56 protein-coding genes (1 of these 56 running past the window's edge) are annotated in these 55622 nt (G+C 69.0%); 21 read left to right on the forward strand and 35 right to left on the reverse strand.

From position 1 onward, the window contains the following. The first annotated feature begins 143 nt into the window (after positions 1–143). Complete coding sequence (locus ACWEKR_RS31225) at positions 144–338, forward strand: helix-turn-helix transcriptional regulator (protein WP_452357517.1); 195 nt, start codon at positions 144–146, stop codon at positions 336–338. Further along, positions 338–1648, forward strand: a complete 1311-nt coding sequence (locus tag ACWEKR_RS31230; protein ID WP_452357518.1) for a tyrosine-type recombinase/integrase — start codon at positions 338–340, stop codon at positions 1646–1648. Before ACWEKR_RS31225 ends, ACWEKR_RS31230 begins: the two co-directional genes overlap by 1 nt. On the opposite strand, the gene mmsB is transcribed toward ACWEKR_RS31230, so the two are convergent. The 5 genes from mmsB to ACWEKR_RS31255 all read right to left on the reverse strand — a co-directional run bounded on the left by mmsB (position 1637) and on the right by ACWEKR_RS31255 (position 7900). Further along, positions 1637–2536, reverse strand: coding sequence for a 3-hydroxyisobutyrate dehydrogenase (gene mmsB / locus ACWEKR_RS31235; protein WP_452357519.1), 900 nt, complete (start codon positions 2534–2536; stop codon positions 1637–1639). The two genes, ACWEKR_RS31230 and mmsB, sit on opposite strands and share 12 nt — an antisense overlap. After that, the gene (locus ACWEKR_RS31240) at positions 2536–3594 is read right to left on the reverse strand and encodes an enoyl-CoA hydratase/isomerase family protein (protein WP_452357520.1); all 1059 of its coding nucleotides are present in this window, start codon (positions 3592–3594) and stop codon (positions 2536–2538) included. The genes mmsB and ACWEKR_RS31240 overlap by 1 nt, the downstream gene beginning before the upstream one ends. A gap of 295 nt (positions 3595–3889) precedes the next feature. Further along, the gene (locus ACWEKR_RS31245) at positions 3890–5029 is read right to left on the reverse strand and encodes an acyl-CoA dehydrogenase family protein (RefSeq protein ID WP_159839264.1); all 1140 of its coding nucleotides are present in this window, start codon (positions 5027–5029) and stop codon (positions 3890–3892) included. 5 nt (positions 5030–5034) lie between these two features. Then, positions 5035–6534, reverse strand: a complete 1500-nt coding sequence (locus ACWEKR_RS31250) for a CoA-acylating methylmalonate-semialdehyde dehydrogenase (protein WP_452357521.1) — start codon at positions 6532–6534, stop codon at positions 5035–5037. A 382-nt stretch (positions 6535–6916) separates the two neighbouring features. Beyond that, the gene (locus ACWEKR_RS31255) at positions 6917–7900 is read right to left on the reverse strand and encodes a DUF2157 domain-containing protein (RefSeq protein WP_452357522.1); all 984 of its coding nucleotides are present in this window, start codon (positions 7898–7900) and stop codon (positions 6917–6919) included. A gap of 286 nt (positions 7901–8186) precedes the next feature. Here ACWEKR_RS31255 and icmF point away from each other — a divergent pair, with 286 nt between their 5' ends. The 3 genes from icmF to ACWEKR_RS31270 all read left to right on the forward strand — a co-directional run bounded on the left by icmF (position 8187) and on the right by ACWEKR_RS31270 (position 13102). Beyond that, entirely contained in the window at positions 8187–11405 is a 3219-nt protein-coding gene (icmF, locus tag ACWEKR_RS31260; RefSeq protein ID WP_452357523.1) for a fused isobutyryl-CoA mutase/GTPase IcmF, read from the forward strand. Positions 11406–11591: 186 nt separating this feature from the next. After that, positions 11592–12662, forward strand: coding sequence for an amidohydrolase family protein (locus ACWEKR_RS31265; RefSeq protein WP_452357524.1), 1071 nt, complete (start codon positions 11592–11594; stop codon positions 12660–12662). Positions 12663–12697: 35 nt separating this feature from the next. Continuing rightward, complete coding sequence (locus ACWEKR_RS31270) at positions 12698–13102, forward strand: DUF3224 domain-containing protein (RefSeq protein WP_452357525.1); 405 nt, start codon at positions 12698–12700, stop codon at positions 13100–13102. Here ACWEKR_RS31270 and ACWEKR_RS31275 read toward each other — a convergent pair. The 3 genes from ACWEKR_RS31275 to ACWEKR_RS31285 all read right to left on the reverse strand — a co-directional run bounded on the left by ACWEKR_RS31275 (position 13090) and on the right by ACWEKR_RS31285 (position 17749). Next, positions 13090–13884, reverse strand: coding sequence for a helical backbone metal receptor (locus tag ACWEKR_RS31275; RefSeq protein WP_452357526.1), 795 nt, complete (start codon positions 13882–13884; stop codon positions 13090–13092). The two genes, ACWEKR_RS31270 and ACWEKR_RS31275, sit on opposite strands and share 13 nt — an antisense overlap. Positions 13885–14168: 284 nt before the next feature. Continuing rightward, positions 14169–14936, reverse strand: a complete 768-nt coding sequence (locus ACWEKR_RS31280) for an SWIM zinc finger family protein (protein ID WP_452357527.1) — start codon at positions 14934–14936, stop codon at positions 14169–14171. Beyond that, entirely contained in the window at positions 14933–17749 is a 2817-nt protein-coding gene (locus ACWEKR_RS31285; protein ID WP_452357528.1) for a DEAD/DEAH box helicase, read from the reverse strand. Before ACWEKR_RS31285 ends, ACWEKR_RS31280 begins: the two co-directional genes overlap by 4 nt. A gap of 148 nt (positions 17750–17897) precedes the next feature. Here ACWEKR_RS31285 and ACWEKR_RS31290 point away from each other — a divergent pair, with 148 nt between their 5' ends. After that, complete coding sequence (locus ACWEKR_RS31290; RefSeq protein WP_452357529.1) at positions 17898–18260, forward strand: hypothetical protein; 363 nt, start codon at positions 17898–17900, stop codon at positions 18258–18260. A gap of 14 nt (positions 18261–18274) precedes the next feature. Here ACWEKR_RS31290 and ACWEKR_RS31295 read toward each other — a convergent pair whose 3' ends face one another. Further along, complete coding sequence (locus ACWEKR_RS31295; protein ID WP_452357574.1) at positions 18275–19081, reverse strand: sulfurtransferase; 807 nt, start codon at positions 19079–19081, stop codon at positions 18275–18277. Between the two features lie 187 nt (positions 19082–19268). Here ACWEKR_RS31295 and ACWEKR_RS31300 point away from each other — a divergent pair, with 187 nt between their 5' ends. Then, positions 19269–20585 carry a benzoate/H(+) symporter BenE family transporter gene (locus ACWEKR_RS31300; RefSeq protein ID WP_452357530.1) on the forward strand — a complete coding sequence of 439 codons (1317 nt, stop codon included), beginning with the start codon at positions 19269–19271 and terminating at the stop codon, positions 20583–20585. Here the strand turns inward: ACWEKR_RS31300 and ACWEKR_RS31305 are convergent. Then, entirely contained in the window at positions 20531–21337 is an 807-nt protein-coding gene (locus tag ACWEKR_RS31305; RefSeq protein WP_452357531.1) for an SDR family oxidoreductase, read from the reverse strand. The two genes, ACWEKR_RS31300 and ACWEKR_RS31305, sit on opposite strands and share 55 nt — an antisense overlap. Before the next feature lie 101 nt (positions 21338–21438). Then, positions 21439–21930 (reverse strand): Lrp/AsnC family transcriptional regulator, encoded by a 492-nt coding sequence (locus tag ACWEKR_RS31310; protein ID WP_159839290.1) that lies wholly within the window; start codon positions 21928–21930, stop codon positions 21439–21441. Between the two features lie 147 nt (positions 21931–22077). Between ACWEKR_RS31310 and pdhA the strand changes: the two genes are divergently transcribed. From pdhA to ACWEKR_RS31325, 3 genes are all read left to right on the forward strand, one after another. Next, positions 22078–23190: a pyruvate dehydrogenase (acetyl-transferring) E1 component subunit alpha gene (gene pdhA / locus ACWEKR_RS31315; protein WP_452357532.1), complete on the forward strand. Its 1113-nt coding sequence runs from the start codon at positions 22078–22080 to the stop codon at positions 23188–23190. Continuing rightward, positions 23187–24170, forward strand: a complete 984-nt coding sequence (locus ACWEKR_RS31320; RefSeq protein ID WP_452357533.1) for an alpha-ketoacid dehydrogenase subunit beta — start codon at positions 23187–23189, stop codon at positions 24168–24170. Before pdhA ends, ACWEKR_RS31320 begins: the two co-directional genes overlap by 4 nt. Positions 24171–24236: 66 nt before the next feature. After that, the gene (locus tag ACWEKR_RS31325; protein WP_452357575.1) at positions 24237–25664 is read left to right on the forward strand and encodes a dihydrolipoamide acetyltransferase family protein; all 1428 of its coding nucleotides are present in this window, start codon (positions 24237–24239) and stop codon (positions 25662–25664) included. A gap of 18 nt (positions 25665–25682) precedes the next feature. Here ACWEKR_RS31325 and ACWEKR_RS31330 read toward each other — a convergent pair whose 3' ends face one another. Together ACWEKR_RS31330 and ACWEKR_RS31335 are read right to left on the reverse strand one after the other, a co-directional pair. Next, positions 25683–26105, reverse strand: a complete 423-nt coding sequence (locus ACWEKR_RS31330) for an acyl-CoA thioesterase (RefSeq protein WP_452357534.1) — start codon at positions 26103–26105, stop codon at positions 25683–25685. Then, entirely contained in the window at positions 26102–27055 is a 954-nt protein-coding gene (locus ACWEKR_RS31335; RefSeq protein WP_452357535.1) for an AraC family transcriptional regulator, read from the reverse strand. The genes ACWEKR_RS31330 and ACWEKR_RS31335 overlap by 4 nt, the downstream gene beginning before the upstream one ends. 259 nt (positions 27056–27314) lie before the next feature. Between ACWEKR_RS31335 and ACWEKR_RS31340 the strand changes: the two genes are divergently transcribed. After that, on the forward strand, positions 27315–28661 hold the full coding sequence (locus ACWEKR_RS31340) for an MFS transporter (RefSeq protein WP_452357536.1): 1347 nt from the start codon (positions 27315–27317) through the stop codon (positions 28659–28661). 5 nt (positions 28662–28666) lie between these two features. Here the strand turns inward: ACWEKR_RS31340 and ACWEKR_RS31345 are convergent, their stop codons facing one another. The 6 genes from ACWEKR_RS31345 to ACWEKR_RS31370 all read right to left on the reverse strand — a co-directional run bounded on the left by ACWEKR_RS31345 (position 28667) and on the right by ACWEKR_RS31370 (position 34284). Then, the gene (locus ACWEKR_RS31345; protein WP_452357537.1) at positions 28667–29116 is read right to left on the reverse strand and encodes a nitroreductase family deazaflavin-dependent oxidoreductase; all 450 of its coding nucleotides are present in this window, start codon (positions 29114–29116) and stop codon (positions 28667–28669) included. A gap of 18 nt (positions 29117–29134) precedes the next feature. Next, on the reverse strand, positions 29135–29872 hold the full coding sequence (locus ACWEKR_RS31350) for an LppU/SCO3897 family protein (protein WP_452357538.1): 738 nt from the start codon (positions 29870–29872) through the stop codon (positions 29135–29137). Between the two features lie 178 nt (positions 29873–30050). Further along, complete coding sequence (locus tag ACWEKR_RS31355; protein WP_452357539.1) at positions 30051–31199, reverse strand: DUF5925 domain-containing protein; 1149 nt, start codon at positions 31197–31199, stop codon at positions 30051–30053. Between the two features lie 100 nt (positions 31200–31299). Continuing rightward, positions 31300–32718, reverse strand: coding sequence for an NAD(P)(+) transhydrogenase (Re/Si-specific) subunit beta (locus tag ACWEKR_RS31360; RefSeq protein ID WP_452357540.1), 1419 nt, complete (start codon positions 32716–32718; stop codon positions 31300–31302). Positions 32719–32722: 4 nt separating this feature from the next. Further along, complete coding sequence (locus tag ACWEKR_RS31365; RefSeq protein WP_159839306.1) at positions 32723–33049, reverse strand: NAD(P) transhydrogenase subunit alpha; 327 nt, start codon at positions 33047–33049, stop codon at positions 32723–32725. Next, positions 33049–34284 (reverse strand): Re/Si-specific NAD(P)(+) transhydrogenase subunit alpha, encoded by a 1236-nt coding sequence (locus tag ACWEKR_RS31370; protein WP_452357541.1) that lies wholly within the window; start codon positions 34282–34284, stop codon positions 33049–33051. Before ACWEKR_RS31370 ends, ACWEKR_RS31365 begins: the two co-directional genes overlap by 1 nt. Positions 34285–34679: 395 nt before the next feature. On the opposite strand from ACWEKR_RS31370, the gene ACWEKR_RS31375 reads away from it, so the two are divergent. Genes ACWEKR_RS31375 through ACWEKR_RS31385 form a run of 3 tightly spaced genes read left to right on the forward strand, consistent with a single transcriptional unit; the run spans position 34680 to position 36631 of the window. Next, entirely contained in the window at positions 34680–35141 is a 462-nt protein-coding gene (locus tag ACWEKR_RS31375) for an HIT family protein (protein ID WP_452357542.1), read from the forward strand. After that, entirely contained in the window at positions 35138–35974 is an 837-nt protein-coding gene (locus ACWEKR_RS31380) for a maleylpyruvate isomerase family mycothiol-dependent enzyme (protein WP_452357543.1), read from the forward strand. The genes ACWEKR_RS31375 and ACWEKR_RS31380 overlap by 4 nt, the downstream gene beginning before the upstream one ends. A gap of 6 nt (positions 35975–35980) precedes the next feature. Next, entirely contained in the window at positions 35981–36631 is a 651-nt protein-coding gene (locus ACWEKR_RS31385; protein WP_452357544.1) for a Type 1 glutamine amidotransferase-like domain-containing protein, read from the forward strand. A gap of 46 nt (positions 36632–36677) precedes the next feature. Here the strand turns inward: ACWEKR_RS31385 and ACWEKR_RS31390 are convergent, their stop codons facing one another. Both ACWEKR_RS31390 and ACWEKR_RS31395 read right to left on the reverse strand, forming a co-directional pair. Continuing rightward, positions 36678–37205 (reverse strand): GtrA family protein, encoded by a 528-nt coding sequence (locus tag ACWEKR_RS31390; protein WP_452357545.1) that lies wholly within the window; start codon positions 37203–37205, stop codon positions 36678–36680. Positions 37206–37265: 60 nt separating this feature from the next. Then, positions 37266–37595 carry a hypothetical protein gene (locus tag ACWEKR_RS31395; protein ID WP_452357546.1) on the reverse strand — a complete coding sequence of 110 codons (330 nt, stop codon included), beginning with the start codon at positions 37593–37595 and terminating at the stop codon, positions 37266–37268. A 214-nt stretch (positions 37596–37809) separates the two neighbouring features. Between ACWEKR_RS31395 and ACWEKR_RS31400 the strand changes: the two genes are divergently transcribed. Next, the gene (locus ACWEKR_RS31400) at positions 37810–39168 is read left to right on the forward strand and encodes an FAD-binding oxidoreductase (protein ID WP_452357547.1); all 1359 of its coding nucleotides are present in this window, start codon (positions 37810–37812) and stop codon (positions 39166–39168) included. Positions 39169–39208: 40 nt separating this feature from the next. Beyond that, positions 39209–39493 carry a GNAT family N-acetyltransferase gene (locus tag ACWEKR_RS31405; RefSeq protein ID WP_195088225.1) on the forward strand — a complete coding sequence of 95 codons (285 nt, stop codon included), beginning with the start codon at positions 39209–39211 and terminating at the stop codon, positions 39491–39493. Between the two features lie 129 nt (positions 39494–39622). Here ACWEKR_RS31405 and ACWEKR_RS31410 read toward each other — a convergent pair whose 3' ends face one another. The 3 genes from ACWEKR_RS31410 to ACWEKR_RS31420 all read right to left on the reverse strand — a co-directional run bounded on the left by ACWEKR_RS31410 (position 39623) and on the right by ACWEKR_RS31420 (position 40992). Then, a complete protein-coding gene (locus tag ACWEKR_RS31410) occupies positions 39623–39829 on the reverse strand; it encodes a DUF397 domain-containing protein (RefSeq protein WP_452357548.1) in 207 nt (68 codons plus the stop codon). Positions 39830–39904: 75 nt separating this feature from the next. Then, entirely contained in the window at positions 39905–40111 is a 207-nt protein-coding gene (locus ACWEKR_RS31415) for a DUF397 domain-containing protein (protein WP_452357549.1), read from the reverse strand. Then, on the reverse strand, positions 40108–40992 hold the full coding sequence (locus ACWEKR_RS31420; RefSeq protein WP_452357550.1) for a helix-turn-helix domain-containing protein: 885 nt from the start codon (positions 40990–40992) through the stop codon (positions 40108–40110). Before ACWEKR_RS31420 ends, ACWEKR_RS31415 begins: the two co-directional genes overlap by 4 nt. Positions 40993–41206: 214 nt before the next feature. On the opposite strand from ACWEKR_RS31420, the gene ACWEKR_RS31425 reads away from it, so the two are divergent. Beyond that, positions 41207–41746, forward strand: coding sequence for a DNA-directed RNA polymerase subunit beta (locus ACWEKR_RS31425; RefSeq protein ID WP_452357551.1), 540 nt, complete (start codon positions 41207–41209; stop codon positions 41744–41746). Continuing rightward, positions 41739–41960 (forward strand): hypothetical protein, encoded by a 222-nt coding sequence (locus ACWEKR_RS31430; RefSeq protein ID WP_452357552.1) that lies wholly within the window; start codon positions 41739–41741, stop codon positions 41958–41960. Before ACWEKR_RS31425 ends, ACWEKR_RS31430 begins: the two co-directional genes overlap by 8 nt. A gap of 424 nt (positions 41961–42384) precedes the next feature. On the opposite strand, the gene ACWEKR_RS31435 is transcribed toward ACWEKR_RS31430, so the two are convergent. The 5 genes from ACWEKR_RS31435 to ACWEKR_RS31455 form a co-directional block, all read right to left on the reverse strand. Next, on the reverse strand, positions 42385–43542 hold the full coding sequence (locus ACWEKR_RS31435) for an acyl-CoA dehydrogenase (protein ID WP_195088219.1): 1158 nt from the start codon (positions 43540–43542) through the stop codon (positions 42385–42387). Between the two features lie 167 nt (positions 43543–43709). Next, the gene (locus ACWEKR_RS31440; protein ID WP_195088217.1) at positions 43710–44396 is read right to left on the reverse strand and encodes a TetR family transcriptional regulator; all 687 of its coding nucleotides are present in this window, start codon (positions 44394–44396) and stop codon (positions 43710–43712) included. Between the two features lie 556 nt (positions 44397–44952). Further along, positions 44953–45993, reverse strand: coding sequence for an ABC transporter permease (locus ACWEKR_RS31445; protein ID WP_452357553.1), 1041 nt, complete (start codon positions 45991–45993; stop codon positions 44953–44955). Between the two features lie 27 nt (positions 45994–46020). Beyond that, the gene (locus tag ACWEKR_RS31450) at positions 46021–46980 is read right to left on the reverse strand and encodes an RNA polymerase sigma-70 factor (protein ID WP_452357554.1); all 960 of its coding nucleotides are present in this window, start codon (positions 46978–46980) and stop codon (positions 46021–46023) included. 143 nt (positions 46981–47123) lie between these two features. Next, a complete protein-coding gene (locus ACWEKR_RS31455; protein WP_452357555.1) occupies positions 47124–48323 on the reverse strand; it encodes an NAD(P)/FAD-dependent oxidoreductase in 1200 nt (399 codons plus the stop codon). A 174-nt stretch (positions 48324–48497) separates the two neighbouring features. Here ACWEKR_RS31455 and ACWEKR_RS31460 point away from each other — a divergent pair, with 174 nt between their 5' ends. Continuing rightward, a complete protein-coding gene (locus ACWEKR_RS31460; protein ID WP_452357556.1) occupies positions 48498–48956 on the forward strand; it encodes an excisionase family DNA-binding protein in 459 nt (152 codons plus the stop codon). Between the two features lie 26 nt (positions 48957–48982). Here the strand turns inward: ACWEKR_RS31460 and ACWEKR_RS31465 are convergent, their stop codons facing one another. The 3 genes from ACWEKR_RS31465 to ACWEKR_RS31475 all read right to left on the reverse strand — a co-directional run bounded on the left by ACWEKR_RS31465 (position 48983) and on the right by ACWEKR_RS31475 (position 51456). Further along, a complete protein-coding gene (locus ACWEKR_RS31465) occupies positions 48983–49624 on the reverse strand; it encodes a phosphotransferase (RefSeq protein ID WP_452357557.1) in 642 nt (213 codons plus the stop codon). Positions 49625–49727: 103 nt separating this feature from the next. Further along, on the reverse strand, positions 49728–50243 hold the full coding sequence (purE, locus tag ACWEKR_RS31470; protein ID WP_452357558.1) for a 5-(carboxyamino)imidazole ribonucleotide mutase: 516 nt from the start codon (positions 50241–50243) through the stop codon (positions 49728–49730). Beyond that, complete coding sequence (locus ACWEKR_RS31475; protein ID WP_452357559.1) at positions 50236–51456, reverse strand: 5-(carboxyamino)imidazole ribonucleotide synthase; 1221 nt, start codon at positions 51454–51456, stop codon at positions 50236–50238. The genes purE and ACWEKR_RS31475 overlap by 8 nt, the downstream gene beginning before the upstream one ends. Before the next feature lie 39 nt (positions 51457–51495). Between ACWEKR_RS31475 and ACWEKR_RS31480 the strand changes: the two genes are divergently transcribed. Then, the gene (locus ACWEKR_RS31480) at positions 51496–52035 is read left to right on the forward strand and encodes a GtrA family protein (protein WP_350356349.1); all 540 of its coding nucleotides are present in this window, start codon (positions 51496–51498) and stop codon (positions 52033–52035) included. 1 nt (position 52036) lies between these two features. On the opposite strand, the gene ACWEKR_RS31485 is transcribed toward ACWEKR_RS31480, so the two are convergent. Genes ACWEKR_RS31485 through ACWEKR_RS31495 form a run of 3 tightly spaced genes read right to left on the reverse strand, consistent with a single transcriptional unit; the run spans position 52037 to position 54583 of the window. After that, on the reverse strand, positions 52037–53341 hold the full coding sequence (locus ACWEKR_RS31485) for a sensor histidine kinase (RefSeq protein WP_452357560.1): 1305 nt from the start codon (positions 53339–53341) through the stop codon (positions 52037–52039). Between the two features lies 1 nt (position 53342). After that, positions 53343–54020 carry a response regulator transcription factor gene (locus ACWEKR_RS31490; RefSeq protein ID WP_039796233.1) on the reverse strand — a complete coding sequence of 226 codons (678 nt, stop codon included), beginning with the start codon at positions 54018–54020 and terminating at the stop codon, positions 53343–53345. 17 nt (positions 54021–54037) lie between these two features. Next, positions 54038–54583 carry a PH domain-containing protein gene (locus tag ACWEKR_RS31495; protein ID WP_452357576.1) on the reverse strand — a complete coding sequence of 182 codons (546 nt, stop codon included), beginning with the start codon at positions 54581–54583 and terminating at the stop codon, positions 54038–54040. A gap of 158 nt (positions 54584–54741) precedes the next feature. On the opposite strand from ACWEKR_RS31495, the gene ACWEKR_RS31500 reads away from it, so the two are divergent. Beyond that, on the forward strand, positions 54742–55622 hold the 5' portion of the coding sequence (locus ACWEKR_RS31500; protein WP_452357577.1) for an acyl-ACP desaturase. 130 nt of this gene lie beyond the right edge of the window; 881 of the gene's 1011 nt are visible here — the first part of the coding sequence; its start codon is at positions 54742–54744; the stop codon falls past the right edge of the window.

A 55622-nucleotide genomic window follows, 5' to 3' on the forward strand; every position in this document is an offset into this window, starting at 1 on the left:
CCGCCCCGCGATCACCTGATCATGGCGGCGGTGTCCCAGCGCCTCACCTGGCGCGCCGAGTACGACAGAGCACGACTCGCAGCCAACCCACCGGGGACAGACCCAAATTCGACAACGCGGCAAGCAGCATAGAGGGAGGAATGATGAATAACGGTCCGACGTGGCTGACCCGTGATGAGGTGAGCCAGAGAACGCGCTTTTCGGTGAAGACGTTGGCGAACTGGGCTGCTCAGACACCTCCGAAGGGGCCACGCTTCATCAAGGTTGGCCGGCAATGCCGCTACGACTTGGCTGACGTGGTGGCTTGGCAAGAGGCGCAGGCGGCGAAGGCTGCGTAATGCCTCAAGTCGCTTTGGAACCGGGCGCGTATCCGCCGAAGCACAAACTCCAGCCGGTCAAAGGGGCGGATGGGCTTTGGCGGCTCCCCGAGGTTCGTCACCGTGCGTTCAGTGGCCTCTATGTGCGCACCAGCGGCATCGGGACCACCAAGAAGGACTGCTTGGCCGATTGGGAGCGGAAGTTCCAGAAGAACCGGTGTAAGGGCAGTGTGGTCGCCTACGCGCTGGATGATGACCGTGAATTCACGCTCATGGACAAGATGTCCGACGTTTTCGTGCGGTATGTGGATGAACAGCAGCAGAGGGTCACGGCGGGCAAGCTCAAGGCGCAGTCGTTGCGCGACTACAAGAACGCGATCTATCCGACTGACAGTGCTCGTGCCAGTGACAAGGCCATCAAGCTCGATCAGGAACTCGGCAATTTGGCGATTGGGGAAGTCGGTAAGCCGCGGTTCCTGAACAGGTATCTGCGAGCGGTAGCCAAGCATTCGCCGAGTATGGCGGCGCGGCACCATCTCATCCTGACGGCGGTGTTCGCTTCGTTGACGTTGGATGGCTTGTTCGATGATTCACCGATGCGGTTGGTGCCGAATCCGTATGCGGGCGGCGGCAAGCAGCGAGCATTGAACTCCGATGAGCGCGTGATGCTGCTCGATCTGGTCGTGTCGAGTCCGCGCCGGCCGAAGGACTCTGCCTACCTGCTTCCGTTCACTCTGGCGCTGTTGGGTACTGGTGTCCGGCCGAGTGAGGGCTTGGCGTTCCGTTGGTTGGACTGCCTCGACCTGGATGACGAAACGGTCGGTCGTGCGGTGCTGCACGTGTGTGGCACCGTTGTCCGGCTCGACGGTCAGAAGCCGTTCAGGCAGGATCATCGCAAGAAGGGTGATTCGTACTTCGTGACGTTGCCTACGTGGCTCACGAGTGAGCTGAGGGTGTGGAAACGGTTCTGTGCGCCGACTGATGAGGCTGACCTGATGTTCACGCATAAAGGCGGGGTGGTCGACCCGGACAACCCTGGGTACTGCCTCGATCGCATCCGCAAGAACACGGCTCTGAAGTGGCTCAGTTGGGGCAATCTGCGCGACACCGTGGCTACGGAGGTGACCGGGAAGACCGGCAACTCCAAGCGTGCCAGCGCGCAACTGGGGCACTCGGAAGGATCGAGCATGGCGACTCGGCACTACATCGACCGGAGTGGGTACGTCCGCAAAGCCGTGGACAATGCGGACGCCCTCGAAGGTCTCTACCCGGCTGAAAGTGACGGCAAAGTGACGATTCTGGACCGTGTACTCAACTCGTCAGCTCTCTGAGCTGGGGTTATCGCTCCGTTCCCGGATATCGGTGACGATAGCGGAGAAGTCCCGCCCCGCGTCCGTCTGGTTGAAGCGGTCGTAGATCGTGGCGGCGAGCAATCCGAGCTGCCCGTCGACATTGTTCTCCCGCAAGGCGTTCGCGGCCAGACCCAGGTCCTTCGACATCAGCGCCGTCGCGAAACCGGGCTGGTAGTCGTTGTTGGCCGGACTGGTCGGCACCGGGCCCGGGACCGGGCAGTAGCTGGTCAGCGCCCAGCTCTGGCCGGAAGCCGTGGAGACCACGTCGAAGAAGGACTGGTGGCTCAGGCCCAGCTTCTCGCCCAGCACCAGCGACTCCGACAGCGCGATCATCGACACGCCCAGCAGCATGTTGTTGCAGATCTTCGCCGCCTGGCCGACGCCGGAACCACCGCAGTGCACCACCTTGCCGCCCATCACCTCGAGCACCGGCAGTGCGGCGGCGAAGTCCTCTGCGGCGCCGCCGACCATGAAGGTCAGCGTGCCCGCCGCCGCACCGGCGACCCCGCCGGAGACCGGTGCGTCCAGTGCACGGTGCCCGGCGGCGGTGGCGCGTTCGGCCGCGACCTTGGCGTCGGCCACGTCGATGGTGGAGCAGTCGATGAACAGCGTGCCCGGCGCGGCGACCGGAAGCAGCTCGGCGTACACGTCGAGGACGAGTTTGCCGTTGGGCAGCATGGTGATCACGGTGTCGGCCGCGGCCGCCTCGGCGGCCGAACCGGCCACCGTCGCGCCGTCGCGCTCCGCCTGTTCCCGCGCCGCGGGCACCGGGTCGAAGGCGAGCACCTCGTAACCCGCTCGCACCAGGTTGGCCGCCATCGGCCCGCCCATGTGGCCGAGGCCGAAAAATCCGATTCGCTTGCTCATCACGCCACCTCCGGGGTCGCCAGACCCAGCTCTCGATCGCCCAGCTCGGCGAAGTATGCGTCGACCTGCGCGTCGGTCACCGCCTCGAGCGTCGCGGGCGACCATTGCGGGTTGCGATCCTTGTCGATCACCTGCGCGCGGATGCCCTCGACCAGATCGTGCGACGAAAGGGACGCGATGGAGACCCGGTACTCCTCGTTCAGCACCGCCTCCAGACTCGGCGCGGTGCGCGCCGCGCGCAACGAGCGCAGCGTGACCTTCAGCGCGACCGGCGATTTCGCCGAGATCTCGGTGGCCGCCGCCTGCGCCTCGGGCGACTCGTGCGCCCGCAGCCGCGCGACGATCTCTTCGACGGACTCGGCTCCGTAGCACTCGTCGATCCAGCTCTGCCCGGCCGCGAGCGCGGATTCCGGTGCGTCCGTGGCGAACTTGGCGATCGCGATGTCGGCGCTCTCCGTGCGCAGCGTCTCCAGCAGGGCGGGCAGGTCCGCCGACACGACGAAGTAGTCGGCGAAGCCCGCCGCGATGGCGTCGCCCGCGCCCATGCGCGCGGTGGTCAACGCGACGTGCGTGCCGATCTCGCCCGGCGTGCGGGCGAGCAGGTAGGTGCCGCCGACGTCGGGGACGAAACCGATGCCGACTTCGGGCATGCCGATTTTGGACCGCTCGGTGACGATGCGGTGGCTGCCGTGCCCGGAGAGCCCGACGCCGCCGCCCATCACGATGCCGTCCATGATCACCACGTACGGCTTGGGATAGCGGCCGATCAAGGCGTTGAGGACGTACTCGTCGCGCCAGAACCGCCCGGTGGCCGAATCCGCCGTATTCGCACCGCTTTTCGCGTCGGCGTGGATCGCGACGATGTCGCCGCCCGCGCACAGGCCGCGCTCCCCCGCGCCGGTGACCACGACGGTGCGCACCGCGTCGTCCTCGGCCCACTCGCGCAGCGCCTCGGTGATGGCCAGAGCCATCGAGTGATTCAGCGCGTTGATGGCCTTGGGCCGGTTCAGCGTGATCAGGCCGAGGCCGTCGCGCCGTTCGAGCAGAACTTCGTTCATGCTGTGTCCTTTCCGGCATGAGCGAGGGCCCTGCGTGGTCACGCTGCGCTGCCTCCTCCGGGCCTGACCGCTCATGCTGTGTCCTTTCCGGCATGAGCGAGGGCCCTGCGTGGTCACGCTGCGCTGCCTCCTCCGGGCCTGACCGCTCATGCTCTGTCCTTTCCGGCATGAGCGGGGCCCTGCGTGGTCACGCTGCGCTGCCTCCTCCGGGCCTGACCGCTCATGCCGTATCCGATTTCGGCACGAGCGGGGCCCTGCGTGGTCACGCTGCGCTGCCTCCTCCGGGCCTGACCGCTCATGCCGCTCCTACCAGTGCGCGGGCGACGACCACCCGCATGATCTCGTTGGTGCCTTCGAGGATCTGGTGCACGCGCAGATCCCGGACGATCTTCTCCAGGCCGTATTCGGCCAGGTAGCCGTAGCCGCCATGCAGTTGCAGGGCCTTGTTGGCCACCTCGAAGCCCGCGTCGGTGGCGAAGCGTTTCGCCATCGCGCACAGCTCCACCTTGTCCGGCGCGTCGGCGTCCAGTGCCGCGGCGGCCCGCCACAACAGCGTGCGGGCGGCCTCCAATTCGATGCGCATGTCGGCGAGGTCGAATTGCAGCGCCTGGTTGCGCAACAGCGGTTTGCCGAACGCGTGCCGCTCGGCGAGGTACGGCACCGTCTTGTCCAGTGCCGCCTGCGCGCCGCCGACCGAGCACGCGGCGATGTTGAGCCGGCCGCCGTTGAGCCCGTTCATCGCGATGCGGAACCCGTCACCCTCCGCGCCGAGCAGGTTCGCCGCCGGGACCCGGGCATCGGTGAAGATCACCTGACGGGTCGGCTGCGCGTTCCAGCCCATCTTCTTCTCGTTGGCGCCGACGGAGACGCCAGGGGTGTCGGCGGGCACGATGAACGCCGAGATCCCGCGCGCCCCCGCGTCACCGGTCCGCGCCATGACGACGTAGACGTCGGTGGCCCCCGCGCCGGAGATGAACTGCTTGGCGCCGTTGAAGACGTAGTCGTCCCCGTCGCGAACAGCCTTGGTGCTCAACGCCGCCGCGTCGGAGCCGACACTCGGCTCGGTGAGCGCGTAGCTGGCCAGCAATTCCATCGCGGTCAGCCGGGGCAACCAGCGGTGGCGCTGCTCGTCGTCGCCGTAACGGTCGATCATCCACGTCGCCATGTTGTGGATGGAGATGTAGGCGGCGATGGCGGGGCAGCCGGTGGCCAGCTGCTCGAAGATGCGCACGGCGTCGAGCCTGCGCAGCCCGGAGCCGCCCACGTCCTCGCGCACGTAGATGCCGCCCAGGCCGAGCGGGCCCGCCTTGCGCAGCACGTCCACCGGGAAATGCTTCTGCTCGTCCCATTCCAGCGCGTTCGGGGCGAGGAATTCGTCGGCGAAGCCGCGCGCGGTGTCGCGGATCGCCTTCTCGTCGTCGTCGAGTGCGAACATCCGCGTCAGTCCATCGTCGGGATGACGAACGCGTTGCTCTCCTTCAGGCCGGAGGGCCAGCGCTGCGTCACCGTCTTGGTCTTGGTGTAGAAGCGGATCGAATCCGGACCGTGCTGGTTCAGGTCGCCGAAGCCGGAACGCTTCCAGCCGCCGAAGGTGTAGTACGCGATCGGCACCGGGATCGGCACGTTGATGCCGACCATGCCGACCTGCACGCGGGCGGCGAAGTCGCGCGCGGTGTCGCCGTCCCTGGTGAAGATGGCGACGCCGTTGCCGTACTCGTGCTCGTCGGCCAGCCGCAGCCCCTCCTCGTAGTCCTTGGCGCGAACCACGCTGAGCACCGGGCCGAAGATCTCCTCGCGGTAGATCCGCATCTGCGGAGTCACCTTGTCGAACAGCGTCGCGCCCACGAAGTAGCCGTTCTCGGCGCCCTCCACAACCAGACCGCGACCGTCCACCACCAGTTCGGCGCCCTCATCGACGCCGATCTGGACATAGTTGTTCACCCGGTCCACACCGTCGCGCCCGACCAGCGGCCCGTAATCCGCGCCCGGGTCGTCGGACCTGCCGACGTTGAGCTTGTGCACCCGCTCGGTCAGCTTGGCGACCAGGCGGTCGGCGGTCTCCTCGCCGACCGGGACGGCCACCGAGATGGCCATGCAGCGTTCGCCCGCGGACCCGTAGCCCGCGCCGATCAACTGGTCGGCGACGTCGTCGAGGTCGGCGTCCGGCATGACGATCGCGTGGTTCTTCGCGCCGCCGAAGCACTGGGCGCGCTTGCCGTTCGCGGTCGCGGTCTCGTAGATGTACTGCGCGATCGGGGTGGAGCCGACGAAGCCGACGGCCTTGATCCGCGGATCGTGCAGCAGCGTGTCGACGGCCTCCTTGCCGCCGTTGACCACGTTGAACACACCGGGGGGCAGACCGGCCTCGAGGAACAGCTCGGCCAGCCGCAGCGGCACCGAGGGGTCGCGCTCGGAGGGCTTGAGCACGAACGCGTTACCGGTGGCCAGCGCGGGGCCGGCCTTCCACAGCGGGATCATGGCCGGGAAGTTGAACGGAGTGATGCCCGCGACGACACCGAGCGGCTGGCGCATCGAGTACACGTCGATGCCGGTGCCCGCGCTCTCGGTGTACTCGCCCTTGAGCAGGTGCGGGATGCCGGTGGCGAATTCGACGACCTCCAGGCCGCGCTGGATGTCGCCTTTGGCGTCGGCGATGGTCTTGCCGTGCTCGGAGGACAGCAGGGCGGCCAGAGAGTCCATCTCGTCCTGCACCAGGGTCAGGAACTTCATCAGCACGCGCGCCCGCTTCTGCGGGTTGAACGCGGCCCACACCGGCTGCGCCGCCTCGGCATCGGCGATGACCGCCTCGACCTCGGCCTTGCTCGCCAGCGGCACCCGCGCCTGGACCTGGCCGAGATTGGGATCGAAGACGTCGCCGAAGTTGCCGGACGAGCCCGGCACATGCTGCCCGCCGATGAAATGGGTGAGTTCGCGAACCATGCCAGTCCTGTTCTCGTAGCGATCGGGTCACCGCGATGCGGTATGCGGTCATCCTATAGTTGGACGTCCAAGTATCAGCAATGCCGCGGGGTGGATGTGATTCATCCCACGCTCTCCCAGGTGAGGGTTCCGATGTGTCTCGGCCGCCCAGGCGGCTCAGCGGTACAGCCCGCCCAGGCGGTCCACAGGCGGGGCGTGCCCAGCCGGTCCACGGCGGGGCGTGCCCAGGCGGCCCGCGGCGGAGCGTACCCAGGGGGCCCGGGGATCACGACCTTCGGATTTCCCGATCGAGCAGGAGGTAACCGAGCCTGACGTCCCCGATCGGCGCCACCGCCCGACGGCCGCCTGCGCGGTCGGCGGAGCCATCGGTTCGTCCCGCCCCCTATGGCTTCGGCACGAGAACGGCCGGATCGGCTTCCTTCTCCCGCCGCGGTCGCGCCAAACGGAACGCGCCCAATGCCAGCGTGATCGCGCCGATCGCCACGACCACCGCCGCCGCGCCGAGCGAGTCGCCGGTCCAGTCCGAAACCGCCTCCCCCGCCGCCACCGCGATGGCCACACCGCCGCCGACGACGAGCACCGCCGACCGCTGGGTCGCGTACAGCGCGAAGCAGGCCACGGCGATGAGCGCCGTGATCCCGTAGGCCCAGATCCGGCCGTCGACGTCGAGAGTCTGCGCGGCCGCGACGGACGTGACGATCGCGATCAGGTAGCCGACCCGGACGTCGATCAACGCGCCGACCCGAGTCAGCGCGAACCACATCCCGCCGAGCACCAGCACCGCCGCACTGCCCCAACTGTCGTCGAGACCGAACACCTCGGTCGCCGACCCCGCCACGGCAGCGGGCAAGAAGCAAGCGCAGACCAGCATTCCGATCACCGTAGGCAGCGCCAGGTAACCGAGTACGGCGATCATCGCTCCCGCCGCACAGGCGAACACCCACGCGGCATCGGCGCTCGCATGCTCGAGCGCGGTGCCGACGGACCCGGCGAGCGCGACGGATCCGAGCGCGAAGAGCACGGCCGCCAGCCTCGCCCGGGCACTGTTCGCGCTCGCGCGACCGGTCGGCACCCGTGCGAGCAGAACGCCCCCGAGCAGCAGACCGGCCGACACGACGGCGAGCACTCCCACCCGGACCGGCCGGTCGAGCGCGTCCCAGGACGACGCCGCGACCAGGGCGATCCCACCGAACAGCAAACCGGCGCCGACATACGAGGCGATCTCGGCGAGCACCTTCCCGCGCGCCACGGCCGCGGCTCGCTCCACGGCGAGCGCCGCGAGCACCGCGTCGGCTTGGTCACGGGTCAGCACGCGCTCGGCGACCAGCCGTCCTATCGCGGCTTCCGCCCTGTCGTCGCTCACCATGGGCTCAGTATGTCCGAGTCGGCCGCCATGACAACACAATCGGCCCGAGTTCGGAAGCCGCACGAACAACCGCCGTCTACTCGCCACGCCGAGGCGCGCGTCAGAACTCGATGCGCGCATGCGAGGTCGATCGCTGCCGAAAGCCGTCATCCACCGGCCCGGAACAGGCGCCGCAGCAGCGACACGAACCACCCGGCGGCGACCGCTGGCGATGTGATGACAGTCACCGTACGATTAGTTTGACGTCCTAGTATCGGGCGCCAATGGAATCCCCCGGAGGAGTCCCGTGGCCGACAGCAGCGCGCTCTACACGCCCACCCACCCGGTTCGCTTCGTCACCTCGGCGGCCCTGTTCGACGGGCACGACGCGGCGATCAACATCATGCGCCGCATCTTGCAGAGCCAGGGCGCGGAAGTGATCCATCTCGGCCACAATCGCTCGGTCAGCGAGGTGGTCGACGCCGTGCTCACCGAGGACGCCCAGGGTGTCGCGGTCAGCTCCTATCAGGGCGGCCATGTCGAGTACTTCGAATACCTCGCCGACGCGCTGCGCAAGGCCGGGGCCGGGCACGTACGGATCTTCGGCGGCGGCGGTGGCGTGATCGTGGCGGAGGAGATCGCGCGACTGGCCGAATCCGGCGTGACCATCTTCTCCCCCGAAGACGGCCAGCGGCTCGGCCTGCCCGGCATGATCAACCAGCTGATCCGCGCCTGCGACATCGACCTCGCGGCCGAGCCGCCCGCGGCGGACGCGGTGCTCGCCGGCGAGCGCGCCGCCTTGGCGCGCGTCATCACCTGCCTGCAGGCGGACGCGCTGCCGGAGGCCGACCGGCGGAAGCTGGCCGAGGCCGCGGCGGCGCGAACCGTGCCGGTGCTCGGCATCACCGGCACCGGTGGTTCCGGAAAATCCTCGCTCACCGACGAATTGGTGCGCAGGTTGCGGTCGGACCAGCAGGACAAGGTGCGCATCGCGATCCTCGCCGTCGATCCGACCCGGCGGCGCGGGGGCGGCGCGCTGCTCGGCGATCGCATCCGGATGAACGCACTCGACGGCGAGCACGTCTTCTTCCGGTCGCTGGCCACCCGCGGTGGACACGAGGTGCCGGACAACATCGATCTCATCGTGGCCGCCTGCAAGGCAGCGGGATACGACCTGGTCGTCTTGGAAACGCCCGGCATCGGGCAGGGCGACGCCGCGGTGACCGACCACGTCGACGTGTCGATGTATGTGATGACGCCCGAGTTCGGCGCCGCCTCCCAGCTGGAGAAGATCGACATGCTGGACTACGCGGACGTGGTGGCCATCAACAAGTTCGAGCGCCGCGGGGCCGCGGACGCGCTGCGCGACGTGGCCAGGCAGCTGATCCGCAACCGCGAGGAGTTCCACGCCGCGCCGGAGGACATGCCGGTCTTCGGCACCAGCGCGGCCACCTTCAACGACGACGGGGTGACAGCGCTCTACCAGCACCTGACCGGGTTGCTGGCCGGACACGGCCTGCGGCTGGAGCCCGGCGCGCTGCCCCGAGTGGACACCCGCACGTCCACGCGTTTCGCCCAGCTCATCCCGCCCGCACGGGTGCGCTACCTCGCCGAGATCGCCGAGACCGTGCGCGGCTATCACGCTGAAACCGCCGCCCAGGTCGCCGCCGCGCAACGGCTGCAACGCCTCGAGCAAGTCGCGGCCGAGCTGCCCGACGACACCGCGGTCGCCCAGCTCGCCGAACGCGCCCGCGCCGACCTGACGCCCGCGAACGCCGCGCTGCTGGCCGAGTGGCCCGCGCTCGCCGAGTCCTACCGCGGGGAAGAACAAGTGGTCCGGGTGCGCGACCGGGAGATGCACACCCTGCTGCGCCGGGAGACGCTGTCCGGCAATTCCATTCCGCGCGTCGCCCTGCCCCGCTTCACCGATCACGGTGAGCTCCTGCGCTTTCTGCGCGCCGAGCACCTGCCCGGACGGTTCCCGTTCACCGCCGGGGTGTTCCCGTTCAAACGGGACAACGAGGACCCGGCGCGCATGTTCGCCGGCGAGGGCGACCCGTTCCGCACCAATCGACGATTCAAAGTGCTCAGCGAGCATTCCGACGCGAAAAGACTGTCCACGGCGTTCGATTCGGTGACGCTCTACGGCCACGACCCCGCCGAGCGGCCCGACATCTACGGCAAAGTCGGAACCTCGGGGGTATCGATCGCCTCGCTCGACGACATGAAGGTGCTGTACGACGGATTCGATCTGACCGCGCCGAGCACGTCGGTGTCGATGACGATCAACGGCCCCGCGCCGACCATCCTGGCCTACTTCCTGAACACCGCGATCGACCAGGCGCTGGACCGCTTCGCGGCCGAGCAGGGACGGCCGCCGACCGACGCCGAGACCGCCGACCTGCGCGCCCGCACGCTGGCCACGGTGCGCGGCACGGTGCAGGCCGACATTCTCAAGGAAGACCAGGGCCAGAACACCTGCATCTTCTCCACCGAATTCAGCCTGCGCATGATGGCCGACATCCAGGAATGGTTCGTGCGCAACGGCGTGCGCAATTTCTACTCGGTGTCGATCTCCGGCTATCACATCGCCGAGGCGGGTGCGAACCCGATCAGCCAACTGGCCTTCACCCTGGCGAACGGATTCACCTACGTGGAGGCCTATCTCGCGCGGGGTATGCACATCGACGACTTCGCACCGAACCTGTCGTTCTTCTTCTCCAACGGGATGGATCCGGAGTATTCGGTGATCGGCCGGGTGGCCCGCCGCATCTGGGCGGTCGCCATGCGCGATCGCTACGGCGCCGACGAGCGGTCGCAGAAGCTGAAGTACCACATCCAGACCTCCGGGCGGTCGCTGCACGCGCAGGAGATGAACTTCAACGACATCCGCACCACGCTGCAGGCGCTGATCGCGATCTACGACAACTGCAACAGCCTGCACACCAACGCCTACGACGAGGCGGTCACCACCCCGACCGAGGAATCGGTGCGCCGCGCGCTTGCCATCCAGCTCATCATCAACCGGGAGTGGGGGGTCGCGATGAACGAGAACCCCTTGCAAGGCAGCTTTCTGGTCGACGAACTCACCGATCTGGTCGAGGAGGCGGTGCTGGCCGAGTTCGAGCGGATCAGCGAACGCGGCGGCGTGCTCGGCGCGATGGAGACCGGCTACCAGCGCGGCAAGATCCAGGACGAATCGATGCGCTACGAACAGCGCAAGCACGACGGATCACTGCCGATCATCGGCGTGAACACCTTCCGCAACTCCCACGACGAGCCGCACCGGGAGCTGGAGCTAGCGCGCGGCACCGAAGCGGAGAAGCAGTCCCAGCTGCGGCGGGTGCGCGAATTCCAGCAGCGCAACCGGGACGCCGCCCATGCCGCGCTCGCCCGGCTCGAAGCGGTCGCCCGCACCGACGACAACATCTTCGAGGTGCTCATGGAGGCGGCACGGGTGTGCACGTTGCAGCAGATCACCGACACGTTCTTCACCGTCGGCGGGCAGTACCGCCGCAACGTGTGAGCCGAGTGCGCGTGCCCACCTTCCGCAGCAGGCTCGGGCGGCGTCCCGGCGCGGCCCGGCCGCGCTCGCGAGCCGGGTCCGCGGCACGGATCGCCGAGCGAGAAGGTCGCCGCGGGTTCCCCGCCCGCCGCGCGCGGACATGTGACAATCGCCGAGCAAACCTTCGGCGCGGTTGGGATGACAGGCATGGACCTCTCGGGTATTCGGATCATCGACGCACACATCCACCAGTGGGACCCGTTCACCACACCGCGGGATTTCAGCACGCTGGCGAAACTGTTGCGGCTGCTGCCGGTTCCGGTGGACGCGGCGAAGCGGCTGGCCCCGCGGCCGGACCGCGAGTTCGTCGGCGATCCGGTCGCCTACTTGCGGCCCTACCTGCCGTTCGACTACCGCGCCGATGCCGGGAACGCGCCGATCGAGGTGATCGCGCACATCGAGGTCGAATGGTCGCAGCCGGGACCCCTGGGTAAAGCCGGGGAGACCGCCTGGGTGGCCGGGCTGCCGCTGGAGGCGGCGCCACGGCTCGGCGCGATCCTCGCGGGCGGCGACCCGGCGGACCCCGGATTCGCGGAGCTGCTCGACGCACACGCGGCCGCCTCACCGCTGCTGCGCGGTATTCGGACCATGGTCGCGCACCATCCCGATCCCGGCGTGCGATCGTTCACCGACGCTCCCGGCAAACTCGCCACCAAGGACTTCCTGGACGGCTTCGCGCACCTGGCCGAGCGCGGCCTGTCGTTCGAGGCGTGGGTGTACTCGCACGCCATCCCCGACGTCACCGCACTGGCCGAACGGTATCCCGAGGTGCCGATCGTGCTGAACCACCTCGGCACGCCCGCGGGGATCTTCGGCGCGGTGGGCAAACACACCGGCGGCAATCCGGGACTACGCAGGCAACTGCTGGTGCGGTGGCGCGACGATCTCGCCGCACTGGCCGCGCGCCCCAACGTGGTCGCGAAGGTGAGCGGGCTGATGATGCCGATCCTCGGCCATCCGATCCCGCCGCGGGGCACACCGACGCCGGTGCCGCAGCTGCTCGACCGGATCGGCCCGCTGGTCGAACACGCCGTGGACGTCTTCGGCGCGGACCGTCTCATCTGGGGTTCCAACTTCCCGGTGGACAAGCCGGTCACCAGCATCGCGAACAGCATCGAGGCGATCGCGACCGCCGTCACCGGCCACGGCGGCGGACCGGCCGAACTCGAGCAGGTCTTCCGGACCACCGCGCAGCGCGTTTACCGGATCGCCGACTGAGCCGGTTGTCGGTGCCCGCGGCTAGCATTCGCCGCGTGAAAGCCACCGGCACGTTCTCCGTGAGTTCCTTCGTCCCGACCGAGGTGGTGCCCGATCCCACGATCACCACCGCGTTGCCGGTCGGCGTCGCCCTCATCGCCAAGCAATTCGGCGGTGCGATCGAAGGCCGCTCGTCCACCGTGTTCACCGCCGCGTTCGACCAGGCCACCGGTGTGGGCAGCTACACCGCGATGGAGTCGTTCGAGGGCACGCTCGACGGCGTCGCGGGCACCTTCGATTTCCTCCACGTCGCGAGCACCAGCGGGGCCGACCGTACGAACGAATTCTGCGTGATCGTGCCCGGCAGCGGCACCGGCGACCTCGCGGGTATCACGGGCACAGGCGGACTGCATGTGGACGCCGACGGCACACACCACATGTGGTTCGACTACGAATTGTGAGTCGCGCGGGCCAGTTGCGCGGTGAGAGTCTCGCGGGCAGTCGCCAATGACGGCCCGTACCAGGTGAGGGCGCGGCCTTCGACCAAAGCGACCGGGATATCCGGAAACGCTTCCGGTCCATCGCTTTCGGTGAAGACGTAGGGTTCGTCGGGCAGTACCGCGAGCTCGACGCCGTCGATCAGCTCGCTCTCCGTGACGCGCGGATAGCGATCGGGGCGATCGTCGTGCACCAGGCGCAGGCCCAGGCGGTGCGCGATGTCGCCGGTGAAAGTGTTGCGTCCGACCACCATCCACGGATTCCGCCAGACCGGGATGACGGCGGCGCGCGCCGGTTCAGGAGGCGGTGCCGACCAAGCGGACCGGGCCTCGGTGAGCCAAGCCGGGACGTCGACGCCGAGCGCCTCCACGCACAGCCGGGCGAGCGAGACCATGGCCTGCTCGACGGTCTCGATCTCGGTCACCCACACCGGAATTCCCGCCGCGCGCAGACGTTCGACGTCGAGGCGGCGGTTCTCCTCTTTGTTGCACAACACCAGCTCGGGGGCGAGTTCGACGATGCGGCGGACATCCGGATTCTTCGTGCCACGGACACGTTCGACCGCCAGATCGGCTGGATGTGTGCACCATTGCGTGGCGGCGACCAAGACTTCCGGACACGTGCACGCCACCGCCTCGGTCAGCGACGGAACGAGCGACACCACCCGGCGCGGGGGTGTTCGCAGATCCACCGGAGTACCGAGGTCGTCGCGGGGCGACCCGGCCGCTGGGCTCCTTCCTGCCACACCGTCAGCCTATAACAGCGGGTTTTACGCAGGTCGGATCACTTTTCTCGACTCGGAGGAGGTGGGTGCGACGATCCGGCGAAGCGCGGTGACGGTTCGGCAAGTTCGGCGCAAGGGCAGCGTCCGGGCGTTACTGGGGCAGTTCCGCATCGGGTCGCGCGGCGCGAGACTGGATAGCGGCACCCGGCGTCGGGAAGTCTCCGGTCCCTTCGCTCCGCCGGTATCGATCCCGCCCCGACAGACCGGCGGTAACCGACAGCCCCGATGCTGGGTGCCGACCAACGTCACCGGTCGAACAGCCGGTAGAGGGCGGTGAGTTCGCGCAGGCCGGTCGCGGCGGTGGTCTCGTCGGCCGAGGTCATCCGCAGCGCCCTGCGCAGCAGCATCGGATCCAGATCTTCTGGGGCCGCACGAAATTCGACGGTGGGCAGATCCGGCAAGGCGATGTTCTCGCCGTACGGGTCGTCGTCCACGGCGGGGCTCGGCTCGCGTTCGATGCCGCCGATCAAGGTGTCCAGGTCGAGTCCGCGCAAGGTCAGGATCTCGCGCGGGCGTTCGTCGAGCCGCTCGGCCAGCAGGTAGCAGACCGCCGCCACATGCTTGCACGGCCAACCGGGATCGGGGCAGGTGCAAGTGAAATCGAGGTCGGCCGCGGTGCTCGGCAGCAGCAGCGGCCCGAGTCCGGTCGGCAACGCGCCCGAGGCGATCTCGGCGAGCATGCCGGGAGCCGCGCGGATGGTCTCGATGAGCGCCTCGAGTTCGTCATCGCGCAACGGGCGCACGGTGAACACCGCCGTGAAGGGCTTCGGTTGACTGCCTTGCACTTCCGCCGTCACCACGCCCGGCTCGATCCGGTAGTTCACCACCTGACCGGATCTGGCGTAGTTGCGGCCGCGCGCCAACCGGCCCGGCTCCGCCATCCGCTCGACCGATTCCACCAGCGCCTTGCCCCACCAGGTGCGCCCGAACCCGCCGCGCCTGCTGCGCGCCTCCACACCGCCGCGCACCGGCAGCTTCTTCCCGTACTCCGAGTAGTCGACGAACGGACTCATTCGCCCACCGCCGCCGCTCCGAGGGTGAACAGGTCGCGCAGTTCGTCGGTGCTCAGCTCGGTGATCCAGTTCTCCCCCGCGCCGACGGCCAGATCGGCGAGTTGCCGCTTGCCGTTGATCATCTCGTCGATCCGCTCCTCGATCGTGTCCACGCAGACCAGCTTGCGCACCTGGACGTTGCGCCGCTGGCCGATCCGGAAGGCGCGGTCGGTGGCCTGGTTCTCCACGGCGGGATTCCACCAGCGGTCCAGGTGCACCACGTGATTGGCGGCGGTGAGGTTGAGGCCGGTGCCACCCGCCTTGAGCGACAACAACATCAGCGGCGGGCCGTCCGGCGTCTGGAACCGGGTGACCATCGCGTCGCGCTTCTTCTTCGGCACGCCACCGTGCAGGAACGGGATCTCGGCGCCGAACCGCTCGGCGAGGTAGGGCGCCACCAGCTCGCCGAATTCCCGGAACTGCGTGAACAACAGAGCTTTCTCGCCGTCGGCCAGCACCGCGTCCACGACGTCCTCGACGAGAGCGAGTTTGCCGGAACGGTGCGCCCCGCGGTGCAGCACGCTCGACCCGTCACCCAGGAAATGCGCGGGATGGTTGCACACCTGCTTGAGCCGGGTGAGCGCACCGAGCACGGCGCCCTTGCGCGCCATGCCCTTCGCGTCCTTGATTTTCGCCAGCATGTCATCCACGACCGCCTGGTAGAGGGCGGCCTGCTCGACGGTGAGATTGGCCCGCACGGTCATCTCGAGCTTCTCGGGCAGATCGCTGATCACCGTGGGGTCGGTCTTCACCCGGCGCAGCACGAACGGCTGGGTGAGCCAGCGCAGCCGGCTGATCGCGTTCTGGTCGCGCTCGCGTTCGATGGGGACCGCGAAACGAGCCCGGAACGACTGCGGGCTGCCCAGCACCTTCGGCATCGCGAAATCCATGATGGAGCGCAGCTCTTCCAGCCGGTTCTCCACCGGGGTGCCGGTGAGCGCCAGCCGATGCCGCGCACGCAACGACCGCGCCGCCCGCGCCTGCCGCGTACCGGCGTTCTTGATGTGCTGCGCCTCGTCCAGGACGACGCGGTCCCAGTGCTGCCTGCCCAGTTCCTCGGCGTCGCGGGCCAGCAGCGCGTAGGTGGTGACCACCAGATCCGCGGCGGCGACCGTCTCGTCGAGTTCGGCCCCGGCCCGCCGGCCCACGCCGTGATGCACCCACACCCGCAGGTCGGGGGCGAACCGTTCCGCCTCGCGCTGCCAGTTGCCGACCACCGACATGGGGCACACCAGCAAAGTCGGGCCCGGCGGCTCGGTCGCCTCCGGCGCCTCGCGTTCGTGCACCAGCAAGGCGAGCACCTGGACGGTCTTGCCGAGCCCCATGTCGTCGGCCAGGATCGCGCCGCACCCCATCCGGCTCATGGTGGCCAGCCAGGCCAGGCCCCGCCGCTGGTAAGGACGCAACTCGGCCTTCAGCCCGACGGGCACGGCGACCGCTTCCGGCTCTCGCGTGCGATCGAGCAGGTCACCGGCCCACCCGCCGGCGGTGACCTCGGTGATCGGCACCTGCGGCACCCGCGAGACGGCGATCTCGCCCAGCATGTCCGCGAAGGTGACCGGGGTGTCGTCGGCGTGCGCGGCGATATACCGGGCCGCGGCGGCCAACGCCTTGTGATCGGCCTGCACCCACTGGCCGCGCAACTGCACCAGATCGGACTTGCCGCGCACCAGGCGTTCCATCTCGGCCGTGGTCAACACCATGTCGCCGAGCGCCAGCTCCCAGCGGTAGGCGACCAGGCCGCGCAGACCGACCGCGCTCTCCGCGGCGGGCGCCGCGCTGTCCACGCGCAGGCGCATGCTCGGTTCGGCGACGCTCCAGGCCCGCGGCAGCAGCAACTGGATCCCGGCGGCGTGCAGGGCGTGCGCGCCGTGCGCGACCAGGTCCAGCACCACCTCGGTGGGCAGCAGCAGGTCCATGCTGTGTGGATCGCTCGGCAGATCACGCAACCTCGGATACGCCCGCCGCGCCGCGCCGAGCTTGTCCACCGCGATCCGCACGAGATTCGGATCCTCGTGCAGGGGAACGGTTCTGGGCGCCTCCCCGGTCAGGCGCAGGCAGACCTCCAGCCGCCACAGCGCGACGGACTCGTCGGCGAGCCCGAGTTCGCCGTCCGGTTCCAGCAGCCGCAACACCAATTCCGGCTCGTCACCGGTCAGGCTCGCCCGCCAACGCTCCAGCACCTCGGCGACCTGATAGCTGCCGTTGTCCAGCGGAGTGTCGCCGACCAGGGCGGCCACCAGCGGATGCGGCGAGTCCGGCGGATCGGCCAGCGACCGCGCGATCGGATCGGTGAGCTCGGTGACCATGTCGTCCAGCACCGCCGCCGGACGCCCGGCCACCCGCAGAGCCTGCGGCATGGCGACCGCGAGTTCGGCCAGCCAGGCCCGCTGCCGCTCCCCGCCGACCAGCCGCCAGCGCACCCACCACTGGCCGTCCTCCCGGCGCAGGTCCGGCACGACACGCCCGGCGCGCACCCAGCGTTCGATGCCGTGCGCGACGTGCGCGAGAAACCGCAGATCCCCCGCCACCAGCCCGGCGGGCAGGCGCTGCCGCAGCGCCTCCGCCGCCGCGACCGGGGCCATCGCGTGCGCGCGCACCCGCTCGGTGGCGACGACACCGTTGGCGACGACCAGCACCTCGGTGCGGTGCCGGAACCTCGACGCCCGCAGCACGCTGCCCAGCGGATCCGGCAGCCCGGTGGACGGCGCGGCGACCGGCGAGTCGTGCCAGAGCAGCAACCCGGATCCCGGCGACCACAGTCCGTGCAGCATCAACCCATCCAAGCAGGCGGGTCCGACACGGCGGCGCGCCCAGTGCCCCGACCGTTGTGGATTTCTTCGCGCGACGGGCACATACTGGAATATCCGCAGGTCATCGCAAACAACCGCAGCTTGGTGTCAAGGAAGCGGAGGAAGCAGCATGACGATCCTGCTCCAGGTTCTCGAGCAGAGCTTCACCCCGACGACCGCGTGGGAACGGCGGAAATTCACCTTCGTGCATGCCGACAAGATCGTCGGCATGCGGCTCGACGGGCAGTGCGGCGTGTGGCTGGACCTGTCGAGACCCGGTGAATCCCAGCGGCTGGCCCGCACCACCGACCCGCGCGAGGCGATCACGTTCCTGCTCACCGCCTTCGCCAAGATCGCCGAATGCGAGGAGCGCGGCGGCTCCTGGGTGATCGGGCACGACGGAACGCATATCGAGTCGATCGCCGCCACCCGGTTCCCGCCCCGGGCCAGCGAGGTCACCGACGACGATCTCCTGGCCCGCGCCTGGCTGTAGGTCCACTTCGCGGGTCAGCTACCCGTCGCGACCGGCCGTTTCGGATCGTTCGACCACTGTGACCACGACCCGGGATACAAGGCCGCCTCCACGCCCGCGACAGCGAGCGCCGCGACTTGGTGCGCCGCCGTCACGCCGGAGCCGCAGTACACGGCCACCGGCCCGGATCCGAAGCCGGCGAAGCGGTCGCGCAGTTCCTCCACCGCCCGGAAGCGGCCCTCGGCGTCGAGATTATCGGCGGTCGGCGCGCTGAGCGCACCGGGGATGTGCCCGGCGCGGGGATCGATCGGCTCCACGTCACCGCGGAAGCGCTCGCTCGCTCTGGCATCCAACAGCACGCCCTTCCAGCGTGCGGCCGCGTCCGCGTCGATCACGGGCAGCTGACCGGGGCGCAGTTCGACGTCGCCGGGTTCGGGGTCGGGCTCGGCGCCGGTCGCGACCGGCCCGCCCGCACCGATCCAGGCGGGCAGCCCGCCGTCGAGAATGCGCACGTCCGCGACACCCGCCCAGCGCAACAGCCACCAAGCGCGGGCGGCGGCCATGCCGCCGGTGGCGTCGTAGACGACGACCGGATCGCCCTCGCACAAACCCCAGCTGCGCGCGCACTTCTCCAGCTGCGCGGGCTCCGGCAGTGGATGCCTGCCGCGCGCGGGGGAAGGCGGTGCGGCCAGTTCCGTTTCCAGGTCGACGAACACCGCGCCGGGAATGTGCCCGGCGAGGTAGTGCTGCGGCCCGTCCGGATCGCCCAGCGCCCAGCGCACATCCAGCAGGCGAAGCCGCTTGTCCGGCAACGCTTCCCGCAGCTCCTCCGGAGAGATCAGTACCGCGCTCAACTCAGCTCCTCGTCCCGAATCGCGTCCTCGCGCACCGACTCCCCCACCCTACGCACCCGGATGTGCCGATGTCGCCGAACTCTCGTGCCGCGTGCCGCCCGCGCCGGCCAAGTCAGGCCAGTTTCGGCGCACTGGCAGGCGACACGCCCTCGTGACCAGCGGCAATATCCGACCGATGTCGAACACTTCCACTGCCGAAACCACCGCGACCGGGGAACCCGAACGGTCGCGGGCCGGGCTCGTGCCGCCGATCAGCGCGGGCGCGGTGACGGCGCTGGTCGGGTTCACGAGTTCCTTCGCCGTGGTGCTGAGCGGGTTGACCGCGGTGGGGGCGAGTTCGGCGCAAGCCGCGTCGGGCCTGCTCGCGCTGTGCCTCACACAGGCGATCGGCATGCTGGCGCTGAGTTACCGCTACCGGATGCCGATCACGCTCGCCTGGTCCACACCGGGCGCGGCGTTGCTGGCCGGGACGGGCGCCGTGGCGGGCGGCTGGCCCGCCGCGATCGGGGCGTTCGTGGTGACGGGAGCGCTGATCGTCGTCACCGGACTGTGGCAGCGGCTGGGCGCGCTGGTCGCGGCGATCCCGGTGGAGATAGCGCAGGCCATGCTGGCGGGGGTGCTGCTGCCGTTGTGCCTGGCGCCGGTCCGCGCGGTGCAGACGAGTCCGGCGGTGGTGGCGCCGGTGATCGTGGTCTGGCTGGTGCTGCAACGGTATGCGCAGCGCTGGGCCGTGATCGCGGCCTTCGCGACGGCGGCGATCGGGGCCGCGATCAGCATCGCGGTGCAGCACCGGCACCTCGACGTCGGCGCGATGGCGCCACGGCTGGAACTGACGGTGCCGCACTGGAGCTGGCAGGCGCTGATCGGCGTGGCGATCCCGCTCTACATCGTCACCATGGCGTCGCAGAACATTCCGGGCACCGCGGTGCTGGCCTCGTTCGACTACCGCGTGCCATGGCGCGCGGCGATGACCGTCACCGGGCTCGGCACCGTCGTCGGCGCGCCCGCGGGCGGGCACGCGATCAATCTCGCCGCCATCAGCGCCGCGCTGTCGGCCGCGCCCGCCGCGCACCCGGACCCGAAGCGGCGCTGGGTCGCCGCGTTCACCGCGGGCGGGATATACCTCGTGCTCGCACTGGGCTCGGCCGCGCTGGTCACGCTGATCGCCACCGCTCCGGCGGGCACGCTGGAAACCGTGGCCGGCCTGGCCCTGCTGGCGACCTTGGCCACCGCGCTCGGCGCGGCGCTGCGTTCGGAACACCGCGAGGCGGGCGTCGTCACCTTCCTCATCGCCGCCTCCGGCGTCGGCTTCGCCGGCATCGGCGCGGCCTTCTGGGGATTGCTCGCCGGGCTCGTCGTGCGCAGAGTGTTGCGTCAGACCGAACGGGAGCAGCTGGACCGTGGCCGACCACAGCGCGCGCCGGGGCCGGGGGCCGCCTACGCCCGGAGCGCGGCTTGGAAGCGGCGCATTCCGTCGAGCCAGCGATCGTAGTCGGAGCCCTTGTGGCGGTACATCTTCAGCACTTCCGGATGCGGAAGGATCAAGAAGCGTTCCTCGGCCACCCCGGCGAGCACGATTTCGGCGACCTCCTCCGGGGACAGCACCGCCCCCGCGCTCTTGACCGCCTTCACCGCGAGTTCCGCCTCGGCGGCGTGCTCGGGCGGAACGAGGCCGCCCTCCAGCAACTGCGTGTCCACGCCCATCGGGCACACGCAGCTCACCAGGACCCCTCGGTCGCCGTAGGTGACCGACAGCCACTCCGCGAAACCGACGGCCGCGTGCTTGGACACCGCGTAGGGCGCCGAACCGAGCTGGGTGAGCAGGCCCGCCGCCGACGCCGTGGCGACGAAGTAACCGCCGCCCCGCGCCAGCCAGCCGGGAACGAGCAGCCGCGCGGCGCGGACGTGGGCCAGCACGTTGACCTCCAGCGCGGCCGACCACTGCTGGTCGGTACTGTCCAGACCCGCGCCGCCGCCGATTCCCGCGTTCGCGAAATACAGGTCGACCGGCCCGAACTCCGCCTCGGCACGATCGATCGACGTGCGGATCACCGTTTCGTCGGCCACATCCCCGCCGACCGCGACCGCTCCGGGCCCGAGAGACTCCGCGACTCGCGCCGCGCTCGCCTCGTCGAGGTCGGCGATCACTACACGCGCACCGGCGGCGACGAGCCGGGCGGCCAGCGCCGCCCCGATCCCCGCGCCTGCCCCCGTGACAATGGCAACTTTGCCCGAAATCTCCATCCCACACCCTAGCGGGGCCGCACCGGCCCGCTGTCGAGCATCCGGCGACACCGCCCGGGCCGCGGTGGCGAAGAGCGGCGGCCGGAATGCCGCGCCGGTGGTCAGCCGGAATTCGCCAGCCGGTCCAGCAGCGGGGCGGTGCGCGGACCGACCAGCTCGCGCATCACCAGCGCCATGTTGGTCCGCTCGACGCCGGGGATCTTGAGGATTTGCCCGGCGATGCGATACAGGTCGTCGGCGTCCTGGGCGACCACCCGCACCGTGAGATCGGTGAGTCCGGTCATGCCGCACACCTCGGTGACCTCGGGCACCTCGGCTAGTTCGTCCACCACCGAGTCCAGCCGGTGCTGATCGACGACGACCGCGACGAACGCCGCCAGCGGATAGCCCAGCGCGCGCGGCTCGACGCGCCGCTCGAAGCTGCCCAGCACGCCGCCCGCCTCCCAGCGGGACAAGCGGGCCTGCACGGTGTTGCGGGACAGGCCGAGCCGCGTGGCCAGTTCCACACCCGTCGCCCTGGGGTTGGCGACCAGTTCCAGCAACAGCCTGGCGTCGGTGGCGTCCAGGCTCACGCCGACGTTTTCTCTGGTCATACCACGCAGTATGACATCACGCGGGGGTGCCGAATTGAGCATTCTGCTCATCCGCCGGTCGGCCACTTGCGCAGTCCGCATTGGGGTGGATGCTGTGAGGTAGACCACATCCTGTGCGTTGACGACCTGGTGAGGAGGTGATCGCCCATGCCGGGCAAGACCGAATTCCCGGTGCAGCTGGTCCAGCCGGACGGTCGCCGGGTCCTCGATCGCGAGCACGCCGCGCTGGTCGCCGACGTCGCGCCGGAGCACGTGCGGGCGTTGTACGAGGACATGGTGGTCACCCGCCGCATCGACGTCGAGGCCACCGCGCTGCAACGGCAAGGCCAGCTCGGCCTGTGGGCGCCCCTGCTCGGGCAGGAGGCCGCCCAGGTCGGCTCCGCGCACGCGCTGCATCCCGACGATTACGTGTTCTGCAGCTACCGCGAGACGGCGGTCGCCTACTGCCGCGGCGTGCCGCCCACCGATCTGACCCGGCTCTGGCGCGGCGTCGCCCATCACTGCTGGGATCCGCACGCGGTCAACATGACCAACCCCAACATCGTCGTGGGCTCCCAAGGTCTGCACGCGACCGGATACGCCTTCGCCGCCCACTTGGACGGCGCCGAGATCGCCACGATCGCCTATTTCGGCGACGGCGCCAGCAGCCAGGGTGATCTGGCCGAAGCGCTCGGTTTCGCCGCGACCTGGAGCGCGCCCGTCGTCTTCTTCTGCCAGAACAACCAGTGGGCGATCAGCGCGCCGGTGCGGGTACAGAGCGCGACGCCGATCGCCCGCCGCGCGTACGGCTACGGCATGCCGGGCAAGCAGGTCGACGGCAACGATGTGCTCGCCGTGCTCGCCGTGACCAGGCAGGCGATCGCGCGGGCGCGCTCCGGCGGCGGCCCCTCGTTGATCGAGGCGCTCACCTACCGGATGGGTCCGCACACCACGGCGGACGATCCCACCCGTTACCGCTCGGCCGCCGAGACCGAGCAATGGGCGCGACGCGATCCGATCGATCGGATCCGCAGGCTGCTCGAGCGCGAGGGCCACTGGGACGACGCGTTCGCACGCCGGGTCGCCGACCGGTCGGACGCGGTGGCCCGGGCAGTGCGCGCCGCGACGGTCGGCCTGCCCGATCCCGCGCCGAGCGAGCTGTTCGACCACGTCTACACCACCCCGCATCCGCTGATCACCGAACAGCGGCGGGCGTACGCGGAGTATCTGGCCGGCGATCCCGGCGGCTCCTCCGCACGAGGAGAAGGAGTCCCGCGATGATCACCACCTTCGCCGCCGCGCTCAACACCGGCTTGCGCCGCGCGCTGGAGGATGATCCGAAGGTCCTGTTGATGGGCGAGGACATCGGCCGTCTCGGCGGGGTGTTCCGGGTGACCGACACGTTGCAGAAGGACTTCGGCGACAACCGCGTCATCGACACGCCGCTGGCCGAATCGGGTATCGTGGGAACGGCTTTCGGCATGGCGCTGCGCGGCTACCGGCCGGTGTGCGAGATCCAGTTCGACGGGTTCGTCTACCCCGCGTTCGACCAGATCGTCTCGCACGTGGCCAAGATCAATTACCGGACACAGGGAAAAGTGCACGCGCCGCTGACTATTCGCATACCGTTCGGCGGCGGCATCGGCTCGGTCGAGCACCACTCCGAATCGCCCGAGGTCTATTTCGCGCACACTGCCGGGCTGCGCGTGGTCACACCGAGCAACCCTGCCGATGCCTATTCGATGATCCGCGCGGCGATCGCGCTGAACGACCCGGTGATCTTTTTCGAGCCCAAGCGCAGGTACTGGGACAAGGCCGACGTCGACTTCGCCGCGCTCGACCGCGACGGCGGCCTGCCCCTGGATCGGGCGCGCGTGTGCACGACGGGTTCGGACGCGACCGTCGTCGCCTACGGCGGAACCGTGGCGACCGCGCTGTCGGCCGCGCGGATCGCCGCGCGGGAAGGACACACGCTCGAGGTGATCGATCTGCGCAGCCTCTCGCCGATCGACTTCGACACCGTCGAGGAGTCGGTCGGGAAGACGGGGCGGCTGATCGTCACACACGAGGCACCGGTGTTCGCCGGACTCGGGGCCGAGATCGCCGCGCGGATCACCGAGCGCTGCTTCTATCACCTGGAAGCGCCTGTGCTGCGCGTCGGCGGGTTCGACATCCCCTACCCCCCGGCTAAGCTCGAGAAGCACCACCTGCCCGACCCGGACCGCATTCTGGACGCGGTCGACCGTTCCCTCGCCGCGTGAGGCGGGCTTCGCCGTAGTGAGAGGTGCCGCGTGGAAAACCATGCCCGCCAGAATCTTCCGGCGTCCGTGCTGGAGTTCCGGCTACCCGACCTCGGGGAGGGCTTGACCGACGCCGAACTGGTGTCGTGGGCGGTGGCGGTCGGCGACACGGTCGAGTTGAATCAGCCCATCGCCGACGTGGAGACGGCCAAAGCGGTCGTGTCGTTGCCGTCGCCGTTCGCAGGCCGGGTGATCGAACTGCTGGCGCGGCCGGGCGACACCGTCGCGGTCGGGGCGCCACTCATTCGCGTCCAAGCGGCCGGAGCCGACGACACGAGCGAGACGGGCCCTACTTCGGTCTTGGTCGGCTACGGCCCCGAGGCGGAGGCGACGTCCCGGCGGCGCCCTCCTGTCGGGTCCGGCGTCTCGCGGACGGACGGCGGGGAGGGGATGGGGCCCGGCGTTTCGCGATCCGACGCCCTGGGCGATCAGGCGGCAGAGCCCAAAGTTCCGCGATCCGACGCCGCGGGCGATCAGGCGGCGGAGCTCGAGGTTTCCCGATCCGGCGGCGCGGACAGCCCGACCTCGCAGCCGCACGAGCGGCGACGGGAGACCGCGCTCGGCGCGGCGCGCGCGGCAGCGACGCCGGCCGCGCGGAAACTGGCTCGCGAACTCGGCCTCGACCTGTGGTTCATCGCGGGTTCGGGGCCCGGCGGCGCGGTCACCGTCGAGGACGTGCGCGGCGCGGTGCCCGTCTCGCAGCCGCGTCCGACCGCACCGGCCACCGTCCCGGCCGAAGCGGTCCGGCCGTCCGCGCGCGAGGAACGCACCCCGATCGGGGGCATCCGCAAACGCACCGCCGCGGCGATGCTGACCAGCGCGCGCACCATCCCGCAGGCCAGCACGTTCGTGACCGCGGACTGCACCGCCTCGATGGAACTACTCGATCATCTGCGCGGCACGAAATCCTTCGCGGGCCTGCCCCTGACCCCGCTGGCCCTGGTCGCCAAGGCGACGCTGACCGCGCTCGCCGACTTCCCCGGCATGAACGTCTGCTGGGACGAGGCCGCTGGGGAGATCGTCACCAAGCACTACGTCAATCTCGGCATCGCGGTGGCCACCGAGCGCGGACTGCTGGTCCCGAACATCAAAGACGCGCAGACGCTCAACCTCCGCGACCTCACCCGGGAAATCGGCTGGCTCGCCGACACCGCCCGCGCGGGCGACGCGACACCCGCCGACCTGCGCGGCGGCACGTTCACCATCACCAACGTCGGCGTCTTCGGCGTGGACGCCGGTGTTCCGCTGGTCAATCCGGGCGAGGCCGCGATCCTGTGCCTCGGTTCGATCGGCAGGCGACCGTGGGTGGTGGGCGACGAGATCGCGATCCGGTGGGTGACCACCCTCGGCGTGAGCTTCGATCACCGCATGATCGACGGCGCGCTCGCGGCCCGCTTCCTGGCCGGCATCGGAGGCTTCCTGGAAGACCCGCTCACTCTGCTCAGCCGCGCGTGACGCCGGTGCCCGCGGCCGTCAGTCCGTGACGAGCGCCGCCGCGGCCGTGCGGATGACTTCCGGGATCTCGACCGGCTTGCGAGTCTCGGCGTCCACATAGACGTGCACGAAGACGCCGGTGGCCGACAGCTCCAGCGCGCCGTCGGCCTCGCGGAAGATGGCCAGATCGTAGGTGATGCTGGAGCGCCCGAGCCGGGAGATGCGCAGGCCGACCTGCAACTGGTCCGGGAAGCTGATCGAGCCGAGATACCGGCAGGAGGTCTGCGCCACCACGCCGAGCGCGGGCAGGTCGCGGATGTCGGTTCCGGTGGCGTGCATCAACCACGCGTTGACCGCGGTGTCGAAGTACGAGTAGTAGGTCACGTTGTTCACGTGCCCGTAGTGGTCGTTGTCGGCCCATCGAGTCGGCACCGGCCAGAGCACCGGATACTGCTGCGTCACCCGGCCGACGATAGCTCAGCGGCGGCGACGCCCAGCCGGTGGTCGCGCGGGGAGACGCCGAAGTGCCGCTTGAACGCGGTGCTCAACGCGAACGCGCTGCCGTAGCCGACTTGCCGCGCGATGGCCTCGATCGTGGCGTCGGACTCCTGCAGCAGGTCGGCGGCCAGCGCCAGCCGCCATTCGGTGAGGAAGGCCATCGGCGGCTCGCCCACCAGATCGGTGAACCGGCGCGCCAACGCGGCCCGCGACATTCCCACCGCCTCGGCCAGGCCCGCGACCGTCCACCCGTGCGCCGGATTGTGCTGCAACAGGCGCAAAGCCTTGCCGACCAGCGGGTCGCCGTACGCGCGGTACCAGGCGGGCGCGTCGTTGCGAGCGAACCAGGCGCGCAGCGCCGCGATCAGCACCAGATCCAGCAGGCGGTCCAGTACCGCGCTCTGCGCGGGCTGGTCCCTGGTCACCTCGTCGACCAGGATGTCGAGCACCCGGCTGTCGAACTCGCCGCGTTGCAACACCAGCACCGGCGGGAGCGCGCGCAGCAGGCGCAGACCGGCCGCGCCCGCGGACTCGTAGGTCCCGGTCACCATGAGCGTCGCGCCGTCCGGATCGGTCCCCCACTGCCGGACACCCAGACTCAATGTCTCGCAGAGGATCTCGCCGTCCGGCGTCTTCGTCACCTGACCGGGATGGATGATGATCTGCGGTTCGGTCGCCGGGTCGTCGGCCACCGTGTACGGCGCGGGTCCGCGGAAGACGGCGACGTCGCCCGCGCCGAGCCTGCGCGGCGCGCCCTCGTCGGTGACGATCCACGCGCCGCCGCGGATCATCGACAGCACGGTCAGCGGGGCCTCGTCCTGGATGCGCAGCGACCACGGCGGATTCAGCAGCGAACACATCAGGAACGCGCCGCGAGCGCGAGGGCCTTCGAGCAGAGTGGCGAGCGCATCCACGTTGTCCACGGTAGACGATCGCGCATGATCACGGGCTGGTAAGCCATGACCCGTCTTGACCCCTTGCGCGCCGCACCCATCACGGGGACCTGGAATGTTCTGACCATATGTGACGTTCGACATAGTGAAAGAGACTCGCTCGCGGACGTGACGCGCAGTGTCGAGCGTCCCGCACGGCCGCACGACCAGGTCGACGATGCCCTGGGCCGGTTCCGCGGGCGAGGCCGGCCGCGGCGGATGTTCTCTCGGTACCGTCGATATGGTGTTGAGCCCGACGGTCGATCGCCCGGTCCGCGTCGCGCGCGCCGCGGTGTTCATGGTCTTCGCGTTGAACGGCTTCCTGCTCGCCATGTGGGTGGTGCACATCCCGGTCATCACCGACCGCACGGACGTCTCGAAATCCACACTGGGCATGTTCATCCTGCTGATGGCCGGTGCGGGCATCGCCGGAATGCGGCTGGCCGGTCCGCTCGCCGATCGGTTCGGCAGCAGGGCGCTGGTCGGCACGGCCGCGTGTATCGCGTCCGTGGCGGTGGTCGGACCCGGCCTCGCCACCGGCCCGCTCGGCTTGGCGCTGGCCCTGGCCTGCTTCGGTTTCGGCAACGGTGCGCTGGACGTGTCGATGAACACCCAAGCGGTGCTGGTGGAACGGGCCTACCGGCGGCCGATCATGGCCGCTTTCCACGCCCTGTTCTCCGGCGGCGGCTTGCTCGGTTCACTGCTCGGAGCGGCCGCGCTGCGGGCGGGCTGGGATGTGCGGGTGACCCTGGTCGTCGCCGCGGCGGCCGGTGTCGCGCTCACCCTCGCACTGGTGCCGCGGTTGTTGCGGGAGACTACATCCGGGGTGGAAACGCCGGAGTCCCACGGGGGCGCATCCGTCCACCTGACCTCGTCGGAAGCGGCGGACCACGACGCGAGCAGCCCGCGGGGCGCGGGCGGTTCCTCCGGGCACGACATCACGCCGAGCGGCTCCGAGGCCACCTCCATCGCGCAGCCGCTGGACGGCCCCGGACCTGACCTGGCGCTGCGCGGTCCCGCTACGACCCTCGACGCCCGCGCTCGCAGCCGAAAGGTGCTAGCGCTGGCAGCGCTAGCGTTCGCCCTGCTGCTCGCCGAAGGCGTGGCCGCCGACTGGAGCGCGTTGCAGCTGCGCGACCATCTCGGCGCGGACGCGGCGACTGCGGCGCTGGGCTTCGGCGCCTTCTCGACCACGATGACGATCGGACGGCTCGGCACCGACCGGACGAGCCATGTTTTCGGCGGGGTAGCGGTGGTGCGCTACGGCTCGCTCCTCGCGGCCGTCGGCTTGGCGGTGATCGTCGTCTCGCCGTGGATTCCACTGACGCTCCTCGGCTGGGCCATGACCGGGCTCGGACTAGCCGGTGGCGTCCCGCAGATCTTCAGCGCGGCGGGAAATCTGGGCTCCCGCACGGCCGCTACCGACATGTCGCGGGTGTTCAGCGTCGGCTATCTCGGCTTGCTTGCCGGTCCCACGATCATCGGCTGGCTCACCGCCGTGGTGTCGCTGACCACGGCAATGGTCGTGCCACTGATCGCCGTACTGCTGTGCTGCGTATACGCGGGCGTTGTCGCCACGCCCCGCTGACCGGATCACGAACTCCAGGCCAGCTCGACCATCGGCACCCCGTCTATCGCCGTGCCCGTGGCTTCTTCGATGATCCGGCTGAGCTTCCGGTACGCCCGCGGATGACCGTGCCGGTAGTCGTCGAGAACGACGGCGGTTTCCTCCGGACTCAGCACGCGGGCCAGTGCTGGAACCCTGAAGTGCGTCGCGATACTCACGTGGCAGTGCGGATCGGCGACGAGATTCCGGAACCACTGCGCCTGCGCGCCGAATCCGGACGCGATCACCGCGCGGTCGCGGCTCGGCCGGGACACCGTCTCCAGCACCACATAGCGCGGCCGGCCCGAGCGACGACCGGTGTGCTCCAGCAGCAGGAGCCGTCCCCCGAACAGGAAACCGAGGCGGGCGCGGAACAACGCGATCGGCGCGCGCACGAACCATCTGGTCCGCAGCAACCGCGCGCCGATGCTCGTCACCGTTCCGGACCCCTGCCGCTACCTGGGCGACACCAAGCACAGGGTGATCGGCTCGGGCTTCGGGTAGACGATCGTGTCGTTCTCGGTCGCCTTCGCTCCGCACGCGGACTTGTCCGCGGTGCCGCGCACGATCCGGCCGATCTTGAAGTCCGCCGTCGAGCCGCAGGCCACCTTGGTGCTGGCTCCGAGGAAACCGCCGTCGATGCAGTCGCCCTCCTTGACGTTCAGCCGCAGGCACAGCGTGTACTCGTTGCTGCCGGTCTGGTAGTAGCTGGCGTAATCCTTGGTGGGGCAGTCCGCGTTCGAGCCGTCGAGCCGTTGCGCCACCACGTAATTGGCTTCCGGGTCGGAGCATTCCTTGGTCGCGAACTCGGCCTTGATCGTGGTGCCCGACAACTTCGCGCACTGACCGATCTCGATCTTCTCGCCGTCCGAGCGGAAGACGGTGCGGGCGCCGACGACCAGCAGGCCCAGCACCACGACGACACCGAGCACGGCCAGGATCTTGCCGACGCCGCCGCTCCGATTCTGCTGGGGCGGCGGTCCCGGCGGCGGGAAGCCGCCACCGGGATAGCCGGGCTGTGGCGGGAAACCGCCCTGCGGCGGATAACCGGGCTGCGGCTGGCCAGGCTGAGGGTAACCCTGCGGCTGACCGGGATAGCCCGGCTGCCCCGGATAGCCCTGCGGCGCACCGGCAGGCGGCTGCTGCGGATAGCCGGGCTGGCCTGGATACGGTTGGTTCGGTGGTGTGGTCATGGATCCCCTCCCCGGGTCTCGCTTGATTCCGTGCGCACGGGGCGACGGGCGAACCCATGGAATCTAGCCGATCGGTGCGAGTACCGCCGTGCGGGCTACCAGCCGGTTCGCCGCATCCGCTCGCCGGATCGGCCCACCGGCGCACCGACTTCCGCGCACCGGAGCCCTTCCGGCAGCCTCACAGGTACAGTCCCGGGTTCACCGCGTCCACCGCGACGGCGTCGATCCGTGCCTCGCCGTCGCGCACCGCGACGAGCTCGGCCAAACTCGCGCCGTCCGGAAACGCGGTGGCCGCATCCGGCTGCTCCCGCTCCAGCCAAGCCGCCGCCTCCCCGGCGGACAGCCGCCCGATCTCGATCCGCGCCAGGCACCGGCCCGGCCGCGTCACCGCGGGGTGCAGACGCGACAGGTCCTCGTTGGTGGTGATGGCGACGAGCACGTCCCGGCCCTGCCCGAGCATGCCGTCGGTCAGGTTCAGCAGCCGCGAGAGTTCCTGCCCCGCCGCCTCCTTCGCTTCCCCGCGGATCAGCTCGTCGCAGTCCTCCAGCACCAGCATCCGCCAGCGCGGCGCGCCCTCGTCGGCGTTGTCGACACCCGCGGCCACGTCCATCAGATAGCCGGGCTTGCCGAACATCACCTCGGGATCGAGCACGCAATCGAACTGGCACCAGGCTCCCCAGGCCCGGGCCAGCGCGCGCAGCGCGGTGGTCTTCCCCGTGCCGGGCGGCCCGTGCAGCAGCACCAGCCGGCCGCGGACGTCATCGGCGGTGAGCGACATCAGCCGGTCCATCGCGGCGGCGACCTGCCCCGCGTACTTGCCGCGGATCGACGGCCACTCGGGCGCCGAGATCGAGCGCGCGCGGCGCTGCGGGCCGTGCGTGTGCATGTGCCAGAAGCCCATCTCCACGGTCTCGCCCACTTCCGGCGGAGCCGCCGCGTCCCGGACCGCTTCGGCGAGCAACTCGTCGGCGAGCGTGTCGGTGACGGCGGTGACCTCGACCATCGCCGAACCGCCCGACCAGCGCACCGAACGCAGCGACCAGCCGGGGCCGACCACCAGCGTCGCCCCGCTGTCGTTGTCGCGCACCGTGCGCACCACGCGGCCGCGGCCGGGGCGCAGCGGCGCGTCCGGCCGCACCCGCTCGAGATGCGCGGTGCGCGCGCAGGGCTGGTCGCCCCGCAGGAACGGACCGAGCGCGAGGGCATCGATCGCGTCGCGGATGGAGTACGTGGAATCGACTACGACAGTCCACGGCAGCCGCTCGGCGGGATCGGCCGAGGGCTCCCCGGGACCGATCAACCGAAGAGGCTCATGACGTGCGGACACTCCGAGAATGATCCGGGGCGGCGGACCACGATGTCCATCGAATTACGAAAGCGCCCCTCCACCCGGGCGGGCGGAGGGGCGCGGCGGGGAAACCTCTGGCCTACAACGCCTTCAGTTCCTCGGTGACTGCTCCGACCGATTTCTTGGCGTCGCCGAACAGCATGGAGGTGTGGTCGGCGTAGAACAGCGGGTTGTCGATGCCGGCGAAGCCGGAGTTCATCGAGCGCTTGAGCACGATCACCGACTTGGCCTGGTCGACGTTGAGCACCGGCATGCCGTAGATCGGACTCGAGGAGTCCTCCCGGGCGGCGGGGTTGGTGACGTCGTTGGCGCCGATCACCAGGGCGACGTCGGTGCGGCCGAATTCGCCGTTGATATCGTCCATTTCCTTGAGCGCGTCGTAGGAGACCTCGGCCTCGGCCAAGAGGACATTCATGTGACCGGGCATGCGACCGGCGACCGGGTGGATGGCGTATTTGACCTCCACCCCCTTGGCCTCCAGCAGCGAGGCCATCTCCTTGACCGCGTGCTGCGCCTGCGCGACCGCCATGCCGTAACCGGGCACCACGATCACCTGGTTGGCGTAGGCCATCTGGATCGCGGCGTCCGCGGCGGAGGTGGCCTTGGCCTGCTTCTGCTCGCCGCCCGCGGCGCCGGGCGCGGTCCCGCCGCCACCGAAGCCGCCCGCGACGATGGCCGGGATGGACCGGTTCATCGCCTTGGCCATCAGGTTGGTCAGGATGGTGCCGGACGCGCCGACGATCATGCCCGCCACGATCATCGCGGTGTTGTTCAACGCCAGACCCGCGGCCGCGGCCGAGAGACCGGTCAGCGCGTTCAGCAGCGAGATGACCACCGGCATGTCCGCGCCGCCGATCGGCAGCACGACCATCAACCCGAGTACACCGGCGGCCAGGAGCAGCAGCACCATCCACCACCACGCCGCGCCACCGTCGGCGGCGCGCACGCCGATCACCACCGCCGCGGCGACGGCCACCACCAGCAGAAACAGGTTCAACGGTTGCTGGAGCTTCCCGACGCCGATGGGACGGCCGGGCAAGATCTCCTGCAGCTTGCCGAACGCGATCAGCGAGCCCCAGAACGACACCGAACCGATGATCGCGGCGAACAACGACCCGGCGATGATGTGCACAGTGGGCTCTTCCCCGTGCTTGAACGCCGAGAAGCCGGTGGTGTCCAGGAATTCCGCCCATGCGATCAGCGCGACCGTACCGCCGCCGACGCCGTTGAACGCGGCCACCAGCTGCGGCATCGCGGTCATCTTCGTATACCGCGCGGGCGGCACGCCCAGCACCACACCGATCACCAGACCGGCGACGATCAGGATCCAGTTGGTGGTCTCCCGGATGGAGATCAGCGTCGCGACCACCGCGATGCCCATGCCGATCGCGGCGATCCAGTTGCCGCGCACCGCCGTCTTCGGCCCGGTCAAACCCATCAGGCCGTAGATGAACAGCGCGAACGCGACGATATAGAGGATGTTGACGAGGTTGTCCATTGCTCTACTTCCCCGCCTTCTCGGCAGCGTCGGCCGCGACCGGCTTCTTGCCCTTGAACATGCCCAGCATGCGGTCGGTGACCACGAAACCACCGACCACGTTCAGGGTTCCGAACACCAGCGCGACGAACAGGATGATCTGGATGCCGATCGACGGGTCTTCCATCTTGCCCAGCGTGACCAGCGCACCCAGCACCACGATGCCGTGAATGGCGTTGGTGCCCGACATCAGCGGCGTGTGCAGCGTGTTCGGGACCTTGGAGATCACGGCGAAACCGACGAACCCGGACAGCACCAGGATCGCGATATTCGCCAGCAGTTCGGTATACATCAGCTCTCCACCTTCGCCTCGGTCGCGTCCTTCGCCTCCACCGGGTCCTCCACCGACTTCTCGGCCCGGTCCGCCTCGGGCGCCTCCACCGACTTCTCGGTCTGGGCCACCTCGGGCGCCTCGGTCGCAGCACGGGTCACGCAGGAATCCGCCAGCACCTGGTCGCCGAAATCCGGGGCGAGCTTGCCGTCGACCAGCATCAGCTCCAGCAGTGCCGCGATGTTCTTCGAATACAGCTCCGACGCGTGCTCGGGCATGGTGGCGGGCAAATTCAGCGGTGAGGCGATGGTCACCTCGTGCTTGACCACGGTCTGCCCCGGCTCGGTCAGCTCGCAGTTGCCGCCGGTCTCACCGGCCAGGTCCACGATCACGCTGCCGGGCTTCATGCCCTCCACCGCCGCGGCCGTGACCAACCTGGGCGCGGGACGCCCCGGCACCAGCGCGGTGGTGATCACCACGTCGAAGCCCTTGATCGCGTCCTCGAGCGCCTGCTGCTGCTTCGCCTTCTCCTCATCGGTGAGCTCACGGGCGTACCCGCCCTCACCGGCGGCATCGATGCCCAGATCCAGCCACTGCGCACCCACCGACCGCACCTGATCGGCCACCTCGGGCCGCACGTCGTAACCGGTGGTCCGCCCGCCGAGGCGCTTCGCCGTGGCCAGCGCCTGCAAGCCCGCGACACCCACGCCGAGCACCAGCACCGTCGCCGGCTTCACTGTGCCCGCGGCGGTGGTCAGCATCGGGAAGAACCGCGTCGACTCCGACGCCGCCAGCAATACCGCCTTGTACCCCGCGACGTTCGCCTGCGAGGACAACGCGTCCATCACCTGCGCACGCGAGATCCGCGGAATCGCCTCCACCGCGAAGGCCTGCACCCCCGCCGCCTTCAGCGCGCCGATCTGATTGTCGGCGTTGCGCGGGGCGAGGAACCCGATCAGCGTCTGCCCCGACGACAGCTTGGCCACCTCGGCGTCACTGGGCGGGGCCACCTTCACCACCACGTCCGCCGTCCACGGATCACCGATCGACGCGCCCGCCTCGACATAGGCTTCGTCGGGAATCAGCGCGCCCTTTCCGGCTCCGGACTCGACGACCACCTCCACGCCTTGCTTCACCAGGCTCGGGATGATCTTGGGCACCAATGCGACACGTCGTTCGCCCGCGTTCGATTCGCGAACGACACCGACACGCGCGCCGCGCGGCGATGGATCGCCTACGCTCTGCGTTGTCTCCACTTGTCAGACTTCCTTCTCTTACTGAGCTTCAGGCAACGGGTAGACGATCGGACGATGTTACTGTCGAGTAATTTCGCCCAAATCTTCGCCACTGTACCTGGCCCGCCGTGAGCCTAGCTGAGATGCCCATCACACACGCCGGGCGAATCCCGCCGGTGCGCCGGACGTCACCGAGCGGTCCACCGGCTACCGAGCGGCGGTCCACCTTTTTGTCTTCTCGGTGTGATCGTGGTCGCCGCAGGTGAACACGGCAAGACCGTACAGAGAAGTTCGTTACCAACCTCGAGGTCAGGCACCAGGCCGGGTGGGCGGCGCACAGCGGCGCAGTGACGTGCGTCATGCCGATCGGCGGTCCGGGGTGTTCGGCTCGGCTCGTACGCCGTATGGTCCAGCGTGTGAACGACTGCGTCTTCTGCCGCATCGTGGCAGGCGAAGCACCCGCTGCGAAGGTGTACGAGGACGACACGCTGTGTGCGTTCCTCGACGTCCGGCCGATCGCCCGTGGGCACACGCTGGTCATCCCGAAACGACACGCCGCCGAGTTGGAGGATCTGGAGGCCGAACTCGGCGCGCAGATCTTCCGGATCGGGCATCGGCTCGCACTGGCCATCCGGCGCAGCAGCCTCGCCGCCGACGGCGCCAACTTGATCCTCAACGACGGAACCGCCGCGTTCCAGACCGTGCCGCACGTCCACCTGCACGTGATCCCGCGCAGCCACGGCGACAAGCTACGGTTCGCCACGGGGTTTCTGCTGCGGCGCCCGCACGATCCGGTCGCCACCGCCGCGGCCATCCGAGAGGGCCTCGCGGCATTGGAGAACGAGGGCGAAGGCCCGGAAAAGGAAAACGACGGATGACCGAGACGTTGGATCGGACCGCGCTGATCGAGCTGCTGTCGCAGCAATGGGACGCGATCGACGCCCTGATCGCGCCCTTGGACGAGAAGCGCTGGCGGGCTCCGTCGGCGCTGCCCGGCTGGACCGTATTCGACGTCGTCGCCCATGTCGTCGGCACCGAATCCTGGCTGCTGGGTGACCGGCCGCCCGCGCACGACCCGACCAAGCCGAAGACCGACGTCAGCACGCTGCCCTACGTGCGCAACGAGACCGCGGTGCTCAACGAGATCTGGGTGGACCGGCTGCGTCCCCTGTCCGGCGCGCGGCTGCTCGAGTTCTACCGCGGCGTCGTCGACCGCAGGCGCGCCGCGCTCGCCGCGATGGGCGACGCCGAGTGGGAGAAGGAAACGATCTCGCCGATCGGGCAGGTGTCCTACGGCAGATTCATGCGGGTGCGGTTGTTCGACTGCTGGATGCACGAACTCGATATCGCCGACGCGCTCGGCACGCCGGTGGACGAGGGCGGGCCGCGCGGTCAGCTGGCGTTCGAGGAGTTCGCGGGCAGCATCCCGCGCGTGGTGGTGAAGAAGGGCGAGGCGCCGGAGGGCGCGCGGATCGCCTTCGCGCTGAGCGGGCCGCTGGCCAGGACCTTGCGCATCCAGGTGGCGGGCCGGGCGCGCTACGTGGATGCCTTCGACGGACCGGCCACGGTCGAAATCGGCTTGGACTCCGGGCTCTTCGTGCGGCTTGGCGGCGGACGCACGACCGCTGACCAGCACCTGGACGAGATCGTCATTCGGGGCGACGGCGAACTCGGGCAGCGCATCGTCGGCCACCTCGCCTTCACCATCTGATCCGCGGTGCGACTGTTCCTGTCCAGCTATCGCTTCGGCGCGCACTACGACCGGCTCGCCGCGCTGACGGGCCCGCCAGGCCGGGTCGCGCTGATCCCGAACGCCTGCGACGCCTGGCCGCAGGCGTGGGCGGGCGCGGTGCGCAGTGACATGTCGCCGCTGCGCAAGCTCGGTTACCGGCCCGAGGTACTCGACCTGCGCGAGTACGTCGGCCGGGAAGCGGAGCTGGAACGGAAGCTGGCCGAATTCCCGCTGGTGTGGGTGCGCGGTGGCAACACGTTCGTCTTGCGCGCCCAGTTCGCGCGCAGCGGCGCGGACCGAGTCCTTCCCCGGCTGCTCGCCGCCGACGCGCTCGTCTACGCCGGTTACAGCGCCGGGGCCTGCCTGCTGACTCCCGACCTGCACGGGCTGGAATCGGTGGACGACCCGGACGAGGTCGCGCCCGCGTGTGGCGTCGAACCGCGCTGGGACGGCTTGGGATTGGTGGACCGCCGGATCGTGCCGCATGTCGATTCGGCCACCGACCCCGACGGCGACTGCACTCGGCTCGCGGCCCGGTACCGCGCCGAAGGCGTCGCGCACTGGTCGCTGACCGACGACGACGCGATCGTCGTCGACGGCGAGCGCGTCGAAACGCTGATCGCTCCGGCGTCCTGACACACATCCGCGAGCGCGCGGTAGTCACGGGCCGGGCTGGTCAGCGCTACTTCGGCTGGGGCCGCACTGCGACGTCGGGCGCGAGCGCCGCCTGCGGCTCCACCGATCGGCGGAAGACCACCCAGCGCATCGCGCTGTACATGTAGACCGCCTCGCATGCGCCCGCCAGCATCCGGGACAGGTGGTATTGCAGCCCCAGCGCGGCGAGTCCGCTGCCGACGCCGAGGATGAACGCGAGGTAGTTGATCAAGACCACCACGACGTACACCGCGGCCTGCCTGCCCACCGGCGCGTGGGAATGGAAGTTGAACGTGCGATTGAGCACGAAGCTCAGGCCGAACGCGCACACGTAGGCCAGGGTCACCGCCGACCACACCGGCAGCTCGAACCACCCGTGCAAGAGGGTGAGCAGCGCCAAGTCGACAGCGAAAGTGCCGCTGTTGATCAGCGCGAAGCCGAGGAAGGTCGGCGGGACGAGACGGTCCAGACCGAACGGCAGCCGGGCGACGACCGCCGCGCACCAGTGGGTGAACCGATCGGCGATGGTGTCGGCGGTCTCGGACAGCTCGTGCACGCGACCAGGGTGCCAGCGGCAGATGTCCGGCAGATGAGCGGGCGGCGACCGGCCGGTGGCTCAGCCGATCTGGGCCTGGCCGGGACCGTTCGCGTCGTGGTCCAACCCGGCCCAGGCCGCCAGGCACCGTCGCCGCGCGACGTCGTCCGCGTCGGCCAGCAGTGCCTCCAGCAACTCGCGGGGCTCGCAGCGCCACAGGTCGGCCAGCTCCGCGAGGGCTTCCTTGCCGAAGACACCGGAGCGGTCCAGCGCGGTCAACCACTCCTCGTGCTCGCCCGCGTGCACCCGGCGCAGCACGTCCGCGTCGATGCCGTCCTCGACGAACTCGCTGGAGAACATCGCGGCGACCAGTTCCCGGCGACTCGGTTGTTCGCCCTGCATCCGTTCCATCCCTCCACGTGGTACGCGGCGAACCGCATGACCGCCGGCGCCGCGACATGACGGCCCCGGGAGAACTCGATGCCCCGACAGTCAAGCCTCTGTCGGCATTCTGGTCGCCTGGAGGCGGTAATACCACTGTGGCGGGTGACATCAACATCCCGGGGCATCCGGCCGCGGGTCGGCCGATCCGCAAATAGCGGGCAGGGGAAGCTAGCGTGAAGTGGTGGACCTGCATGAGTTGATCGCCGCTCTCCCCGACGGCACGGTGCTCACCGATCCCGAGCTGCTGGCCGGCTACCGGCAGGACTGGGCGCGCGACCCGGGGGCCGGAACCGCGCTGGCCGTGGTGCGGGCCACCGGCACCGACGACGTGGCCGCGACGCTGCGGTGGGCCACCGCGCATCGTGTCCCGGTGATCCCGCGCGGGGCCGGATCGGGGCTGTCCGGGGGCGCCACAGCCGTCGACGGAGCCATCGTGCTCACCACCGAGCGGATGCGCGCGATCACCGTGGACCCGGTGACCCGGACCGCGGTGGTGCAGCCGGGCCTGCTCAATGCCGAGGTCAAGCGCGCGGTCGCGGAGCACGGCCTGTGGTATCCGCCGGACCCGTCGTCGTTCGAGATCTGCTCGATCGGTGGCAACGCCGCCACCAACGCGGGCGGCCTGTGCTGTGTGAAGTACGGCGTCACCACCGATTACGTGCTCGGCATGCAGGTCGTGCTCGCCGACGGCGCGGTGGTCCGGCTCGGCGGTCCGCGTTTGAAGGACTCGGCCGGGTTGTCGCTGACCAAGCTGTTCGTCGGCAGCGAGGGCACGCTGGGGGTGATCACGGAACTGACCTTGCGGCTGCTGCCCGCGCAACCGCCGCAGAGCACAGTCGTCGCCAGCTTCCCCACGCTCACCGCCGCCACCGACGCGATCCTGGCCATCACCGGCGAACTGCGCCCATCGATGCTCGAGTTCATGGACTCGGTGTCGATCAACGCCGTGGAAGACGAGCTGCGGATGGGATTGGACCGGACGGCGGCCGCGCTACTGGTCGCCCGCTCCGACGCCCCCGGCGAATTCGCCCACCGTGAGGCCGAGATCATGGCGGCGGCCTGCGAGAAGGCGGGCGCGACAGAGGTTTTCCACACCGAGGACCCTTCCGAGGGCGAGGCGTTCACGGCCGCACGGCGTTTGGCGATTCCGGCCGTGGAGAAGCTCGGGCCGCTGCTGCTCGAGGACGTCGGCGTGCCGCTGCCCCGGCTCGGCGACTTGGTGAGCGGCGTCGCGGAGATCGCCGAGCGCAACGCGGTGACGGTGTCGGTGATCGCGCACGCGGGCGACGGCAATACCCACCCGCTGATCGTGCACGACCCCGCCGACGCCGACCACACCGCGCGGGCGCACCGCGCCTTCGGCGAGATCATGGACCTCGCCATCGCCCTCGGCGGCACCATCACCGGTGAACACGGCGTCGGACGACTGAAGAAGACATGGCTGCCCGATCAGCTCGGCCCCGACGTTATGGCCCTGACCCGCCGCATCAAGGACGCGCTCGACCCGGACGGCATCCTCAACCCCGGCGCGATCCTCTGACCGCGGAACATTCCGTACCGACAAGGAGTTCTACCCGACCATGACGACAAGGCTCGAACACAACGTCGCCGACACCCGCTACGAGATCTACATCGACGACACCCTCGCCGGGTACGCCGACTACGCCGAACGCGAAGACCTCGAGGTCCGCGACTTCCACCACACGCTGACCTTCCCCGAGTTCCGGGGCCGAGGGGTAGCTGCCCAAGTCGTCGAATTCGCCCTCAACGACTCCCGCGCAGCGGGCTACTCCGTCATCCCCACCTGCTGGTACGTGGAGCAGTACATCTCCCAACACCGCGAATACGCCGACTTGGTCAAGTAGGCGAAAGATCCCGTCGCGAGTGGCACACCAGCGAGAGGTCTACTCGCGATTTACCGCAACCATGCGCCACTCGTGAACCAACCCATGGTTCACCCCGGCGCTGATGGATACGCCGGGCTCGTGTCCGGTTCAGCCGCGCTCGAGCTCGACGTCAGCTATGCCGGCGGTGAAAGCATCCCACTCGCCGGGCGTGAAGACCAGCGCTGGGCCAGTCGGGTTCTTGGAGTGCCGGACGCCGACACCGCCTCCCGCGAGAAAGGCGACCTCGACGCATGCTTTGTCGCCACCGCTACGGGCACTTTTGAACCACTTCGCATCAGACAGGTCAGTATTCACGGTGCGTACTCCCTTGCTATCTGCCGGAGCAGATCCTTGCTCTGATCCGGGGCCAGCGCCACGCGCTCGCTCGCTTCAAAGGCACTTGAATTCGCCCTGGGCTATCTCAGCGGTGAAGGTGTTCCACTCGCCTGGCGTGAACATGAGCGCTGGGCCGGTTGGGTTCTTGGAGTCCCGCACGCCGACGTGGCCTCTCAAGAGAAGGGCCACTTCGACACATGCTTTGTCAGCCCCGCTGTAGCTGCTCTTGACCCACTTAGTCTTGGAGAGTTCGGTATTCACGGTCCATACTCCCTTGCCATCTGCCGGAGCAGGTTCTTGCTCTGATCCGGGTCCAGCGCCGCGCGCCCGAACCGCTGGTAGGCATCGACATACCGGTTCACAGCGCTGAACTTCTCCAGGTACAAATCGCCTGTGAAGCTCTCGACGTAGACAACTGTAGGCTCCTTCGGCTGTCGCTTGCCGTCGCCCCCGGACTTCAAGATCACGAACGGCCCCACAGCGACGCCCATGGGGAACCCGGCCGAGAAGGGAAGCACCCGAATCGTGACGTTGGGCAAACCCATGAGATCTACCAGATGCCGAAGTTGGGCGGACATGACGCGATCGTCGCCAACGATCCCGCGTAGCGCCGACTCTCGAAGGATTGCGTTCACGGTGACAGGTTTCGTTTTACGGGTGATCAGCGCTTGACGCTTGCGTCGGAGGTGTACCCGGCGCTCGTGCTCCAAGGGTGTGTCGTGCGGGTAGACGGCGCGAATCAGTCCACTCGCGTACGCGGGGGTCTGGAAGATCCCTGGGATCAGTTCCGGTTCGTACCAGGTCAGCGACCGCGCGGTGGCTTCCAGGTCCACGAAGACATCGAAATTCTCGGGGATAAGGTCGCCGAACTCATGCCACCACGACTTCACGCTGGCCTGCTTCGCGAGCCCGACCAGCGCGTTCGTGTACTCCTCGGTGAAGTCGTAGATCTTGCACAGCGCCTCGACGTCGACGGTGCGGATTCGCTCGGTCTTGCCGACCTCCATCCGCTGAACGGTGCTGACGCTCCACTGCATCCGTTCGCCGACATCCGCCAGCGTCAACCCCGCTGCTTCGCGTCCGTTCCGCAGGTGCCTGCCGAGCTGTCGGCGAGGGAGGGTCGAGCCACCACTTTCGGCCATGCGGTTCCTGTCTACTCGGGACGGCCCGGGTTTCTCATCTCCGAGCCGATTCACATTGCAGAATGAAAAATGTGCTGGTCGAGCTGATGAGATTTCATGATGACGTAGTTCATCAGACTGGTCCAGTGGTTCTCTGGATGTGCGCCCGACAGGGGGATGGCGAGAAGGCGTACCCCGCAACGTAGTTCGTTCCGTACCGGCTACCAACCAGAGGATGCCGGAGCCGAGGGCGCGCCTGAATCCCTTCGATGAAGCAGAGGTCTCGATGCGCCACATAGCGTTCGGAGACACGCCGTTGTCTCGATGCAATTACTACCGGCAGGTGTGCGGTCTCCCCGCGATCGTGGACCCTCCCCAGATCGGCCGCATCATCGTGCGAACCGGAATGGTCTGGGCCATAACCATGCCTGCCGTGCTGGGACACCACGTGAAGGTATGGATGCAGGACCACGGCCATGAGCTGGGGCCGACCCTGTCGCATCCGCGATCGAGACGGTGGACGTTCATCATCCGGCCGGACCTACCGGACGACGTCCCCCTGTTCGCCGAGATGTTCCGATTGAACGTGTCGATCATCCGCTACGGCGGCATGATCGCGCTACCGAGCCCCGCCGACCGAGGGACCAAGTTCCGAGCATGGATTACGCGCCCGGACACGGCCTTTCGCCCATCCGGCCGCGTGGTCGTCGCGGCGATCCGCCATTGCGTAGCCGCGAAGCTCGCGCGCGGTCGACGGGTGATCACCTATGCCTGACCGCGCGCAATCGCCGATCCCGTCCGAGCCGGATGTCCACCTGTCGGTGTTCTGGCACGGAGCCCGCCTCGACTTCGTCGCCTGCCTGACAGCCGCATGCCTGTTCGTCCAGGAATGGCGCGCCCACCACTGGCACGACGCAGTGGAAGTGTCCACAGACACCACCGACGGCTACCCGAGACTGCCGTGCGAACGGCTCTACCTGGAGCCATAGAGGAGTTATGGCCAGGTGAGCGCGGCGGTCCCGGCCCGGTGCAGGTAAACGGCAGGAGTGGCCTGGGGTCAGTCCGCGCTCCGCGGGCTGTCACCGGATCGGGGTTTGCGTGGTGTCCGCGAATCCAGTGAGCCGACTTCGGTTCACCCCCTTCGCTCGTCAGGCGAAACGCACTGTGAGCCTTTTGCCCACCGGCTTCGACTCGTCCTACTCGGCGGATCGGATCAGCACGGAAGCGATCGCTTCGAAAGATTCGACGCCCATCAGTTCTGCTGGTCGCGGAGTTCTCCCAGACGATCTCGACCGAGCCCAACTTCGAGCGGGCGAAAGACAGACGTTCGGGCGGCCCCTGCACCTCGACGGCCCGAAGAGGGCCTGAGATGCGTTCTGGGACCGCCCGAACGCCCGTACGTCTACCGAAACATCACTTCAACAGCGCGCGCGACATCACCAGACGCTGGATCTGGTTGGTGCCCTCGTAGATCTGGGTGATCTTCGCGTCGCGCATCATGCGCTCCACCGGGAAGTCGGTGGTGTAGCCGGCGCCGCCGAACAGCTGGACGGCGTTGGTGGTGACCTCCATGGCGACGTCGGAGGCGAAGCACTTGGCGGCGGCGGAGATGAAGCCGAGGTTCTGCTCGCCGCGCTCGGCGCGGGCGGCCGAGGTGTACACCATGAGGCGAGCGGCCTCGATCTTCATCGCCATGTCGGCGAGCATGAACTGGGTGTTCTGGAAGTCGGCGATCGACTTGCCGAACTGCTTGCGGTCCTTGGTGTAGGCGATGGCCGCGTCCAGCGCGCCCTGGGCCAGGCCGACGGCCTGCGCGCCGATGGTGGGGCGGGTGTGGTCGAGGGTCTGCAGCGCGGTCTTGAAGCCGGTGCCCGGCGCGCCGATCATGCGGTCACCCGGCACCCGGCAGTTCTCGAAGTACAGCTCGGCGGTGGGCGAGCCCTTGATGCCGAGCTTGTGCTCCAGCGGGCCGACCACGAAGCCCTCGTCGTCCTTGTGCACCATGAACGCCGAGATGCCGTTGGCGCCCTTCTCCGCGTCGGTCACCGCCATCACGGTGTACCAAGAAGACTTGCCGCCGTTGGTGATCCAGCACTTGGAGCCGTTGATGATCCAGTCGTCGCCCTCCTGCTTGGCCCGGGTGCGCATGCCGGCCGCGTCGGAGCCGGCCTCGCGCTCGGACAGCGCGTAGGAAGCCATCTCACCGTTGACGATGTCCGGCAGCACCTTCTGCTTCAGCTCCTCGGAGCCGTTCAGGATCAGGCCCATGGTGCCGAGCTTGTTGACGGCGGGGATCAGCGAGGACGACCCGCAGACGCGCGCGACCTCTTCGATCACGATGCAGGTGGCCACCGAATCCGCGCCCTGGCCGCTGTAGGCCTCGGGCACGTGCACCGCGTTGAAGCCGGAGGCGTTGAGCGCGGTCAGCGCCTCCTCCGGGAAGCGGGAGTTGCCGTCGACGTCCTTGGCGTGCGGAGCGATCTCCTTCTCCGCGAGAGCGCGGATCGCTTCGCGCAGCTCATCGTGGAAGTCCTCGAGCTTGAACAGGTCGAAATCGGGGTTTCCCGCCATCGGGCTTCACTCCTGGTCGTCGGGTGGTCGGCGCCGCTTTCCCTCGAACGAAAGCAGTGCGTCGGCACTCAGTGCCATCTCGCCGTCGAGTATACCCACATGAATGGCAGTCACGTGGGGGGATGATGTGGCACTCAGTGTCAGATCGGTCGCACTCCCGGTTCGGCTCACAGGGTACCGAGCTTGCGAACCAGCAGGTCCGTGATCTGCCTGGGCGGGGCGTCGCGCGGGAACACCGCGACGACCAGCTCGTCGGGATTCACGGCACGGCCCCTGCCGCGCGGGATCGCGGCCAGCTCCACCCGCAGGTCGGCAGCGCCCGCGTCCGACTCGCCGCGCACCATCCGGCGCAGCAGGTAGTTGTGCGTCGCGGTCACGGCGGCGGTGAACTGCACCCGTGCCAGATCGGGGGCGTCGGGCAGCCGCTCGCGCAGGTAGTCGGTGAACAACCGCTCGTAACGGAACACCGTGACGATCTCGCGCTCCCGCAGTGCGGGCACCCGCCGCACCACCTGATACCGCCGCGCCGCGATCTCCCGCCATTGCGTGAATCGTTCGAAGACCTGCACCACCGCCGCGCACACCGCCTCCCACGGGTCGTCGGCCGACGCGGCCAGGAACTCCGCCGCCTGCGCCAGCTGCGACTCGTGGTCGGCGAAGATCACGTCCTCTTTCGACCGGAACTGCCGGAAGAAGGTCCGGCGGGAGATGCCCGCCGCTTCCGCGATCTCGTCCACCGTCGTCGCCTCGTACCCCTTCTCGGCGAACAACCGCAGCGCCTGATCCACCACCGTCAGTCGAAAGTGCGCGGTGTCGTCGCCTCCCCGCGTTCGAGCGATATCCCCTGTAGTCACGACCTCACACCGTAGTCAGCGGCCGGGAGAGCGAGTCCCCGACACCGGAACGTTCGCGGTCGCCCGCTGTACCGGCATGGACTCCAGGCGGCAACAGCTGCCGGGATCACGCTCACGGATCGGCGGAGAACAGACAGTGGAACCGGGCCCCGGGTTCTCCCGACGCTCAGCAGGGCGACAGCTCACTCTGGGCCGGTAGCGGGTCGCCTCGACCGCCACAACGGGACTGGGACGTCGCCCCACACGAACGCACCGGCCAAGCCCGAACCGCAGCAATCGAACCTGTCCCGACCACCGTCTTCAGTGAAGAGAGCACCACCGTCGCATCCACCTGCCGGGACGGCGGCCTACGGCTATGGGACGTGCGGTGTCGTCGCCGCCCCGCAGGCTGCGCTCGCGCCTCGACGCTCCCGCCTGGTCGGCGCGATCGACGGGCCGCCCACCGAGGAACTCGGGCGAGGCCGGACCGGTCGACCGATGCCGAGAAGGGTTTGGGAGACGCAGTGCAGGGCCGTCAACCCGGCATCGGTCGGACGGCCCTCGGACTCGGCACCCGTCAGCGGCTCAGCGATGCCGGGGTGCCATCCGCCGGTGATGTGCGCAACCCCGCCGAGCCGGTGGCGGCGCGACGCGTACGCAGCCCGCTGACCAGGCACAGTGCGATGCCGAGCGTGAGCCAGGCCAGCAGGACCGCGATGGCGTGCGTAGCCCCGTGGCCGTCGAAGAAGGCGGTGGAGCGCAGCAACCGGCCACCAGCGCCGGGCGGCAGCGCCTGCCCGAGCGCGCCGGACCAGCCCGGCAGCATCTCGGGTGCGGTCGCCGTGCCCGAGAGCGGGTTGCCGACGAGCATCATCACCACGGCGCCGATCCCGATCCCGGCGTAGCCGAGCAGTGCCTCCAGCCCGAGCACGGTCAGCGCGGTGGCCGCGATGGACAAGCCGACGGCGCCGGTGTTGGCGAGGTAGGAACCGCTCAGCGAGCCGAGCCAGAACTGCAGGATCGCGGTCACGGCCAGGCCGCCGGTGAGCGCGAAGGCCAGCGCCCCGATGACGCGGCGGAATGTGCCGCGAACCAGCCGGGTCAGCAGCACCGCGGCCAGCAGACCACCCATGACCAGGGGCAAGGCGCCCGCGGACAAGCCCGCGCCACGCGGATCGTCGGCGGGCAGAGCGACGAGGTCGCGGACCGCCGTGCCGGGCTGCCCCGCCTGCGCCAGACCGGTCGCGACGCCCTGCAGGGTCTGGGCTACCGCGGGGCCTGCGGCGGAAGCGACGACGACCTGCGGGGCGCCGGAACTGAGATCGATGGCGCCGTACACCTTCCGGTCGCGGATGAGTTGCTCCGCCGCCGCTGTGTCGGCCGCCTCGCTGATCTCGAAGCCGCCGGGCAGGCGTTGATCGAGTGCGGTGCGCAGTTGCGCGACCGCGGGGCTCGGCCCCGCGACCGCGACCGGCACATCGTGGACCGACGATCGCACCGACGGCCAGGCGAAGGCGATGAGCAGCACGCTGACGAGCGCCGTGAGCAGCACGACTGCTCCGGCCACCGTCGGCCAGCGCGACGGAAACGGATCGGCGAGCGACGCCGGCGTGGTCATGTTTTCTCCTCGAGCAGTGGGGCCGACTCAGCGCAAGGTCAGCGGGGTTTCGGAGTCGATGTGGGTCAGTTTCTGCGGGTTGCGCACGTAGTAGATGCCGGTGATGCGGGTGTCCTCCACGCGCATCGCGAGAACCCCGTCGAGTTCCCCGTCCATGTGCAGCGCCAGCGCGGGGCTGCCGTTGACCGTGGTCGACTCGACGGAGAGCGCGACGTCGTTCTTGGTGAGGCCGCCGACGATGAAGCGGGCCACCTTGTCGGCGCCGAGGACCGGCCGTGGCGTGGCCTGCTTGATGCCGCCGCCGTCGCTGATGGCGACGACGTCGGGGGCGAGCACGTCGAGCAGACCCTGCACATCCCGCGTCTCGAGCGCGCGCCGGAACGCCTCGGCAGCCGCCTCGGCCTGGCGCGCGGTGACCGAGCGGCGGGGGCGGCGGGCGTCGACGTGGCGGCGGGCGCGGTGCGCGATCTGATGGACGGCAGCGGGTGTCTTGTCGACCGCGGCCGCGATCTCGTCGTAGCCGAATCCGAAGGCTTCGCGCAGCACGAACACTGCCCGTTCGGTCGGGGTCAACGTCTCGAGCACGAGCATCAGCGCCATCGACACGCTCTCGGCCAGTTCGACGTCGGCGGCCACGTCCGGGGTGGTGAGCAGCGGTTCCGGCAGCCACGAGCCCACGTATGCCTCCCTGCGGCGCTTCACCGAGCGCAACCGGTTGAGCGCTTGCCGGGTGGCGATCCGGACCAGGTAGGCGCGCGGCTCGGTGACGTGCGCCGCGTCCACTCCGACCCAGCGCAACCAGGTTTCCTGCAAGACGTCGTCGGCGTCGGCCGCCGATCCGAGCATCTCGTAGGCGACCGTGAAGAGAAGGTTGCGATGGGCGAGGAACGTATCGGTCGCACCGACCGTGGCATGGTCGCCGCTGTCGCGACGCCCGGCCTCGCGGTCGGCCGGCCGTTGGCCATCGGCGCCACTGGTTGGTTCCATGAGGTTCCTCTTCTGTAGACGTTCGATCCGGTTCGGGGAGGCACAAACCCAGCGCACACCGGATGCGCTCCCGCCCGGACGGATGCGGCAACGGCGGAACGACGCTGCCACATCCTGCGCAGTCGATGCGATCGCTGGGATAACTAAGTCGCCGGTTCGGCGACGACCGGCGCGCCGCCACGCTGCGCCTGCAACAGCTGCGGCCGGTGCTTGCCGTCCTTCGGCCAGTGGTGCGACCCGGGCTTGCGCGCTTCGTTCACCAGATGCTTGACGCTGGAGGCGCAGGCGAACTCCTTGAGCTTCGTGCCGGCGAGCCCGCTGAAGTACAGCGGCATCGCGGTGTCGTCCTTGCGGCCGAGCTGGAAGATCCCGGCATCCCGGCCGAAGCTGAGGCACATCGCGGGGAACGACAGGTCGACCGGCGCGGGCTGCGCACCCGCGATCCGGTTCAGCACCGTGTCGGCGGCATGGGCCCCGAGGCAGCCCGCGGCGTAGGCGCTCATCCGGAAAGGCAGGTCCGACGGCGCCGCCGAATCGCCCGCCGCGACGATGCGATCGTCGTCGACGCTGGTGAGCGTCTCATCGGTGAGCAGGCGGCCGGCGGTGTCGGTGCGCAGCCCGCTGCGGACGGCCAGATCGGGCACGCCGAAGCCCGCCGTCCAGATGGTGACCCGACTCGCCAACCTACGGCCGTCACCGAGCTCGACAGCCTCCGGTGTCACCGCCGTGACCGCCGCGTCAGGGCCTTCCACCAGGGTGACCCCCAGCTTGGCGAGGTATTTGCGGGCGGTACGCCGGGCCCGGGGGTGCAGGTACGGACCGACGACCGCGCCGCAGACCAACATGACGGCGCGGCCCTGTTCCGCCAGCTCCGCGGCAGTCTCGATACCGGTGGGCCCACCTCCGACGACCGTCACCGCCGCCGACAGGGGTGTGTCGTCGAGCACCGACCGCAGGCGCCGCGCCGCCTCCAAAGTGGCGATGGGGTAAGCGAACTCGTCCGCACCGGGCACCCGCGAAGCGGCGCTGCCGCTGCCCACCGCGTAGATCAGATAGTCGTAGCCGACCGCGCCCCCGTCGGCCAGCGTCACGCTGCGCTCCGCCGCGTCGATTCGGGTCACGCTGTCGACCACCAGCCGCACCCCCTCGGCCAGAACTTCCTGATAGTCGACCACTGCGTCATGGGTCCCGCCGACCAGCTGATGCAGCCGCAGCCGCGGAACGAACGCCGAGCGCGGATTGATCACCGTCACCCGCACATCCGCACGCTGGGTCAGGCGATTGGCCGCCATCACCCCGGCATATCCGCCGCCGATCACAACCACATCGATCTTCTCGCTCATGGTGTCTCCTTCGCTCCGAGAGGCTCGAGCACAAGACACCGCGGCTACGAACTTCCTGACACGTTGTGACACATATCACTTTCCCGAGTTGGCTCGCGGAATGCGGACGGCTGCATGCGAGCCTGTTTCGAATATTTCGAATGCTTCGTATACTTCGATAAGGAGGTGGTCAGTGTGGCAAACATTCGCGATGCGAAGCGTGCCGAACCGGGAGCGATCGATGCAGACGTTGCAGCTCGCGCAATGCGTCGGATCAAGGACTATCTGATGCGTCACCCCGGCGATCAGACCATTCAGGTCGCCCCTGAGCATCCAGGTGACGACGCTTTGGTGTTGCCTCGACAGGCCGTCAGCTTGTTGGCATTCATCCTCGCGCAGGCGGCGGAGGGACGCGGTGTCACCGTGGTGCCCTCCCATGCCGAACTCACCACGCAGCAGGCGGCAGACATGCTGAACGTGTCGCGACCTTACGTCGTGACCCTGTTGGAAACAGGCGAGATTCCCTTTCGCCGGGTAGGGCGCCATCGCAGGATCCGATACGACGACTTGAAGCAATACCAGCGGCGAGCCGAGGTCAAAAGCCGAGCCGCGATGGACGAATTGGCGCAACTCGGCCAGGACCTCGGCATCTGACCATGGCCTTCGGGTGATCGCACCCGCTACAGCGCAGCTTCCAGCTCAGCGCGATGCTCGGCGACCCATCGGTGCGCGGCGCGGATGCGAGCAGGCACACCCGCCGCACGCAGGCGGATCATGGCAGGATCGCCCGCCGTGGCAGCCGTCTCGATTCCGTTCCGGCAGCGCTCCTGCCACCACAGGACCGTGTCGATGAGTTCGTCGCGCTCATCGGATCCATACGCGTCACAGAGCAGGCGCAACAACGTGGCGGTTCCGAAAAGATCGCTGACACCAGGACCCAGATCGAGAAACTGCCAGCAGACATGCGCGAGATCGTGGATGCGGCGGCCGGGTGCCGCGAGGTCCCAGTCCAGGAACGCCACGGGCCACATACCGTCGTCGCGTTCCCGATAAACCGTGTTTCTCGGCGAAAGATCGTTGTGACAGACCACCTCGGTGCCCGCGGCAAGGTAGGTCCCCGCGGTCAGGTCGTGGAACTCGCGGATCAACTCCGCCACCCGAGCCAAGGCTGCACGGGAGCCGGTCGACGTCGAGAGGAGCCCATCGAGCGGCACATGCCCGTCGACGTAGGTGAGAATTTCGCGCCCTTGATCGTCCATCCCCAGCAAGCGCGGCGCGCCCGTCCAGCCGGACCGCTCGAACCAGTCGAGCAGTCCGTGCACGAACCGAGCATGCGCGGCCGGACGGCGGCGGACGGTGTGGCCGATCCGGACCACCGCGTTGACGGAGCCCCCATGCAGGGGGACCTCCCGCACCGTCTACCGCTCAGCCCAAGAGCTTGGTGCGCAGGGCGTCGTCCTTTTCCAGGACCATCTGCTCGAGACCTGCCTGGAACTGTTCCATGCGGGTGCGCAGGGCTTGATCGTGGGCGGCGAGGATGCGGGCGGCGAGCAGGCCCGCGTTGCGGGCGCCCCCGATGGAGACGGTGGCGACCGGCACGCCCGCGGGCATCTGGACGATGGACAGCAGCGAATCCATGCCGTCGAGGTACTTCAGCGGCACCGGCACGCCGATCACCGGCAGCGGCGTCGCGGAGGCGACCATGCCGGGCAGGTGGGCGGCGCCGCCCGCGCCGGCGATGATGACCTTCAATCCGCGATCCGCCGCCGACCGCGCGTAGTCGAGCATGCGCTGCGGAGTGCGGTGCGCCGAGACGACGCCCACCTCGAAGCGGATCCCGAACTCCGCCAGAGCCTCGGCGGCAGCCTCCATCGTCGGCCAGTCGGAGTCGCTGCCCATGATCAGGCCGACAGCCGGGGCGATGGCCAGTTCTTCACTCATGCGGATCCCATCCGTCGGTCCAAATCGCGTGCGACATCCAGTGCGCCGCCCGCTCGGCCTTCTCCCGGACCTCGGCCACGTCGTCGCCGAGGATATTGACGTGCCCGATCTTGCGGTCGGGTCGTTCCCCCTTGCCGTACAGGTGCACCTTCGCCTCCGGGATCCGGGCGAACAGGTGGTGCAGTCGCTCGTCCATCGACATCGCCGGGGCCTGCGGCGCGCCGAGGATGTTCGCCATCACGGTCACCGGGGCCAGCGGCGCGGTGTCACCGAGCGGATAGTCGAGCACGGCGCGCAGATGCTGTTCGAACTGCCCGGTGCGTGCGCCGTCCATCCCCCAGTGCCCGGAGTTGTGCGGGCGCATGGCCAGCTCGTTCACCAGCAGCTCGCCGTCGGTGGTCTCGAACAGCTCCACCGCCATGACGCCCACCACACCGAGCTCCCCGGCCAGGTTCAACGCCATGGTCTCCGCCGCCGCGGCCGTGTCCTCCGGCAGGCCGGGCGCGGGCGCGACGACCACCGCGCATTGGCCCTTGCGTTGCACCGTCTCCACCACCGGCCAGGTCGCCGCCTGCCCGAACGGCGAACGGGCCACCATCGCCGACAGTTCGCGCCGCAGGTCGATCTTCGCTTCCGCCAGCAGCCCGACGCCGCGCCCGAGCTGGTCGGCGACGATCGCCGCCGCCGCGTCGGCGGACTCGGGCATCCACACGCCACGCCCGTCGTACCCACCGCGCACCGCCTTCAGCACGATCCGCCAGCCGTGCTCGTCGCCGAACCGCACGGCGTCGTCGACCGCGTGCACCGCGGTGAACGCGGGCACGGGCAGCCCGAGTGCGCTCAGTTTGGTGCGCATCGCCAGCTTGTCCTGCGCGTAGACCAGCGCCTGCGGCGGCGGCTGCACGTTCACGCCCTCGGCGACCAGCGCCTCCAGGTGCTCGGTCGGCACGTGCTCGTGGTCGAAGGTCAGCGCGTGCGAGCCGACCGCCGCCTTGCGCAGCGCGGTCAGGTCGGTGTGGCTGCCGAGCACCACCTCGGGACTGACCTGCGCGGCCGGATCGTCGGGGTTCTCGGCGAGCACGCGCAGCCGCTGGCCCAGCGCGATCGCCGCTTGATGGGTCATGCGCGCCAACTGACCGCCACCGATCATGGTGACGGTGGGCATGGCCGATGGATCGAAGGAACGTGCGCTCACGTCGGACAATATTGTCATGTCCGGCGCGAATGATCGGTACCGGTACACTCCGGTCTTGTGTCATTCGTCGACGACGTGGTCAGCGTCCTCCCCAAGCCGCTGCAAGATATCGCGTACCGGCATCGGGAATTGATCAAGTTCGCGATCGTCGGCGCGACCACGTTCGTGATCGACAGCGGCATCTTCTACATGCTGAAGTGGACGGTGCTCGCGGAGAAACCGGTGACGGCCAAGATCATCTCCGGCGTCATCGCCGTGATCGCGTCCTACATCCTGAACCGGGAATGGTCGTTCAAGAATCGCGGCGGACGGGAACGGCATCACGAAGCGCTGTTGTTCTTCGCCGTCAGCGGGGTCGGCGTGGTGCTGGCCTTCACGCCGCTGTGGATTTCCAGTTATGTCTTCGACCTGCGTCAGCCCAATGTGAGTTTCACCGTCGAGAACATCGCCGACTTCATCAGCGCCTTCATCATCGGCAATCTGCTGCAGATGGCCTTCCGTTTCTGGGCGATGCGCCGCTGGGTCTTCCCGGACGAAATGAGCGAACTCGAAGCGGAATTCGTGGATCTCGTGGAAGAGGAACTCGGCCGCGGCTGAGTCACCGCGGCTCGGGCGCCACGGCGTTGGCCGGGCGACCCTTCGCGGACCCGAGGAACACCGCGAACAGCGCCGGCCTGCGCCGCTGCAATTCCAATCGCCCACCGTCCGCTTCGACCAGCGCCCTCGCCAGCGCGAGCCCGACGCCGGTGGAACCGCCCGCGGAGAAGCCCCGGTCGAAGATGTGCGGGGCCAGTTCGTCACGCACCCCGTGCCCCTCGTCGGCGACCTCTACACAGACCAGCGGCTCGCGATCGGCGCCCGGCCGCACCGAACGCACCGACACCGTGCAGGTGCCGCCGCCGTGCATCAGCGCGTTGTCCACCAGCACCGCCACCGCCTCGCGCAGCCGCGAGCCCGTGATCGGGGCGCGCAGCGACTCGTCGCCGGTGAGCGTCAGCGTCCGGCCCGCCTCGGTGAACGGGTGGGTCCATTCGGCGACCACGCCGCGCAACTCGTCCATCACGGGCAGCGGATCGCGATCGGCCGCGTCCTCGTCGCGGGAGGCCCGGACCAGGTCGTCGATCGCGTCGGTGAGCCGGTCGACCTGGGCCATGGCTTCCTCGGCCTCGTGCACCACCTCCGGGTCTGGATGCGCGGACAACTCGTCCAGCCGCAACCGCACGGCAGTCAGCCTGCTGCGCAGCTGATGCGACACGTCCGCCACCAGGGCGTGTTCGCGCTGGAGTCGTCCGGCGATCTCCACGGTGGCCGAGTCGAGCACGTCGGAGACGCGATCCAGCTCCGCGATGCCGTGCCTGCGCGGATCGGCCCGGAAGTCCCCCATCGCCAGCCGCGCCGCACGCGCCGCGACGTCCCGCAGCGGATCGGCCACCCGCCGGGCGGTGACCACCGCGACCGACACCGCCGCGCCGAGCGAGGCGAGCACCGCCAACGCGACCACCGCGACGGCTTGGCGCTGCATGGCGTGCATCGGCGCCGAGGGCACCTCCAAGCGCAGCGACGCGGACTTGCCCATCGACAGCGACTCGACCAGCGGATCGGGCACCTCGGCCACACCGACGTCGCGCCGGGAGGCGTTGTCCTGTTGCGACGGATAGACGATGGTGAGCCTGCCGTTCTCGGGCACCAACGGCGCGACCGACCGGATGTCCAGCTCGCCGGACACCGTGCCGTCGCGTTCCTGCGCGATGATCTCCGTGGCGATCCGGTCCAGCCGGTTCTGCAGGTCGTTGCGCGTGATGTCCTCCACCCACAACCACGCCGTATAGATGAGCGGCACGCCGAGCACCACCGTGGTGAGGGTCAGCACGGTGAGCATGGAACGCAGGATCCGGCGGCGCACGTCAGTCGGTGTTCAGCCGGAATCCGACGCCGCGGACGGTGACGATGCGCCGTTCGGCCATGGGGCCCTCGTCACCGATCTTGCGGCGCAGCCAGGACATGTGCATGTCCAGCGTCTTGGAACCACGCAGTTCCGCGTCGCCCCAGACCTCGCGCAGGATGGTCTCGCGCGGCACCACCTGACCAGCCCGGTCGATCAGCACCTTGAGCAGTTCGTATTCCTTATTGGCCAAACCGATTTCGACGCCGTTGACCAGCACGCGCCGCGCGGCGGGCTCCAGGCGGATGCCGCCGACCTCCACCGTGTCGTCGCCGATCCCGCTGCGCCGCAACAGCGCTCGCACCCGGGCGAGCAGCTCGGCGAGCCGGAACGGCTTGCCGACGTAGTCGTCGGCGCCGGCGTCCAGTCCCACCACGAAATCCACCTCGTCGGTGCGCGCGGTCAGCATCAGCACGGCCAGGTCAGCCCCGCGGGCGCGCACCTGGCGGCACACCTCGAGCCCGTCCATGCCGGGCAGGCCGAGGTCGAGAATGAGCAGGTCGTGGCCGCCTTCCAGAGCTCGCTGCAGCACGGCGGGGCCGAAACTCTCGACGGTGACCGAGTAGCCCTCGCGGCCGAGCGCGCGCGACAGCGGGGCGGCGATGGCGTCGTCGTCCTCGGCCAGCAGTACAGCGGTCATACGCCCAGGTTACGGGCTCACCGGTAGCTGCGACGGTCGTCCCGGCGCTCGTCCCAGCCGTCGCGATGGCGTTCGACCTCGAACACCTGGTGGTACAGCAGCGCGTGCACCTGCTGGACCGACGGGATGTCGTCGTACTCCAGCGGCTCCGAGGAGGACGACTCGATGATCAACGTCCCGGTGCCGAGCAGCCGGTCGAACAGCCCGTGCCGAAACTGCACACTGGAGATCCGGCTCATCGGGATATCGATGCCGGTGTGGGTGAGCACGCCTTGCCGCACCAGCACCCGCCGGTCGGTGACGATGAAATGGGTCGATTTCCAGCTGACAATCGGTGCGACACAACGCCATAGCAAAATCGCCGCATACACCACGAGCACCGTGATGAGCAGCGCCGAACCGGTGGTGCCGGTGGCCTTTTGCGAAACGAGTCCCCCGGTGAAACCGGCGAGCGCCGTGGCAACGATAAGTGTCACGATCGGCCAGAAGAGCATTTTCCAATGCGGGTGGCGATGCAGCAGCAACCGTTCGTCGGGTGCCAGCACATCCTCGGGATAACCCATGTCAGGAACATTACCGCGTGAAGATCCCGGAACGACCGACACCGCAGCGCGTCATGCTGCACAATCGGCAGCCTGCGTGTGACGATTCCGCGCAGTGGCTCTCTGTATCGCGCAACGCCCGGCTCACCATCACCGCCGATCCGACCGTGGAGGAACGCGTGACCAAAGACCTGACCCCGCTGCAGATCCTGACCGAACTCGAACCCGTCGCCGAGCAGAACGTGCACCGGCACCTCGCCATGGCGAAAGACTGGAATCCGCACGATTACGTGCCGTGGAGCCAAGGCCGCAACTTCGCCGCCCTGGGCGGCGTGGACTGGGAGCCGGAGCAATCGCGCCTCAGCGAAGTCGCCCGGGTCGCCATGATCACCAACCTGCTCACCGAGGACAACCTGCCCTCCTACCATCGAGAGATCGCGCTGAACTTCTCCGAGGACGGCGCGTGGGGCACCTGGGTCGACCGCTGGACCGCGGAGGAGAACCGCCATGGCATCGCCATGCGGGACTACCTGGTCGTCACCCGAGCCGTCGATCCGGTCGCCCTGGAAGAGGCGCGGATGATCCACATGAGCACCGGCGTCCAGTCGCCGCAGGGGTGGGGCGGGTTCCTGGCGAGCGTCGCCTATGTCACCTTCCAGGAGCTGGCCACCCGTGTCTCGCACCGCAATACGGGCAAGGCGTGCGACGACGCCGTCGCCGACCGCCTGCTCCAGCGCATCGCCGCCGACGAGAACCTGCACATGATCTTCTATCGCTCGGTGTGCGGGGCCGCGCTGGACCTGGTGCCCGATCAGGCCATGCCCGCGATCACCAGAATCATCACGAATTTCCTGATGCCAGGCGCCGGGATGCCCAACTTCCGCCGTTACGGCGTCCTGATGGCCAAGCACGGCATCTACGACCTGCGCCAGCATCTGGAGGAGGTCGTCGAGCCGGTGCTCAAGCAGTGGAACGTCTTCGAACGCTCGGATTTCGGGCCGCGCGGCGAGCAGGCGCGCGACGAACTGGGCGAATTCGTGGAGAAGCTCGGCAAGAACGT

It is taken from the genome of Nocardia sp. NPDC004573 (genome assembly GCF_053602135.1).

Bases quoted from the DNA above. Each gene is read 5' to 3' on its own strand.
- ACWEKR_RS31490 (WP_039796233.1), bottom strand. From the start codon at position 54,020: ATGACCGCTGTACTGCTGGCCGAGGACGACGACGCCATCGCCGCCCCG.
- ACWEKR_RS31305 (WP_452357531.1), bottom strand. From the start codon at position 21,337: ATGGAGATTTCGGGCAAAGTTGCCATTGTCACGGGGGCAGGCGCGGGG.
- pdhA (WP_452357532.1), top strand. From the start codon at position 22,078: ATGCCGGGCAAGACCGAATTCCCGGTGCAGCTGGTCCAGCCGGACGGT.
- mmsB (WP_452357519.1), bottom strand. From the start codon at position 2,536: ATGAGCAAGCGAATCGGATTTTTCGGCCTCGGCCACATGGGCGGGCCG.
- ACWEKR_RS31380 (WP_452357543.1), top strand. From the start codon at position 35,138: ATGACCGAGACGTTGGATCGGACCGCGCTGATCGAGCTGCTGTCGCAG.
- ACWEKR_RS31430 (WP_452357552.1), top strand. From the start codon at position 41,739: ATGCCTGACCGCGCGCAATCGCCGATCCCGTCCGAGCCGGATGTCCAC.
- ACWEKR_RS31225 (WP_452357517.1), top strand. From the start codon at position 144: ATGAATAACGGTCCGACGTGGCTGACCCGTGATGAGGTGAGCCAGAGA.
- ACWEKR_RS31495 (WP_452357576.1), bottom strand. From the start codon at position 54,583: ATGGGTTATCCCGAGGATGTGCTGGCACCCGACGAACGGTTGCTGCTG.
- ACWEKR_RS31360 (WP_452357540.1), bottom strand. From the start codon at position 32,718: ATGGACAACCTCGTCAACATCCTCTATATCGTCGCGTTCGCGCTGTTC.
- ACWEKR_RS31255 (WP_452357522.1), bottom strand. From the start codon at position 7,900: ATGGTGAGCGACGACAGGGCGGAAGCCGCGATAGGACGGCTGGTCGCC.
- ACWEKR_RS31300 (WP_452357530.1), top strand. From the start codon at position 19,269: ATGTCGAACACTTCCACTGCCGAAACCACCGCGACCGGGGAACCCGAA.
- ACWEKR_RS31445 (WP_452357553.1), bottom strand. From the start codon at position 45,993: ATGACCACGCCGGCGTCGCTCGCCGATCCGTTTCCGTCGCGCTGGCCG.
- ACWEKR_RS31285 (WP_452357528.1), bottom strand. From the start codon at position 17,749: ATGCTGCACGGACTGTGGTCGCCGGGATCCGGGTTGCTGCTCTGGCAC.
- ACWEKR_RS31450 (WP_452357554.1), bottom strand. From the start codon at position 46,980: ATGGAACCAACCAGTGGCGCCGATGGCCAACGGCCGGCCGACCGCGAG.
- ACWEKR_RS31420 (WP_452357550.1), bottom strand. From the start codon at position 40,992: ATGGCCGAAAGTGGTGGCTCGACCCTCCCTCGCCGACAGCTCGGCAGG.
- ACWEKR_RS31350 (WP_452357538.1), bottom strand. From the start codon at position 29,872: ATGACCACACCACCGAACCAACCGTATCCAGGCCAGCCCGGCTATCCG.
- ACWEKR_RS31310 (WP_159839290.1), bottom strand. From the start codon at position 21,930: ATGACCAGAGAAAACGTCGGCGTGAGCCTGGACGCCACCGACGCCAGG.
- ACWEKR_RS31240 (WP_452357520.1), bottom strand. From the start codon at position 3,594: ATGAACGAAGTTCTGCTCGAACGGCGCGACGGCCTCGGCCTGATCACG.
- ACWEKR_RS31280 (WP_452357527.1), bottom strand. From the start codon at position 14,936: ATGAGTCCGTTCGTCGACTACTCGGAGTACGGGAAGAAGCTGCCGGTG.
- ACWEKR_RS31245 (WP_159839264.1), bottom strand. From the start codon at position 5,029: ATGTTCGCACTCGACGACGACGAGAAGGCGATCCGCGACACCGCGCGC.
- ACWEKR_RS31265 (WP_452357524.1), top strand. From the start codon at position 11,592: ATGGACCTCTCGGGTATTCGGATCATCGACGCACACATCCACCAGTGG.
- purE (WP_452357558.1), bottom strand. From the start codon at position 50,243: ATGAGTGAAGAACTGGCCATCGCCCCGGCTGTCGGCCTGATCATGGGC.
- ACWEKR_RS31475 (WP_452357559.1), bottom strand. From the start codon at position 51,456: ATGACAATATTGTCCGACGTGAGCGCACGTTCCTTCGATCCATCGGCC.
- ACWEKR_RS31365 (WP_159839306.1), bottom strand. From the start codon at position 33,049: ATGTATACCGAACTGCTGGCGAATATCGCGATCCTGGTGCTGTCCGGG.
- ACWEKR_RS31250 (WP_452357521.1), bottom strand. From the start codon at position 6,534: ATGGTTCGCGAACTCACCCATTTCATCGGCGGGCAGCATGTGCCGGGC.
- ACWEKR_RS31320 (WP_452357533.1), top strand. From the start codon at position 23,187: ATGATCACCACCTTCGCCGCCGCGCTCAACACCGGCTTGCGCCGCGCG.
- ACWEKR_RS31340 (WP_452357536.1), top strand. From the start codon at position 27,315: ATGGTGTTGAGCCCGACGGTCGATCGCCCGGTCCGCGTCGCGCGCGCC.
- ACWEKR_RS31455 (WP_452357555.1), bottom strand. From the start codon at position 48,323: ATGAGCGAGAAGATCGATGTGGTTGTGATCGGCGGCGGATATGCCGGG.
- ACWEKR_RS31290 (WP_452357529.1), top strand. From the start codon at position 17,898: ATGACGATCCTGCTCCAGGTTCTCGAGCAGAGCTTCACCCCGACGACC.
- ACWEKR_RS31425 (WP_452357551.1), top strand. From the start codon at position 41,207: ATGCCGGAGCCGAGGGCGCGCCTGAATCCCTTCGATGAAGCAGAGGTC.
- ACWEKR_RS31395 (WP_452357546.1), bottom strand. From the start codon at position 37,595: ATGGAACGGATGCAGGGCGAACAACCGAGTCGCCGGGAACTGGTCGCC.
- ACWEKR_RS31230 (WP_452357518.1), top strand. From the start codon at position 338: ATGCCTCAAGTCGCTTTGGAACCGGGCGCGTATCCGCCGAAGCACAAA.
- ACWEKR_RS31405 (WP_195088225.1), top strand. From the start codon at position 39,209: ATGACGACAAGGCTCGAACACAACGTCGCCGACACCCGCTACGAGATC.
- ACWEKR_RS31435 (WP_195088219.1), bottom strand. From the start codon at position 43,542: ATGGCGGGAAACCCCGATTTCGACCTGTTCAAGCTCGAGGACTTCCAC.